General features: G+C 41.8%; 56 protein-coding genes and 3 pseudogenes (1 of these 59 running past the window's edge). 6 read left to right on the plus strand and 53 right to left on the minus strand.

Annotated elements, in window-relative coordinates:
* Nucleotides 1–543: transposase (locus N8M09_RS07435; protein ID WP_369009849.1), on the plus strand; the 543-nt coding region annotated here is incomplete at its 5' end.
* A gap of 221 nt (nt 544–764) precedes the next feature.
* Here N8M09_RS07435 and N8M09_RS07440 read toward each other — a convergent pair.
* The 7 genes from N8M09_RS07440 to N8M09_RS07470 all read right to left on the minus strand — a co-directional run bounded on the left by N8M09_RS07440 (nt 765) and on the right by N8M09_RS07470 (nt 9,669).
* Nucleotides 765–1,841, minus strand: coding sequence for a HAMP domain-containing sensor histidine kinase (locus N8M09_RS07440; protein ID WP_261064744.1), 1,077 nt, complete (start codon nt 1,839–1,841; stop codon nt 765–767).
* The gene (locus tag N8M09_RS07445; protein ID WP_261064745.1) at nt 1,838–2,536 is read right to left on the minus strand and encodes a response regulator transcription factor; all 699 of its coding nucleotides are present in this window, start codon (nt 2,534–2,536) and stop codon (nt 1,838–1,840) included. The genes N8M09_RS07440 and N8M09_RS07445 overlap by 4 nt, the downstream gene beginning before the upstream one ends.
* A gap of 123 nt (nt 2,537–2,659) precedes the next feature.
* Nucleotides 2,660–5,371, minus strand: a complete 2,712-nt coding sequence (locus tag N8M09_RS07450) for an SSURE domain-containing protein (RefSeq protein WP_261064746.1) — start codon at nt 5,369–5,371, stop codon at nt 2,660–2,662.
* Between the two features lie 115 nt (nt 5,372–5,486).
* The gene (locus tag N8M09_RS07455; protein ID WP_261064747.1) at nt 5,487–6,503 is read right to left on the minus strand and encodes a glycosyltransferase family 2 protein; all 1,017 of its coding nucleotides are present in this window, start codon (nt 6,501–6,503) and stop codon (nt 5,487–5,489) included.
* Nucleotides 6,504–6,812: 309 nt separating this feature from the next.
* Nucleotides 6,813–7,478 carry a potassium channel family protein gene (locus N8M09_RS07460; protein ID WP_153193698.1) on the minus strand — a complete coding sequence of 222 codons (666 nt, stop codon included), beginning with the start codon at nt 7,476–7,478 and terminating at the stop codon, nt 6,813–6,815.
* Between the two features lie 13 nt (nt 7,479–7,491).
* The gene (locus N8M09_RS07465; RefSeq protein WP_261064748.1) at nt 7,492–8,871 is read right to left on the minus strand and encodes a TrkH family potassium uptake protein; all 1,380 of its coding nucleotides are present in this window, start codon (nt 8,869–8,871) and stop codon (nt 7,492–7,494) included.
* A 33-nt stretch (nt 8,872–8,904) separates the two neighbouring features.
* The gene (locus N8M09_RS07470) at nt 8,905–9,669 is read right to left on the minus strand and encodes a nucleoside phosphorylase (protein ID WP_261064749.1); all 765 of its coding nucleotides are present in this window, start codon (nt 9,667–9,669) and stop codon (nt 8,905–8,907) included.
* A 185-nt stretch (nt 9,670–9,854) separates the two neighbouring features.
* Here N8M09_RS07470 and N8M09_RS07475 point away from each other — a divergent pair, with 185 nt between their 5' ends.
* The 3 genes from N8M09_RS07475 to N8M09_RS07485 are packed head-to-tail and all read left to right on the plus strand — an operon-like array spanning nt 9,855 to nt 12,122.
* The gene (locus N8M09_RS07475; protein ID WP_000468856.1) at nt 9,855–10,160 is read left to right on the plus strand and encodes a rhodanese-like domain-containing protein; all 306 of its coding nucleotides are present in this window, start codon (nt 9,855–9,857) and stop codon (nt 10,158–10,160) included.
* A gap of 20 nt (nt 10,161–10,180) precedes the next feature.
* On the plus strand, nt 10,181–11,836 hold the full coding sequence (locus N8M09_RS07480; RefSeq protein WP_261064750.1) for an FAD-dependent oxidoreductase: 1,656 nt from the start codon (nt 10,181–10,183) through the stop codon (nt 11,834–11,836).
* Complete coding sequence (locus tag N8M09_RS07485; RefSeq protein WP_261064751.1) at nt 11,826–12,122, plus strand: rhodanese-like domain-containing protein; 297 nt, start codon at nt 11,826–11,828, stop codon at nt 12,120–12,122. The genes N8M09_RS07480 and N8M09_RS07485 overlap by 11 nt, the downstream gene beginning before the upstream one ends.
* Before the next feature lie 341 nt (nt 12,123–12,463).
* On the opposite strand, the gene N8M09_RS07490 is transcribed toward N8M09_RS07485, so the two are convergent.
* The 9 genes from N8M09_RS07490 to N8M09_RS07530 form a co-directional block, all read right to left on the minus strand.
* The gene (locus tag N8M09_RS07490) at nt 12,464–12,721 is read right to left on the minus strand and encodes a metal-sensitive transcriptional regulator (RefSeq protein ID WP_000185159.1); all 258 of its coding nucleotides are present in this window, start codon (nt 12,719–12,721) and stop codon (nt 12,464–12,466) included.
* A 149-nt stretch (nt 12,722–12,870) separates the two neighbouring features.
* Complete coding sequence (locus N8M09_RS07495; protein ID WP_261064752.1) at nt 12,871–13,725, minus strand: VOC family protein; 855 nt, start codon at nt 13,723–13,725, stop codon at nt 12,871–12,873.
* 319 nt (nt 13,726–14,044) lie between these two features.
* Nucleotides 14,045–15,082 carry an aldose epimerase family protein gene (locus N8M09_RS07500; protein WP_033685250.1) on the minus strand — a complete coding sequence of 346 codons (1,038 nt, stop codon included), beginning with the start codon at nt 15,080–15,082 and terminating at the stop codon, nt 14,045–14,047.
* A 115-nt stretch (nt 15,083–15,197) separates the two neighbouring features.
* Entirely contained in the window at nt 15,198–16,364 is a 1,167-nt protein-coding gene (locus N8M09_RS07505) for an SIS domain-containing protein (RefSeq protein WP_261064753.1), read from the minus strand.
* 299 nt (nt 16,365–16,663) lie between these two features.
* On the minus strand, nt 16,664–17,068 hold the full coding sequence (locus N8M09_RS07510; RefSeq protein ID WP_261064754.1) for a PTS sugar transporter subunit IIA: 405 nt from the start codon (nt 17,066–17,068) through the stop codon (nt 16,664–16,666).
* 3 nt (nt 17,069–17,071) lie between these two features.
* Complete coding sequence (locus N8M09_RS07515) at nt 17,072–17,893, minus strand: PTS system mannose/fructose/sorbose family transporter subunit IID (RefSeq protein ID WP_000185294.1); 822 nt, start codon at nt 17,891–17,893, stop codon at nt 17,072–17,074.
* Nucleotides 17,880–18,785 (minus strand): PTS mannose/fructose/sorbose/N-acetylgalactosamine transporter subunit IIC, encoded by a 906-nt coding sequence (locus tag N8M09_RS07520; RefSeq protein ID WP_000617018.1) that lies wholly within the window; start codon nt 18,783–18,785, stop codon nt 17,880–17,882. The genes N8M09_RS07515 and N8M09_RS07520 overlap by 14 nt, the downstream gene beginning before the upstream one ends.
* 26 nt (nt 18,786–18,811) lie before the next feature.
* On the minus strand, nt 18,812–19,288 hold the full coding sequence (locus N8M09_RS07525; RefSeq protein ID WP_261063885.1) for a PTS sugar transporter subunit IIB: 477 nt from the start codon (nt 19,286–19,288) through the stop codon (nt 18,812–18,814).
* Entirely contained in the window at nt 19,285–21,072 is a 1,788-nt protein-coding gene (locus tag N8M09_RS07530; protein ID WP_261064755.1) for a glycoside hydrolase family 35 protein, read from the minus strand. The genes N8M09_RS07525 and N8M09_RS07530 overlap by 4 nt, the downstream gene beginning before the upstream one ends.
* 318 nt (nt 21,073–21,390) lie before the next feature.
* Here N8M09_RS07530 and N8M09_RS07535 point away from each other — a divergent pair, with 318 nt between their 5' ends.
* Nucleotides 21,391–22,107: a GntR family transcriptional regulator gene (locus N8M09_RS07535; protein ID WP_001007194.1), complete on the plus strand. Its 717-nt coding sequence runs from the start codon at nt 21,391–21,393 to the stop codon at nt 22,105–22,107.
* A 364-nt stretch (nt 22,108–22,471) separates the two neighbouring features.
* Here N8M09_RS07535 and purB read toward each other — a convergent pair whose 3' ends face one another.
* From purB to N8M09_RS07700, 33 genes and pseudogenes are all read right to left on the minus strand, one after another.
* Nucleotides 22,472–23,767, minus strand: coding sequence for an adenylosuccinate lyase (gene purB / locus N8M09_RS07540; protein WP_261064756.1), 1,296 nt, complete (start codon nt 23,765–23,767; stop codon nt 22,472–22,474).
* The gene (locus N8M09_RS07545; protein ID WP_261064757.1) at nt 23,764–26,343 is read right to left on the minus strand and encodes an SIR2 family protein; all 2,580 of its coding nucleotides are present in this window, start codon (nt 26,341–26,343) and stop codon (nt 23,764–23,766) included. The genes purB and N8M09_RS07545 overlap by 4 nt, the downstream gene beginning before the upstream one ends.
* Complete coding sequence (gene purK / locus N8M09_RS07550; RefSeq protein WP_261064758.1) at nt 26,336–27,427, minus strand: 5-(carboxyamino)imidazole ribonucleotide synthase; 1,092 nt, start codon at nt 27,425–27,427, stop codon at nt 26,336–26,338. Before purK ends, N8M09_RS07545 begins: the two co-directional genes overlap by 8 nt.
* A complete protein-coding gene (gene purE / locus N8M09_RS07555; protein ID WP_261064759.1) occupies nt 27,414–27,902 on the minus strand; it encodes a 5-(carboxyamino)imidazole ribonucleotide mutase in 489 nt (162 codons plus the stop codon). The genes purK and purE overlap by 14 nt, the downstream gene beginning before the upstream one ends.
* A 188-nt stretch (nt 27,903–28,090) precedes the next feature.
* Entirely contained in the window at nt 28,091–29,353 is a 1,263-nt protein-coding gene (purD, locus tag N8M09_RS07560) for a phosphoribosylamine--glycine ligase (protein ID WP_261064760.1), read from the minus strand.
* A gap of 272 nt (nt 29,354–29,625) precedes the next feature.
* A complete protein-coding gene (locus N8M09_RS07565) occupies nt 29,626–30,381 on the minus strand; it encodes a hypothetical protein (RefSeq protein WP_033675672.1) in 756 nt (251 codons plus the stop codon).
* Nucleotides 30,382–30,451: 70 nt separating this feature from the next.
* A complete protein-coding gene (gene purH / locus N8M09_RS07570) occupies nt 30,452–31,999 on the minus strand; it encodes a bifunctional phosphoribosylaminoimidazolecarboxamide formyltransferase/IMP cyclohydrolase (RefSeq protein ID WP_261064761.1) in 1,548 nt (515 codons plus the stop codon).
* Between the two features lie 24 nt (nt 32,000–32,023).
* Nucleotides 32,024–32,533, minus strand: coding sequence for a VanZ family protein (locus N8M09_RS07575; RefSeq protein WP_101782707.1), 510 nt, complete (start codon nt 32,531–32,533; stop codon nt 32,024–32,026).
* 71 nt (nt 32,534–32,604) lie between these two features.
* Nucleotides 32,605–32,758, minus strand: a pseudogene (locus N8M09_RS07580) (bifunctional phosphoribosylaminoimidazolecarboxamide formyltransferase/IMP cyclohydrolase); the annotation flags it as partial.
* A gap of 1 nt (nt 32,759) precedes the next feature.
* Entirely contained in the window at nt 32,760–33,224 is a 465-nt protein-coding gene (locus N8M09_RS07585; protein WP_261064762.1) for a GNAT family N-acetyltransferase, read from the minus strand.
* Nucleotides 33,225–33,268: 44 nt separating this feature from the next.
* Nucleotides 33,269–33,820, minus strand: a complete 552-nt coding sequence (gene purN, locus N8M09_RS07590; RefSeq protein ID WP_261064763.1) for a phosphoribosylglycinamide formyltransferase — start codon at nt 33,818–33,820, stop codon at nt 33,269–33,271.
* The gene (gene purM, locus N8M09_RS07595) at nt 33,817–34,836 is read right to left on the minus strand and encodes a phosphoribosylformylglycinamidine cyclo-ligase (RefSeq protein ID WP_261064764.1); all 1,020 of its coding nucleotides are present in this window, start codon (nt 34,834–34,836) and stop codon (nt 33,817–33,819) included. Before purM ends, purN begins: the two co-directional genes overlap by 4 nt.
* A 38-nt stretch (nt 34,837–34,874) precedes the next feature.
* Nucleotides 34,875–36,317: an amidophosphoribosyltransferase gene (gene purF, locus N8M09_RS07600; protein ID WP_261064765.1), complete on the minus strand. Its 1,443-nt coding sequence runs from the start codon at nt 36,315–36,317 to the stop codon at nt 34,875–34,877.
* A 93-nt stretch (nt 36,318–36,410) separates the two neighbouring features.
* Complete coding sequence (locus tag N8M09_RS07605) at nt 36,411–40,136, minus strand: phosphoribosylformylglycinamidine synthase (RefSeq protein ID WP_261064766.1); 3,726 nt, start codon at nt 40,134–40,136, stop codon at nt 36,411–36,413.
* 67 nt (nt 40,137–40,203) lie between these two features.
* On the minus strand, nt 40,204–40,347 hold the full coding sequence (locus tag N8M09_RS11250) for a phosphoribosylaminoimidazolesuccinocarboxamide synthase (protein ID WP_080708883.1): 144 nt from the start codon (nt 40,345–40,347) through the stop codon (nt 40,204–40,206).
* Between the two features lies 1 nt (nt 40,348).
* Nucleotides 40,349–41,056, minus strand: coding sequence for a phosphoribosylaminoimidazolesuccinocarboxamide synthase (gene purC, locus N8M09_RS07615; RefSeq protein ID WP_261064767.1), 708 nt, complete (start codon nt 41,054–41,056; stop codon nt 40,349–40,351).
* Between the two features lie 169 nt (nt 41,057–41,225).
* Nucleotides 41,226–42,575: a competence pheromone export protein ComB gene (comB, locus tag N8M09_RS07620; protein WP_261064768.1), complete on the minus strand. Its 1,350-nt coding sequence runs from the start codon at nt 42,573–42,575 to the stop codon at nt 41,226–41,228.
* 12 nt (nt 42,576–42,587) lie between these two features.
* The gene (gene comA, locus N8M09_RS07625) at nt 42,588–44,741 is read right to left on the minus strand and encodes a peptide cleavage/export ABC transporter ComA (RefSeq protein WP_261064769.1); all 2,154 of its coding nucleotides are present in this window, start codon (nt 44,739–44,741) and stop codon (nt 42,588–42,590) included.
* 394 nt (nt 44,742–45,135) lie between these two features.
* Nucleotides 45,136–45,291, minus strand: coding sequence for a hypothetical protein (locus N8M09_RS07630; RefSeq protein WP_193390593.1), 156 nt, complete (start codon nt 45,289–45,291; stop codon nt 45,136–45,138).
* Between the two features lie 24 nt (nt 45,292–45,315).
* Nucleotides 45,316–45,468, minus strand: coding sequence for a class IIb bacteriocin, lactobin A/cerein 7B family (locus N8M09_RS07635; RefSeq protein ID WP_080982528.1), 153 nt, complete (start codon nt 45,466–45,468; stop codon nt 45,316–45,318).
* 124 nt (nt 45,469–45,592) lie between these two features.
* Complete coding sequence (locus tag N8M09_RS07640) at nt 45,593–45,766, minus strand: class IIb bacteriocin, lactobin A/cerein 7B family (RefSeq protein ID WP_049522357.1); 174 nt, start codon at nt 45,764–45,766, stop codon at nt 45,593–45,595.
* A gap of 47 nt (nt 45,767–45,813) precedes the next feature.
* A complete protein-coding gene (locus N8M09_RS07645) occupies nt 45,814–45,984 on the minus strand; it encodes a hypothetical protein (RefSeq protein WP_261064770.1) in 171 nt (56 codons plus the stop codon).
* An 80-nt stretch (nt 45,985–46,064) separates the two neighbouring features.
* Nucleotides 46,065–46,280, minus strand: a complete 216-nt coding sequence (locus N8M09_RS11255; protein WP_009014477.1) for a hypothetical protein — start codon at nt 46,278–46,280, stop codon at nt 46,065–46,067.
* 3 nt (nt 46,281–46,283) lie between these two features.
* Nucleotides 46,284–46,439, minus strand: coding sequence for a smi_0061 family bacteriocin-like peptide (locus tag N8M09_RS07650; RefSeq protein WP_000357248.1), 156 nt, complete (start codon nt 46,437–46,439; stop codon nt 46,284–46,286).
* Between the two features lie 213 nt (nt 46,440–46,652).
* A complete protein-coding gene (locus tag N8M09_RS07660) occupies nt 46,653–46,850 on the minus strand; it encodes a class IIb bacteriocin, lactobin A/cerein 7B family (RefSeq protein WP_000180825.1) in 198 nt (65 codons plus the stop codon).
* Nucleotides 46,851–47,511: 661 nt separating this feature from the next.
* Entirely contained in the window at nt 47,512–47,733 is a 222-nt protein-coding gene (locus N8M09_RS07665; protein WP_261064771.1) for a hypothetical protein, read from the minus strand.
* Nucleotides 47,730–47,951, minus strand: a complete 222-nt coding sequence (locus N8M09_RS07670; RefSeq protein ID WP_261064772.1) for a hypothetical protein — start codon at nt 47,949–47,951, stop codon at nt 47,730–47,732. The genes N8M09_RS07665 and N8M09_RS07670 overlap by 4 nt, the downstream gene beginning before the upstream one ends.
* 26 nt (nt 47,952–47,977) lie before the next feature.
* Nucleotides 47,978–48,172 (minus strand): ComC/BlpC family leader-containing pheromone/bacteriocin, encoded by a 195-nt coding sequence (locus tag N8M09_RS07675; RefSeq protein ID WP_084890458.1) that lies wholly within the window; start codon nt 48,170–48,172, stop codon nt 47,978–47,980.
* Nucleotides 48,173–48,191: 19 nt separating this feature from the next.
* A complete protein-coding gene (locus N8M09_RS07680) occupies nt 48,192–48,371 on the minus strand; it encodes a class IIb bacteriocin, lactobin A/cerein 7B family (protein WP_261064773.1) in 180 nt (59 codons plus the stop codon).
* A 334-nt stretch (nt 48,372–48,705) separates the two neighbouring features.
* A complete protein-coding gene (locus N8M09_RS07685; RefSeq protein WP_000136444.1) occupies nt 48,706–48,942 on the minus strand; it encodes an acyl carrier protein in 237 nt (78 codons plus the stop codon).
* Nucleotides 48,943–48,947: 5 nt separating this feature from the next.
* Entirely contained in the window at nt 48,948–49,940 is a 993-nt protein-coding gene (gene plsX / locus N8M09_RS07690; RefSeq protein ID WP_261064774.1) for a phosphate acyltransferase PlsX, read from the minus strand.
* Nucleotides 49,937–50,707: a DNA repair protein RecO gene (gene recO / locus N8M09_RS07695; RefSeq protein ID WP_261064775.1), complete on the minus strand. Its 771-nt coding sequence runs from the start codon at nt 50,705–50,707 to the stop codon at nt 49,937–49,939. The genes plsX and recO overlap by 4 nt, the downstream gene beginning before the upstream one ends.
* On the minus strand, nt 50,704–51,873 hold the full coding sequence (locus tag N8M09_RS07700) for a pyridoxal phosphate-dependent aminotransferase (protein ID WP_261064776.1): 1,170 nt from the start codon (nt 51,871–51,873) through the stop codon (nt 50,704–50,706). Before N8M09_RS07700 ends, recO begins: the two co-directional genes overlap by 4 nt.
* Before the next feature lie 148 nt (nt 51,874–52,021).
* Between N8M09_RS07700 and N8M09_RS07705 the strand changes: the two genes are divergently transcribed.
* Nucleotides 52,022–53,032: a YeiH family protein gene (locus tag N8M09_RS07705; RefSeq protein ID WP_261064777.1), complete on the plus strand. Its 1,011-nt coding sequence runs from the start codon at nt 52,022–52,024 to the stop codon at nt 53,030–53,032.
* A 272-nt stretch (nt 53,033–53,304) separates the two neighbouring features.
* Here the strand turns inward: N8M09_RS07705 and N8M09_RS07710 are convergent, their stop codons facing one another.
* The 4 genes and pseudogenes from N8M09_RS07710 to N8M09_RS07725 all read right to left on the minus strand — a co-directional run.
* On the minus strand, nt 53,305–53,742 hold the full coding sequence (locus N8M09_RS07710) for a CoA-binding protein (protein WP_219967322.1): 438 nt from the start codon (nt 53,740–53,742) through the stop codon (nt 53,305–53,307).
* 84 nt (nt 53,743–53,826) lie between these two features.
* Nucleotides 53,827–56,460 (minus strand): DNA polymerase I, encoded by a 2,634-nt coding sequence (gene polA, locus N8M09_RS07715; RefSeq protein WP_261064778.1) that lies wholly within the window; start codon nt 56,458–56,460, stop codon nt 53,827–53,829.
* A gap of 231 nt (nt 56,461–56,691) precedes the next feature.
* Nucleotides 56,692–57,522, minus strand: a pseudogene (gene srtB, locus N8M09_RS07720) (class B sortase, LPKTxAVK-specific).
* 28 nt (nt 57,523–57,550) lie between these two features.
* Nucleotides 57,551–57,671: pseudogene (locus N8M09_RS07725) on the minus strand (IS1182 family transposase) (it continues 1,559 nt past the right edge of the window).

A 57,671-nucleotide genomic window follows, 5' to 3' on the forward strand; every position in this document is an offset into this window, starting at 1 on the left:
ACCGTTATGGGGAGGATGGGAGGTAAAGTCCTACTCACCTTCAATCTATCTTTCTGTAACTTTATCTTCGCTAGACTACTGGATAATAAAACTGCCCTTGAGGTTACTAAACACCTCTATGACATCAAGAACACTCTTCACCAAGCTGACAAAGATTTCTTCCAACTCTTTCCTGTCATTCTTACCGATAATGGTGGAGAGTTTGCCAGGTTTGATGATATCGAAATGGATGTGCGAGGAGAGAGTAAGCTATTCTTTTGTGACCCTAATCGCTCTGACCAGAAAGGGAGAATTGAGAAAAATCACACGCTGATTCGCGACATTCTACCTAAAGGAACTTCTTTTGACAACTTAACTCAAGAGGATATTAATCTCGTCTGTTCGCATGTCAACAGTGTCAAACGTGCTGCTTTGAATGGAAAGTCAGCCTATGAACTCTTTGCATTTACCTATGGAGAAGAGATTCCTAAACTTCTAGGTATTTCTAAAATACCTGCAGAAGACGTCTGTCAGTCGTCTACATTACTCCAACATAAGTTCTAAAAACTAACCTTTAACCGCATTCAAACGTCTCACACTAACTTCCACCATAGCGGAACTTAATCTGAAACGCTTTCAGATGAGGGGATTTTGTGCGCTCTTTTTTTCTATTCCTTACGGCTACAAAAGCGATGAAATCAAGCATGATTAAAATCAGTGGAACTTACCCTGACACGGATTTCCACTGGTTTTTAGGATTTTTATCAGACTAACTTCCACTTGGATTAGCGGTGGAAGTTAGTTTGGGAATTTACCTTATTTTCACTACCAGAGAGATTGAGAAGGAGGGTAAAGGTGCTTCCTAGACCGTACTGGCTGCTGACTGTAATTTCTCCACCCAATTGATGGGCCAATTCACGCGCAATCGCAAGCCCTAAGCCATGACCACCTGTTTTCATGTTACGCGAAGTTTCGACACGATAAAGGCGTTTGAAAATATTCTCCAAATCCTCTGGAGCGATGCCCTGTCCCTCATCGGTCACACTGATTGAAAGCTGGTTATTTTCCAGCTTAGCTACCACTTCCAACTTGGTTCCTGGAGCAGAGTATTTAAAAGCGTTATTGACCAGATTCACCAAGATACGAGAAAGCTTGGCATAATCTCCCTCAATTCGGGCAGACTCAGGGATTACCTGCAAATGGACATCTCTCTCCTCCTGCTCAATCAAGAACTGAAATTCACTCATGCACTCAATCAAGAGCTGGTCCAGAAAAATGCTGTCCTTGCTGGTCGTTTCCACCTGATTTCTAGCTGTATTTAGAGTCAAAAAATTCAACTCCTCAACCAGTTTATTGAGTCTTTCCGTCTGACGCCCAATAGTTGCTAGATAATGCTCCTGTTCTCCTTCCTTGATAACCCCATCCAAAATCCCTTCTACCGTCGCTTGAATCGAAGTAATGGGGGTCTTAATATCATGCGAAAGTTGAGCAATCATCAAGCCCTTTTCTCGTTCGCTTTCTTCCAAGGAATCAAAGGTCGCCTGCAAATCATGAGACATTTCATTGAAAGCTTGGCCTAATTGCTGAAATTCTACAGGTCCTTGAACCTCCAGATTTGATGAAAAGTCCTTGTCCGCTACCCGCTTGGCATGTTCCTTGAGTTTGCCCAATGAAGTAAAGACCGGCGATAGGAGAAAGAGACTAATCCCAGCACCGACAAGGCTGGCAACGATGGTCATTCCAAGCAGAAAGTAAATCTCGCTTTTCTCAATCAGCATTTTTTGAACAGCCCAAAAAACCACGATAATCGTTAGGAGTGTTGAAATGACATACCCCACTAAAATATAACTTTTTAATTTCATTGACTACCTCGTGCTTTCTCAATTTTGTAGCCCAAGCCCCAGACGGTTTTGATAGTGGGCGTTTCTGAACTGGCATGTTTAGTCAACTCCTGTCGAAGAGCATGAATATGAACATTCAAGGTATTGGTATCATCCACATAGTCTTCTTGCCAGACCTTTTCATAGAGGTCTGTCTTAGAGAAAACCCGCTCTGGATTGCTGGCTAGAAGCCATAGAAGTTCGAAGGATTTGACTGTCAAATCAAGCGCCACATCTCCGACTTGGACCTCATGGCTACCGTGATTCATCCGTAAATCCCCAAGACTGACGACCTCTGTCTCACCTCCACGATGAAGGCGACGCAAGATATTGTGGACACGCAAAACCAGCTCACGTGGGCTAAAGGGCTTGGCAATAAAGTCATCTGCCCCTAAGCTCAGACCGTAAATCTTGTCCTGCTCGCTAGTCTTAGCCGTGATAAAGAGAAAAGGCTGATCTGGAGATTGATACTGAACCTCACTAATCAAGTCATAACCATCCATCCGAGGCATCATGATATCTGTAATAATCAAATCAATCGGTTTTCGCTTGAAGATTTCTAAGGCCTCTACTCCATCATGAGCCACCAAAACCTGATACCCTGCTTGAACCAGATAGCGTTGATGAATATCTGTGATTTCTACCTCGTCATCAACGAGTAAAATTGTCTTTCCCATCTGTCTCTCCTTTGAAAAAAACAGTGCTATACCACAATAGTATAACACTATTTTAATCGCTTTACGAACATTCTAATCGATATCTGAATTTTTCAAATCCTAGATAGAAAGTCTGTAGTTAGACTAGTCATTTTCCTCTTTTTTAGCTTTCAAACCGAGGCCACCTAATAGTCCTGCCAAGGCGAGTCCAAAGAATCCAAGAGTAGCCATTGATGTTTGAGCTTCACCAGTATATGGAAGCATGTCTTTTTGCTCTTTCATTTGATCAGCCATCATTGGATTTGACGCCTTGTTATTAGCTGCCATCTTGCCTTCATCAGACATTTTACTTGAGGCTGCTGGAGCTTGATCTTGTTTCATGCTTAGTGTTGCCATAGGCTGACTAGCATCCATGGTTTTATCCTGCTCTTTGTTAGGCATCATCTTATCCTGGCTAGCCGCTGGCATTTGCGATTTCATATCATCTTGATTGGCACTTGGCATTTGAGCGTTCATCTTAGACGTATCTTGATGACTATTCATCATTGGAGCCGGCATAGCTGAACCATTAGAAGATGGGACGAAGCCTGATTGCATCGGAGTAAGAGACTGATGTCCATTCAAGTTCACTGTCAAATCCTTAGTTGCTACGAGGTTGCTCAAATCTGCCTTCCCGTCTTTCGCACCGTACACCTTGATAGTTGCTTTATAGCTTTGAGTGCCGTTTTGTTTCAAGAGGTCAAGCAAATCTTTGTCTGATTTACCTTGAGTTCCTGCCAAATCTACTTCGTAGAAGTAGAGACCTTTGCCCAATTTCTCTACTGGTGGAAGAGCTGGATTTTTGGCTGAACCGTTGTCTGACCATGGGGCCTTGTCAGAAGCTTTCAAAATCAAACGAGTCAACATACCATCTCCGGCGAAGAATTCATATGGAATGACTTGGTTAACACCGGCTGTAAATGGACCAGGGAAGTTAGCTTTGTCCAAGTATGTAGCTGGAACATCTACTGTGTCTTTAGTATTGTCGGCTACACCTTTTTGAACTTCAGCTGGAGTAGTCAAGCCGTTCAAATTGACATCCAAATCCTTAGTCGCTACAAGGTTGCTCAAATCTGCCTTGCCGTCCTTCGCACCATAAACCTTGATAGTAGCTTTATAGCTTTGTGTACCGTTTTGTTTTAAGAGGTCAAGAAGCTCTTTGTCAGATTTGCCTTGAGTACCTGCCAAGTCCACTTCATAGAAGTAAAGGCCTTTGCCCAATTTCTCTACTGGTGGGAGTGCTGGATTTTTAGCTGAACCGTTATCTGACCATGGAGCCTTGTCTGATGCTTTCAAGATCAGACGAGTCAACATACCGTCACCAGCGAAGAATTCGTATGGAATAACTTGGTTAACACCTGCTGTGAATGGACCTGGGAAGTTGGCTTTGTCCAAGTATGTAGCTGGAACATCTACTGTGTCTTTAGTATTGTCGGCTACACCTTTTTGAACTTCAGCTGGAGTAGTCAAGCCGTTCAAATTGACATCCAAATCTTTAGTGGCCACAAGATTACTCAAATCGGCCTTGCCATCTTTTGCGCCGTAAACCTTAATTGTAGCTTTATAGCTTTGAGTACCGTTTTGTTTTAACAAGTCTAACAAATCTTTGTCTGATTTACCTTGAGTACCTGCCAAGTCCACTTCGTAGAAGTAGAGACCTTTGCCCAATTTTTCTACTGGTGGAAGAGCTGGATTTTTTGCTGAACCATTGTCGGACCATGGAGCCTTGTCAGATGCTTTCAAAATCAAACGAGTCAACATACCGTCTCCGGCGAAGAATTCGTATGGGATGACTTGGTTGACACCGGCTGTAAATGGACCAGGGAAATTAGCTTTATCAAGGTAGCTAGCTGGAACATCTACTGTATCTTTGGTATTGTCAGCCACGCCTTTTTGAACTTCAGCTGGTGTAGTCAAGCCATTCAAGTTGACATCCAAACCTTTAGTCGCTACGAGATTTGTCAAATCAGCCTTACCATCTTTCGCACCGTACACTTTAATAGTAGCTTTATAGCTTTGAGTGCCGTTTTGTTTCAAGAGGTCAAGAAGGTCTTTGTCAAATTTACCTTGAGTGCCTGCCAAGTCCACTTCATAGAAGTAAAGGCCTTTGCCCAAGTTTTCTACTGGTGGAAGGGCAGGATTTTTAGCCGAACCGTTGTCTGACCATGGAGCCTTGTCAGATGCTTTCAAGATAAGGCGAGTCAACATACCGTCACCGGCGAAGAATTCATATGGAATAACTTGGTTGACACCAGCTGTGAATGGACCAGGGAAGTTGGCCTTGTCCAAATAAGTGGCTGGGACATCTACTGTGTCTTTGGTGTTGTCAGCTACGCCTTTTTGAACTTCAGCTGGGGTGGTTGCTGGTTGAGCTTCATTTGCGTCACGGTCTTGTCCAGAAACTGTAGGCGCAGGATTTGTCGCAGGTTTAAGCGCATCTTCTGTTTCTTTCTTAGATTCTGGTTTTGTTTGCACTTCTTCTTTTGGCGCTACCACTTGGTCTTTATCAGCTACATTCACTTTTTCTGGAGAGCTTGTAGCATCCAAGCTTGCTTTAGGTGTTGAGTCTGCCTGTTCTGAATGAAGAGCTGTATCGACTGCTTTCTTGAGAACCTCTGCTGGCAAGTCGCTCTTTTCACTCACCGAAGCAGCGTCTGGTACGACTTGAGCAGGGGTCGGATTGACCACATCGGCACGCACAGAACTTGGTTGCCCAACTAGGACAAAGAAGCCACTGGCCACAACAACTGAGGCAACACCGACACTAAGACGGCGAATAGACCAGCGAGTATATCTTTGATTTGGATTGAATTTCATAGGATTCTCCTTAGAGTTTTTCTTTATTTGATGACTCTAGTATAATCTCCTAAAATTAAAAAGGATTAAGAAAAAGTTAAAATTTTTCTTAAATCCCTCTTATAAAATACTTATATTAATTAAATCCATAAACAGATTTGGTGATTTGATAGACGACATTGGAAAGTTTGCGAGCTGGCAAGACGGAATGTTTGGTCAAACGGCTGAGCATAGTCTTGCGAATGGCTTGAAAGACCTCTGGATTTTCCTGTTGAATATAGGTCCACAGCTCCCGTTTTTTAGCCAGATGCTCCGCTGTTCCAGCTCGATTGAGCAGGGCACTGGAAATAACCGTCGTGATTTCAATATGATTCAGCAGGTATTCTCGCATTTTGGGGTGGCTTACTTTAGATAAATCAAGCTGGTCTACTAAAAGACGATTAACCTTGAGTTGCTGGTCAATACGCTTAATCATCACTTGCTCATTAACAGACTGGTCCTCACGCCCAATCAAATAACGATAAAAGTCGACAGGCAAATAGTACATGGTCTTGACCTGCTGAAGGGGGGTAAAGACAAAGAGATTATCGACATAAAAGGTATGCTCAGGCAGTTGGAACTGGCTCGCTCGCAACAAATCTGTCCGGTAAATCAGCGAGTGCATCATGATATACTGGCCTTTGGAGAAATTTCCGACCTGATCCCAGCCAAAAATCTGCTGAACAGGCAAGACTGACTCGTAACTCATACTCTTCTTGCGAGACTGACCTTCCTTTTCATAGACAAAATTGGTCACAAAGGCATCCACCTCTTGACATTCACTCTCTAGTTCCTGCAAGGTCTCCAAAATTTTCAAATAGGCACGGGGATCCACCCAGTCATCACTATCAACTACTTTAAAATAACGACCAGAAGCCTCTGCCAAGCCACGATTGACAGCACCGCCATGGCCCTTATTTTCCTGATAGATGGCTCTAACAATGTTAGGATACTTGCTGGCTAAACGCTCAGCGATTTCCTGAGTCTGGTCCTGAGACCCGTCATTGATAATCAAAATCTCAACTTGCTCACCACCAATCACTAGCGACTCCACGCAGTAATGAAGATAGGCTGCGGCATTATAGCTAGGAATGGCGATAGACAATAACTTCATAATCTACTCCTTTAGGGGACTGATTTTTTCTTATACTCAATGAAAATCAAAGAGCAAACTAGGAAACTAGCCGCAGGTTGCTCAAAGCACTGCTTTGAAGTTGCAGATAGAACTGACGAAGTCAGTAACCATACCTACAGCAAGGCGACGTTGACGTGGTTTGAAGAGATTTTCGAAGAGTATTACTCTCTCTTGTCACTTCTTTCTATTCTACCATAAAGTCCAGCTTTTGAAGGACTTTTACTGGAATACAAGGGTTTCTGACTCTATTTCCTATCTTGGACATCAAAAAAGAGGGGATCCCCCTCCTTACGAATTTAATTCTGCCAAGTCATCTAGATACTGGTTGTTAATGACCGCCAAGATATAGGCATCTGACCTCAAGAGATCATTAGGGCCAAACTGGACATCCAAGGGTGAATTTTCTTGTTCACGAAACCCTAGAACATTGAGATTGTATTTGCCACGTAGGTCTAGCTGGCTCAGGCTTTGACCTGCCCAAACACTCGGAATTTTCATCTCCACGATAGACACATTTTTGTCCAGCTGAAAGACATCAACATTGTTATGAAAGAGAATGGTCTGCGCTAGAGACTGCCCCATTTCATACTCAGGTGAAATCACCGAGTCAGCACCGATTTTTTCTAGCACCTTCTTAGCTGTCTGGCTTTTGACCTTAGCAATAACCCTTGGTACCCCTAGACTCTTACAATGCATGACTGCAAGCACACTCGACTCTAGATTTTCCCCTGTTGCCACTACAACCGTGTCACAGGTATCAATTCCTGCAGTTCTGAGGAGTTCCTCATCTGTGATATCGCCAACAACTCCACGCGCCAAAACTGGCTCAAATTGATTGATGTGCTCTGCGTGGTCATCAATGGCAATGATATTCATATCTTGCTTGGCTAGGGCCGTCAGGACACTACTCCCGAAAATCCCCAAACCTAAAATTCCAATCGTACGATCTGACATCATTCTTCCTTTCTTATCCAATACTAATATCTGCTTTCATATACTGAATCAAATCTTTCTTATCAGGCTGGTAGTCAGCTAGACTGACCAGCAAGGTCAAAGGACCGATACGGCCAATAAACATGAGCACCATGACAATGCTAAGAGCTAGCTTGCCCAACTCTGGCGTCAGATTTGCAGTTACCCCAACTGTTGCAAGAGCTGAAATGGTCTCAAACATGAGGTAGATAAATCGCGGTGTTCCTTCTGCCGTAATTCCCAACAACATCAAGCCCAACAAGAAGGTCATCAAAAAGATAATGAAGACACTAAAGGATTTTTGGACTGTTCGAGCCTCAATGGTTCTCTGCGCAACATTAGCATGAGGTAAGCCCAACAATTCACTACGCGCAAAGACCAATAAGACAAAGAAAGTCGTAATCTTGAGACCCCCAGCCGTCCCTCCAGGCGCCCCACCCAGAAACATCTGTAGGATATAGATAAACAGGGTCACAGGCCGAGCTTGGGTGTAATCAATAGAGGCAAAACCAGCCGTTCTCATGCTGACGGTTTGGAAAAAGCTAACCAGCACTTTCTCTGGAACACCGAGATTGCCAATGGTTCCTGGATTGTGCCACTCCGTAAAGAGAGTAGATACTGTCCCAAACAGCAAAATCCCTGCAGTCAAGAAGAGAACCAGCTTGGTGTGGAAACGCAGACGGCGTTTTTTCTTCTTGTCAAACTGGGTTGCCAAGTCAAACCAAACCATAAAGCCAAGACCACCTGTGATAATCAAGCCAGCAATAACCAGATTAATCAAGGGATCCGTCTGAAAAGCCACTAAACTGCTACTGCCGAAATTATCAAAACCAGCATTACAAAAGGCTGAAATAGCTAAGAAGATAGAGGTAAAAATACCCCGTCCCCAACCAAACTCAGGAATAAAACGAAAACTTAGTAGGAAGGCACCCAAGCCCTCCACCAGAAAAGTCGTCAAAAAGATGGACCGCATAAAAGCCTTCAGCGACCGAGTCTCCCCGTAACTGAAGCTCTCCTGAATGGTTTCACGACTGCGAAGACTAAGCTTTTGCTTCCCCTGAATATAAAAGACCCCGATAAAAGTCATGAGACCTAAGCCACCAATCTGTATCAAGAGCATACAAATCAACTGCCCCCAGACATTATAGGTAGTAGCCACCGGTTGCGTAGAAAGGCCGGTTACACAGACCATAGACACCGTCGTAAAAAGATGGTCAAAATAAGTGGCCTGCGAACCACTTGCCTGAACAAAAGGCAAACTCAAAAGGAGAGAACCTATAAGAATAACTCCAGCGAAACTTAAAAAGATGCGACGAGCTGGCGAAAGTCCGCCCAAGGCCCTTTCAATTTTTTTCACAAATAATTTGAATAACATACATCCATTGTACCATAAAAAGTAGGAGAGTAGCTATATCTGAAAGGCAATCTCAAGGCAGAGTTCCAAGGCCTTCTCGAAAGCTTCTGAACCCCAGTTACGACTATCATACTGGTCCAAGTCTGCTAAGGAATCAGCTGTGAACAACAATTCTCCCCAGAAAACCCCACGCAGTTGAGCTACTGCCGCAAGCGCAGAACACTCCATCTCCACAACAGCACAGCCTTCTTCCTTGCGATAAGCCACCTTTTCAGCCGTTTCTCGGTAAAAACCGTCTGTCGTCCAGGTCATGACTTCTTCATAGGGAATCCCTCTGGCTTCCAACACTCGCTCAATGGCAGCAATAGCCTCTGGCTGAATTTCCATATAACGACAAGGTGCCACATAGTGATAACTAGCTCCTTCATCTCGCAGAGCGCGAACAGGGACTAGAAAGGTATTTTCTTCTATATCAGCTAGCACACCACAGGTACCGGTGGAAATAATCTGCTCCACACCATAGCCAATCAACCAATCCATAAACTGGGCTGCTGGAGCGGAGCCAACAGGTGCCTGAGCCAGACAGATCTCCTTGCCCTTGTAGTTCACGACATAGACTGGATAGGTCTTGGTGGCAGAAACGAATTCGCCGACACAGTCCGCCCCTACTTCCCTCGCATAGCGGTCAATCTCCTCACCTAAAAAAGCATAGACACACTTCTTGGGCAAGTGCAAGTCCAGCCCCTCGTGATCAGGCATGATGACCGCCTGAGGATTGTCATCAAACTCTAAAATGGGAATCGCATGTTTCTGAATCATAACCTACCTCCTCTAATTTTGTACTATTGTATCAAAAGCTGACCGAGTGTCAAGGAGGAAGCTGAGGAACTGAGGAGAAAAACAATACAATCGCAACCAATCTCCACCAAGTCAAAACAACTTGCTTGACAAAAGCTTGACTTCATGGTTTAATATACCCCATAAGGGTATATTGGGAGGTGCCTATGTTTCACTTATTTACAAAAATTGACAGTATTTCTACCAGCGAGTTAGAAGCTAAACTCAAGGAACCAATTCAGCTACTAGATGTTCGGACGCCAATGGAATTTCGTAGAGGTCATATCAAAAATGCCAAGAATGTTCCTCTGACCGAAATTGGTTCCTACACACCAACAACAAAAGAAACACTTTATGTCATTTGTCATTCTGGTGTGCGTAGTAAGATGGCTGCTAAAAAGCTAAAGAAAAAAGGCTACGATGTCATCAATGTCCGAGGCGGTATGAGCGCTTGGACAGGAAAAGTCATCTAGAAGCATAAAGGAGAAAGTCAATGAAAATTATCATTGTCGGAGGAGTTGCAGGCGGTATGTCTGCAGCAACCCGTCTCAGACGTCTCATGGAAGACGCTGAAATCACTATTTTTGAGAAAGGTCCCTTTGTTTCCTTTGCAAACTGCGGACTTCCTTACTATGTTTCAGGAGAAATTGCAAACCGTGATAGTTTATTGGTCCAAACTCCTGAAAGTCTCAAAGCACGCTTTAATCTGGATGTTCGTCCTTTTCATGAGGTCATCAGCATTTCGCCAGAAGAACACACTGTGATGGTACGACACGATGGACAGGAATTCACAGAAAGCTACGACAAGTTGATCCTCTCCCCAGGAGCTAAATCATTTGTTCCTGCCATTGAGGGTTTGGCAGAAACTAAGAATGCCTACACGCTCCGCAACGTTCCCGATCTCGATGAAATTATGGCAGCCTTGGACAATCATCCAAAAGAAGCTGTCGTTATCGGTGCAGGCTTTATCGGACTTGAAATGGCTGAAAACCTAGCGAAACGTGGATTGCAAGTTACTATCGTGGAGAAAGCACCCCATGTCTTGCCGCCATTAGATCAGGAAATGGCAGCCTTTGTCCAAGCAGAATTGGTCAAAAATAGCGTTCGCGTCATCACTTCTCAGTCTGCGGTTCGATTTGAAGACCAAGGAAATATCATCGTTCTAGAAAATGGTCAAAACATTGCTTCTGACCTCACCATTCTTTCTGTCGGTGTTGAACCTGAAAACGGACTGGCCAAAGTTGCGGGGATTGAACTGGGGCTTCGTGGTGGAATCCTGGTCGATGAACATTATGAAACCAGTCAAAAAGATATTTTTGCAGTTGGGGATGCCATCGTCGTCAAGCAAGAGATTACAGGCCAAGATGCTCTCATCTCTCTCGCTTCTCCTGCTAATCGTCAGGGACGCCAAGTGGCAGACGTCATCGCAGGACTAGGACGTACAAACAAGGGCAGTATCGGCACTGCGATCGTTCGTGCCTTTGATATGACAGCTGCTTCGACTGGTCTCAGCGAGCGTATTCTTAGCATGAATCAACTTCCTTACAAGGTCCTTCATGTCAGTGGGAAAGATCACGCTAGTTATTATCCAGGTGCTACTGATATGACCTTGAAGCTCCTCTTTGACCCAACCACTGGAAAAATCTACGGTGCCCAAGGAGTTGGGAAGAAAGGTGTTGACAAGCGAATCGATATCCTAGCAACTGCTATCAAGGGAAATCTCTCCGTCTTTGACTTACCAGAATTGGAGTTCACCTATGCGCCACCATTTGGCTCTGCCAAGGATCCCGTCAATATGCTGGGCTACGCAGCCTTGAACCTTATCGAAGGTCTCAGCGACAATATTCAATGGTATCAGCTCGAAGACGAACTGGCTAAAGGTAAGAAATTCCTTGATGTACGGACAAGTGGCGAATTCCAAAGTGGTAGACTCAAAGTCGATACCATCCACATCCCCCTAAACGAACTACGGGAACGCTTGGACGAACTGGACAAGAACCAAGCCTACATCGTTAGCTGCCACAGTGGTTTGCGCAGCTATATCGCAGAGCGTATCCTCAAACAAGCAGGATTTACCGTCCAAAACCTTGACGGCGCTTATTCACTATACAAAATGGCTAAGCCAGAAGGAGTAGAATATGGAAACTAATATCAGCATGGCTGACTTTTATGAAAAATATCAAAATGAAAATCTAGAGCTTATCGATGTCCGTGAAGTACATGAATTCCAAGCAGGACATGCACCAGGTGCCAAAAATCTTCCGTTAAGTACCTTGGAACAAGGATACAAAGAACTCAAACCTGACCATGAATACCATGTCATCTGTCAAGGTGGAGTACGTTCTGCCTCTGCCTGCCAATTTCTCAGCGCCCAAGGCCTCACCGTTACAAATGTAGAAGGTGGTATGAATGCTTGGCCCGGTCAAGTAGAATAATCAAGAGGAGCTGGGCAAAAACTCAATTTCAGGAGAAAATGAAGTAATACTCAATGAAAATCAAAGTGCAAACTAGAAAGCTAGCCGCAGACTGCTCAAAACACTGTTTTGGGGTTGTAGATAAGACTGACAAAGTCAGGAACATATTTCTACGGCAAGGTGAAGCTGACGTGGTTTGAAGAGATTTTCGAAGAGTATAAGTCTCTACATAACAAAAAGCATAGTATCAAGCTTTCAACACCTGATACTATGCGTTTTTCTTATTTGAAAGACTTTTTCCAGCCTCTCTTGATTCACATTCAACTATTCTAATAGCAAAGATCTTTGCAACTCTCATCTCTTTATTTCCGTTTAATCAAGTAGCGGATAGCCTTTTCTAGACGTTCCTTTTGAGCTTCAGGATCATCTAGCGGTTGATTGATACATTCAGTAAGGTTTTCGGTAATTATCATCTCAATCACGCGCTCTACACTAGATTTCACGGCTGTTAGTTGCGTAACAATATCAGCACAGTCACGATCCTCTTCAATCATCTTTTGAATCCCACGCAACTGACCCTCTGAACGTTTCAAACGAGTAATATACTTTGAGTTTGTCATTTCTTTTTCCTTGCTCGATTTTTCTTCATTATATCTCTAATCAGCTCCTTTGTCAAAATTCTCGCCCATCCGTCTCACGCAGTTCTGTTACCACAGATTTTTCAAAAGGTGAACTAGCCATGCTGATAACTTGATAGAAATTCCTCGTTTTATCTGTCTAAGCAGATACGGGTCACGATTCCATTTGGGTCTGTAACTTCCAGCTGGCTAGATGTCAACCACCTGATTGGTGCATCAACTTCTTGTGCTCGTTGGGCAATCGCTAACAGTTCTTCTTTATGTGCGACTTCAATAACATAATAGGCTAAGCCTGGCAAGCCTTGCTTACGCGGAACTAGGCCTTTTCCTCCCCATTCGTTGACTGCCAAATGATGATGGTAGTCCCCAGCTGCAATCCAACTAGCGCTAGGTACACTGAATTTATCCTCTAGCTCTAACACCTTTTGATAAAACTGGCTAGACTTTCGACTATCCTTGACAGACAAATGGATATGCCCCATTCTCGTACCATCTGCTAGGATAAAAGGCTCTACTCTTTCCCCCAACTCATAGATATCCTGCGCCGCAAGAGCCTCTGTCACCCCAATAATGCGTCCATCTTCTCGAATATCCCATGTGGAAACCGGCTTATCTCGATAGAGTTCAATGCCATTTCCCTCCAAATCTTCCAAGTAAATGGCCTCACTGTAACCGTGGTCTGCACCGCCGACAAGAGGAATCTGCAAATCCGTCAGATGTTTCAAGACATCAGCCAAAGCCTTGCGTGTCGGCAAGAGAATAGCCAGATGGTAAAGGCCATAATGTTCCCTTACTTGTCCCTCTTCTTGTGTTTGAATCAACTGTACCAAGGCTTTTCCACCAAGGCCTAGAATGACCTCTGTCTCCGTTTGAGATAAGATTTCTAAACCAATGATTTGCTGATAAAAGGCAGTTTGACTTGCCAAATCCTTTACATTTAAAACTGCCTCTGCCAAATAAATGTGGCTCTTGTATTCATAGGTCATAAATGGTCCTCTTTTTGTTGTAATTGTTATTATTACAACTATTATATAATTTCCATCAAGAAAGTCAAGCCAGACAACTCAAGAGATGCTGAGTAATAACATCATTTCAGGATAAGAGAAAGTATAGTAGATTGAAATAGAATATGAACAAGTTGATTGAGAAATTCAAACTGATTTTTCATAATATTTTATCAACTTATTTGTCCTGCTATTGATTCAACGAACTATAAATCTTTCCATAATAAAACACATATTATCAAACTTTCAGCACCCGACAATATGTGTTTTTCTAAATTTAAAGACTTTTTCCCAGCTTTCTTTACTTCACAACAAGCTCATAACGTGTCTTACTTGTAAAAGTTTGACCTGCTTTGAGAATGACTTGGTCTTTGAGGTCACTGTGAATGGCATCTGGTAAAGCTTGCGCTTCAAGGGCAATCCCATTGTGCTGTACCATTGGCTGACCTCCTATGATGACACTCTCATCCACAAAGTTTGCTGTGTAAACTACAAAGCAAGGAGCTTCTGTCTTGAAAAGCAGGAAGCGACCTGAGTTTTGGTCATAAAGGAATCCAGCATTGTCATGACCTGCAGGAAGGGCAAATGGATGATCCAAACCTGATACCAGCTGGATTTGCTCATCTTCTTCTGCAAAGATATCTTTCAACAAGGCACCATTGTAGATGTGTTTGACCACATCACGGTTGGCTTCTGGAGTTTTGGCAGGAACACCGTCGGGAGCGATTGGGTAAATGCCCTCAGTATTTAGTTGGAAGACATGACGGTCAATCGTCTGCGTGAAATCACCAGACAAGTTGAAATAGCTGTGGTTTGTTGGATTGACCAGCGTATCTTGATCGGTCGTCACCTTGTAGCTGATTTCATAGGCACCAGTTTCTTCTAAGTTGTAGCTAATCCAGATTTTAAGATTGCCAGGGAATCCTCCTGTCCCATCTGTACGCTCTGTGTAGAGGGTCAAGCCATGGTCGCTCACCTCGACCAATTCAAATAAACTAGAATCCCAACCAGTTGAACCACTGTGGTTACAGTTGCTAGCATTGTTGACTTCAAGGTCATATGTCTTGCCATTTAATTCAAAGGTCGCACCTGCAATACGCCCCGCCACAGGACCTACGCTAGCTCCATGCTTGGGACTATTGCCTACATAGCTGTCAAAGTCATCAAATCCCAAAATAACGTTGGCAAAGTTTCCAGCCTTGTCAGGTGTGACATAGCGCAAGATGGTTGCACCATAAGTCATAACCTCAAGCTGGTAGCCACCGTCCGTCTCAAAGCGATAGGCCAAGACATCCTTGCCCTCAACATTTCCAAATACACGCTCTGTGTATGCTTTCATTCTGTTCTCCTTTTACTATTTCTCTCAAGCAAACAAACCATAGAAAGCCTACTGACAATCTATGGTTTATCTGATAGTTTACAAATTCTCTTGTCAAGAATTCATAAACACTGTCTTACTTTTGATATTCGTGGATGATAACACCTTGTACCACACGGTTTACTGTACCTGTAGGAGACGGTGTATCTGGTTTGTTTTCTACCTTGAGTGAAGTCAATAGGGCAAAGAGTTGGGCATAAACGATGTAAGGGAAGACACGGTAAATATCATTCAAGACACCGCCACAACCAAGGGCCACTTCTTTGACATTTGCAAGACCAAAGGCTTGATCACTCAAAAGCACAACACGGCGAGCAATCTGGTCACCAGCAACTTCACGAACCAAATCCAAGTCGTACTTGCGAGTGTAGTCTGTTGTTGTACCAAAGACCAAAACAACTGTATCTTCGTTGATAAGAGATTTTGGACCGTGACGGAAGCCAACTGGGCTTTCATACATAGTCGCAACTTGACCAGCAGTCAGTTCCAAAATCTTGAGCTGAGCTTCATGAGCAAGTCCAAAGAAAGGACCAGCGCCTAGATAGATGACACGGTTAAAGTCTAGGTCAACAAGTTCTTTGACATCTTCTGCATTGTCTAGAATTTTACGGGCAAGACTAGATACAACTTCAAAACGTTCAGACTTAACAGCAAATTCTGTAGGATCAAAGACTAAGAGAGCTGTCAACATCATAGACGTAAAGCTAGAGGTCATGGCAAAGCCAGCATCATTAGAAGCAGCTGGTTGCAAAAGCAAGAGATTGCGGTCATCTCCATGGGCTTGAAGAGCCAATTTACCATCTGCTGCGCAAGTAATAGTCACTTGATAAAGCTCATCCACCAAGGCTTTGGCCAAATCAACAGTCGCTACACTTTCAGGCGAATTTCCACTACGGGCAAAGGATACAAGGACAGTTGCCACATCTTTTTTCAAATAAGTTTCTGGATTGGCAACGATATCTGTTGTCGCAATAGCATTGAAATTCCATTTTCGTTCGTCATAGACTTCCTTAAAGTAAGGTACCAAGGTATCTCCCACATAAGCTGAAGTACCAGCACCTGTCAAAACAACCTTGATATAGTCATGTTTATCCGCAATCTCTTGCAGGAAGGCTGCAATTTCTTCACGTTTTGCTTGATAAGATTCAAAAACTTCTTTCCATACATCAGGCTGTTGGTAGATTTCACGTGTAGTGATTTCTGCACCCAATTCGAGTAAGTCTTCTTTTGTATAATGTAGCATTGAGTTCCTCTTTTTCTATTAAAGATGGGAATGGGAGTAAGCCCCATTCCCATGTATATTCTATATAAAATGCTCTAACGATTTTCACGTTGTCACATCGTATACTCAATGAAAATCAAAGAGCAAACTAGGAAACTAGCCGCAGGCTGCTCAAAACACTGTTTTGAGGTTGTAGATAGAACTGACGAAGTCAGCTCAAAGCACTGCTTTGAGGTTGCAGGATAAGACTGACGAAGTCAGTAACATATACCTACGGCAAGGCGACGTTGACGTAGTTTGAATTTGATTTTCGAAGAGTATTATTCATCTTCGTCATCATCGAAGCCAGCTAACAGGTCATTGACTTTCACAATGCTTTCTGCAGCACGACTCTTGTAGTCCGCATCTGCGCCTGTAAGGCTCGCATTGATAAATTCAATCACCATTGGAAGATTCATCCCTGCATAAAGTTCGATGTCACGACCTTCCATGATCAAACGACTGACCACGTTACAAGGTGTCCCACCGAGAAGATCCGCAAAGACTAGGAAATCATCCAATCCTTCAATAGCAACTTCAAATTTTGCAGTAAAGTCTTCTGGGCCATCTTCTGGAAGAAGAGCTACTGTGTAAATGTTGTCTTGTGGGCCCATGATCATTTCAGTGCTACCTTTAAGTTCTTCACAGAAGCGACCATGACTCACCAAAATTAATGATTGCGTCATAAATTATGCGCCCATTCCAAGTACAAATTTACCAAAGGCAGAAAGAGCCAAAGCAAGTACGATAATAATACCGATAGCTTTAGTAGAGTTCATACCTTTCTTACCAAGCAACCAGAAGATAAAGGCAGTAAAGATTGCTGGAAGCAAGCGTGGGAAGATTTGGTTCAAGATGTCTTGGAAGTCAATCATCTTCTCACCGATTGCCCATTTGTAAGAAATTTCAAAGTTGATCATTGTTGCTACAAGAGCACCCATCATGAAGACACCAAGTACAGATGCAGCGTCAATCAAAGCTGTCAAAGTACTTTGCATGTTGTTGATAAGGTTAACCCCTTCTTTGTAGGCAAATTCCAACTGTTTCCAACGGAAGATGTCATAAGCAACTGCAACTGCGATCCAAAGGAAGATACCCCAAGGTTGACCACCGATAGCCATAGTTGCTGCGATAGATCCCATGATAGCAGGTACAAGTGAACCAAAGATTGTATCTCCAAGAGGAGCGAATGGTCCCATCAAACCTGTCTTGATACCATTAACGGCATCTTTTGAACCTACACCATCTTTTTCTTCCATGGCAAGGTCAAAACCAGCGATGATGGTGTGGAAGAATGGTGAAGTATTGAAGAATTGAGTATGAACTTTCATCATTTCTTTCAATTCAGGAGTTCCATCCCCATACATTTTACGCAATTGTGGCAAGATCATGTACAGGTAACCAGAAGCTTGCATACGTTCGTAGTTCCAACCTAATTGGAAAGTAAACAAGCTACGTTTGTTGATTTGATTAAAATCTTCTTTTGTAAGTTTGTAATTAGAATTCGTCATCTTCGATTTCCCCACTTTCTGATGGTGTAGAAGGTGCTGCTACAGCTACTTTTTGGCTATTTTTGAAGTGAAGCACTGCAAGGAAGATACCTACGATAGAGATACCAATCATAGACAAACCTTTGAAGTTGTTCACGAAACCAATTTTTTCAGCAACTTCAGCAGGAAGAGTACCTACGATACCAGCAACAGCGCCACCAAGACCTGTTACATATGAGTAAAGAACAGTCAACATAGCTGTCAAACCAAATCCCATAGCAAGGTAGTGAAGGTTACGTTTAACTGGAAGGTAACGAAGCAAGATTGCAAATCCAAGACCTGGAAGCATACGTCCTGCGAGTGTCAAACCATCTGCAACCCATTGGTATTTTGTAACGAAATCTACTACGTGTTGTACAAATTCACCACCAAAAGCAAGCGCAAAGAAGACTGGAAGGGCACGAGATAAAGCCCAAGGAATCGCACCAAGTAGGTAGTTGCGTTCAATACCTTTATAGTCAAAGCGTTCGATTGCAGCATCCACACGGTGAGCAAAGAAAGTAGTTGTCATACGTCCAAGAACGTCGAAGTAAGTCAAGAGAGTTGCTACTGGCACAGCGATTGTTGTAATCGCAAGTGCTGTATCAATTCCTTGTGAAACAGAGAAGGCTGTCGCAAGAACCGCACCAGAAGTTGCGTCGATACGAGAAGCACCACCGAAGGTACCAACCCCAAGAACGAATAATTGCAAGTTACCACCGATAAGTAGACCAGTAGTCACATCTCCCATGATTAAACCAGTAATGAAACCAGCAAATACAGGGGAACCTGCAGATGAAACGATCGTCAACTCATCACAGATTTGATAAGCTGAGTACAAAGTGAGAAGTAAAATTTGCCACCATTGTATCATAACAATGACCTCCTAAAAATTTTTTCCTATTTTAATAAGCTCAAAAAGTCTGAAACTGGATCATTTGGAACCATTTGAGCAGTAAGTTTAACACCTTTTTCTGCCAGTTTGTGGAAGTCTTCCACATCCTTGTCCACTACGTTGATAGAACGTGTAATGGCACGAGTTTCTGGTGTTTGAGACATATTCCCAACATTAAGGGTTTCAAGTGGTACACCTGCTTCAACCAAACCAAGGAAGCGGTCTGGTTTACGAGCCACGATAAAGAGACGTTGGCTATCGTATTTTCCAGCAAGAATATTGGTTGCCGCTTTCTCAATTGGCAAAATACTCAATTTCACACCTGGTGGTGTCGCAAGTTTCAAACCACTCTTTTCAACGTCGTTGTTGACAACTTCGTCATCTACAACCATAATACGTGAAACATTTAGTTTTCCAGCCCATAGATTGGCTACTTGTCCGTGGATCAAACGTCCATCAATACGGCATCCTACAATTGTCATAAGTTTTCCCCCTTTATGTGTTTTAGTGTAGGTTTACGAGTTAAATGAATCTCTTCTTTATATTGGCCCTCTGTTTCAAAGATGATGATACGATTGGCACCTTCCTTGAGATAGCTATGAGGAATATAAAGAGAGAGGGTCGGGCCGACGTTCCAAAAACGTCCTAGGTTCTGCCCATTGACAAAGGCAACTCCCTTACCAAACTCAGATAAGTCTAGGTAAGTATCTTTTGGCGCTTCGACAGTAAAGTCGAAAGCGTAAAAGGCTGGTTGCCCTTGAGTCCATCCTTTTGAAAAATCAATTTTCTCAGGATTGTCTAGTGGGAGTGAATAGTGTTTCCAATTCAGTAAGAAATGTAAATCCTTACAAACCCCTGTCCGAATTCCCTTACGTTGCGTATCTGCTAAGAACTTATGTCCATAGTTGACACGCCCCATATTTTCTATCAAGATATCCAATCTAGAGAGCGCTTTCTTTTTACCTTGATAAAAAATATCTTCCCCAATCTCTGTCTGATATTGGGTTTCAACCCACTGACCATCGACATAAAGCTGAGCCCTATCTCGACCGTCAATGATACGAAGTCTTTCTTCTTCTGCATCCCAGTTTGTTTCTGTTCGATAGAGTAGATAGCCATAGCTTTGTCCCAACTCCTCCATCTTTTTAGGATAGAGACTTTCTACAGGACTGGACAAGCTATCTAAGGTTTCAAACAAAGAAACTTTTTCAACTAGTGGAATCGCGTCCAACTCCATACTCTCTTTGTAGAGGGGTTCCAACTGCGGATACTCTGGGAAATGTGTTGCCATCATCTTCTTGACTGCCAGATATTTGGCAGTTGGATTTCCTTCCTCATCTAGAAGGGCATCGTAATCATAAGATGTAACTTGTGGCAGGTCCAAAGTCCCTCGAGCTGAGCAACCATTCATGAAGCCAAAGTTTGTACCACCATGGAACATGTAGAGATTGATAGAGCCTTGTTCCAAAACTTCTCGAACTGCATCTGCCAACTCTTTGGGATCCCGTGTGATAATCGGTTCTTTCCAACGATTGAACCAGCCATCCCAGAACTCCATACACATGAGCGGCCATTTCTTGCCATGTTCATCAAAGAATTCCTGCATCTGTGAAAAGTTGTAAGATGCCTTAGAACCAAAGTTTCCTGTTACAAAGAGGTCATCTTCGATTAAGGTTCCAGCTTTCAGAGTAGCTCGCCATGGACCATCTGATGTAAAGAGGGGACAGGTTACGCCACGCTCTTCCATCAACTGTCGAATGGCTCTCAGATAAGCCTTATCTTCTCCATAAGAACCATACTCATTTTCAACCTGCATCATGAGGATATTGCCACCATTGTCCAACAAATGTGGAACCAATCGTGATAAGAGCTGGTCATAGTAGCGACCAACAGCCTCAATATAGGCAGGATCTGAGGAACGAAGCCTCATATTCTTTGTTAAGAGCCAGGCTGGTAAGCCACCGAATTCCCACTCCGCACAGATGAAGGGTGACGGACGAACGATAGCGTAGAGACCCAAATCTTGTGCTGTCTGAAGAAACCGCTCCAAATCCAGAGCTCCTTCAAAATGAAACTCGCCCTCACGTGGCTCGTGTAAATTCCAAGCCACATAAGTCTCTACTGTATTAAAACCAAGAGCCTTCAAGTTATAGAGCGAATGATACCAATCTTCTGGAGGAACCCTAAAATAATGAATGGCGCCAGATAAAATCTTAAATGATTTTCCATCGAGATAGAAATCATCTCGTATCTCAAATCGTGTCATATTCTTACTTTTTGACATTTTAAGTTTACGCTTTCATTTGTTGATATATTGAATATAACTCAATACACTACATTTGTCAATAGCTTTTCACAATTTTTTTCATTTTTCCCCAACTTTTACACAAAAACTTATAAAGATATAAAATTTACAGACATATAGCTTCAAACAGGTGGCATGTATAAAAATGTATAAAACCTCCTATTTTTTATGTAAATTAACCTTATAGCCTATTATTCTAATTTTTTTATTCAAAAGACTACTATTCTTTCCGGTTTTATGGTAAAATCTTTAACGGAGAAGGAAAATCGAGGTGAAATTATGGCAATTCCAAAGTATCAATATATAAAAGATGAATTAAAGAACAAAATCATTTCTGGCCAATTCGCTAGTGGAGATAAATTTTACACTGAAGCTGAATTGATCGCTATGTATGATGTAAGTTCTATCACAGTTGTCCGCGCCTTAAACGACCTTGCCAAAGATGGCTATATTGTCCGCCAACAAGGAAAGGGTACATTCGTTTCACGCGCACGCAAACACAAACTCGTAGAGTTTTCTGATGTAGAAGTTTTTGAAACTAAAGATGATAAAGTGACCGTCCTTTCTATTGAGCGTGGAAACAAACTAAGCTACTTAGAAAAACTTGGACTACGCGGTAACCAATTCTACTACAAGATTGAACGTGTACGCGAAACAAATGGTGTCGTATACATCTATCACACATCTTATATTCCAGAACAATACATCAACGCAAATTATCCAAATCTTGAATACTATAGCTCTATCTATAACCGTTTCAAATTGGATTATCACATCCACATGAATGATGAACATTTTGAAGAAATCAATGAAATAGCATTTCCAACTCCAGAACATGCGGCTTCAGTCCTCGGAGTCGATGAACAATTCCCTAGCGTTTTACAAACCAAGACTACTAAATTAGAGTCTACTGGTCAAGTTCTCGCATACAGCGAAACATATAAACGCGCAGATTACTACAAAATCAAATTCATTTCATGTGACCGTGATCACTAAGAAGAAAGCCTAAGCCTAATCGCTTGGGCTTTTTTCTATGCTTATTATATCCCATCAAAACTGTATTTTCTATATATCAATGAAGATAGATTAAATTTGTTTAAATTTTACTAATACTCTTCGAAAATCTCTTCAAACCACGTCAGCGTCGCCTTGCCGTAAAGGTGTTACTGACTTCGTCAGCTCTATCTGCAACCTCAAAGCGGTGCTTTGAGCAACCTACGGTTTGCTTCCTAGTTTGCTCTTTAATTTTCATTGAGTATAAAATATCGTAATTTTTTATCAAAAGTACCTTAAGACAAAATAAAAATCGAATTTCTTCTACTCCAGTAAATAGAGTAATAGAACTTCGATTTTATTTTAATTATACTAAACCAAGACGTTCAAAGATATCATCCACTCGTTTAGTGTAATAAACTGGGTTAAAGATTTCATCGATTTCTTCTTGAGTGAGGCGTGATGTCACCTCTGGATCTGCTTCTAGCAGTGGTTTGAAGTCTACTTGGTTGTCCCAAGAGTAGGCTGTTTTTGGTTGTACCAAGTCATAGGCTTGCTCACGGGTCATCCCTTTTTCAATCAAGGTCAACATAGCACGTTGACTAAAGATAAGACCAAACGTAGAGTTCATGTTGCGGATCATGTTTTCTGGGAAGACTGTCAAATTCTTGACAATATTTCCAAAGCGGTTAAGCATGTAGTCAATCAAGATGGTCGTATCTGGTGTGATGATGCGCTCAGCTGATGAGTGAGAGATATCACGCTCATGCCAAAGAGCTACGTTTTCATAAGCTGTAATCATGTGTCCACGAATAACACGCGCCAGACCTGTCATGTTCTCAGAACCGATAGGATTGCGTTTGTGAGGCATTGCTGAAGATCCTTTTTGTCCCTTGGCAAAGAACTCTTCTACTTCGCGTTGTTCTGATTTTTGCAAACCACGAATCTCAGTCGCCATACGTTCGATAGAAGTCGCAATGCTAGCAAGAACTGCAAAGTACTCAGCGTGAAGGTCACGAGGAAGCACCTGTGTAGAGATTTCTTGGGCACGAATACCAAGCTTATTGCAGACGTATTCTTCTACAAATGGTGGGATGTTGGCAAAGTTCCCAACCGCACCAGAAATCTTACCAGCTTCCACTCCAGCAGCCGCATGCTCGAAACGCTCGATGTTGCGCTTCATTTCGCTATACCAAGTCGCCAATTTCAGACCAAAGGTTGTAGGTTCAGCGTGCACACCGTGGGTACGACCCATCATGATGGTAAACTTGTGCTCCTTAGCCTTATCAGCGATGATGTTGGTGAAATTTTCAAGGTCACGACGAATGATGTCGTTGGCCTGCTTATAAAGGTAACCGTAGGCCGTATCCACCACGTCAGTTGATGTCAAGCCGTAATGGACCCACTTGCGCTCTTCACCAAGAGTCTCAGAAACCGCACGTGTGAAGGCAACCACATCGTGACGAGTCTCCTGCTCAATCTCCAAAATACGGTCGATGTCAAAGTCCGCTTTCTCACGAATCAAAGCCACATCTTCCTTAGGGATTTCCCCCAACTCAGCCCATGCCTCGTCAGCCAAGATTTCCACCTCAAGCCAAGCACGGTATTTATTTTCTTCACTCCAAATGTTCGCCATCTCAGGGCGAGAGTAACGGTTGATCATGTTGTTTCTCCCTCATCTAAAATAATATTTTTATAAGGATTCTTTTGAAAAATGTCCTTTAAGACCTCAACATTCTCATTGCCTTTAATTTTTCTTTCAGATATATACAAATAATCATTACATTCCAAAATCAAACTACTTCCTTTATAACTATCATCGAACCATAAAATATTATTCTCGTATAAACTTGTAAAAAATTCAATGAGTTCTGTGCTATGGTTCTTAACAAAATCTTTTATCTCTGATGGAGTTTTCAACTTTTTAAAGTGTTCATGTGGAAAATGAAATCTGTTTAATATCTTTCTAATTGCTTCTCCTCTAAAGCCGACATTATGATTCTTGATATTAATTACATTATCTTCAATATAGCTTCTAGATAGAGCAACAATATAATTTCTTTCGATAGAACTAGAAATATCAGAAATATTTTCATGTGAGTTTTTCATAGGAATTACCTTTTTATCATTAAAAACTGTACTTACCACTTCATCAACTTTATTTGATGATATGTAGAAAATATCAGTATAGGCTATAGGTAAGTGAACTTTACCTGATTTCACATACCAATTTACCAACATTTCATTAAACTTCATTTCTTGCACACTGTAAGGCATTTCATAAACATAATCAGGCATAGGTATCGAATTTTCACAAATTAAGTTTAATTCCTGTAGATATTTGGGTAAATTTAATCTATCATACTCCTTTTCTATTTGTGTTACAATACTTTCTGGTAATTTAATAAAACTTCTGTCAAGCGGAATATCAATACCTTGAGTTTTCTCTAATATAATTAAAGGTAAATTTCTAATATTTACTAATGACTTCAAAGCTTTTCCCGAATGAATCCAATAACTGTTATTACTATAGTAATGACGGTCGATAACTTTCACAAGCATATCCCCGTATAAAATATGATTCGCTAAAGATCTTAAATCATTATCTTTCAAATCATCTATATTATTAGAATACATAAAAATTTTGTACGGTTTCTCCGAAATACAAATAAAATCAGCTAAATTTATTTTTTTAAAACTATGATAAAAGTTAGTTTCATTCGTAGTGACCTCAAAACTTATATCTCCTCCTCGAATAACATCGAATAAACCAAAATATTCCAAAAATTCTGATGTATCTTTTTCTTTTTTTAGTGCATCTCCATATTCTTTTTTCAATTCCAACCGAACAAATGTATATGAATCATCTTCATAATATCGTGTGGTATTCTCAAGCTGAACTTCCTTACTTGATTTAGTAGAATCTGTATACATCCTAAATGAAATCGGACTGTCTCCACTCTTCTTAGTCTGCACAAAGATTGAATCAGAAATTAGAAACATTGACAATGCACCTATTCCAAAATGTCCCACTAAATCATCTACATTACTTACTTCTCTTTTTCCAGATTTTCCAATGGTCAAATAATAATTCTTTATCTCAGCTATAGACATACCTATACCGTTGTCTAGAATCGATAAAAATATTTTTCCATCTTTTTCCTCTACAGAGATTTTTATATTGTAATCCCTTTTAACTATTTTACATGCATCCATAGCATTTTGAAGCAACTCTCTCATAACCACTTTCGGATAATCCTGACCTTCATAAAGCGGAATGATGAAATGGTTGACAACATCATTCTTTGAAACTGCAAATTCTAAATCAGAAGACCGTAATGAAATATCCTTCAATACTTCATACAATTGTTGATAATTATTTCTTAAATAAAAAATATTCACATTAATGAGCAATCCATTTAGAAGAGATAACTCCTCTTTCTCCAAAAAGTACTCTGGCTTATCATCGGAAGAATAAGAAATAATATATACTCGTTCTTGAAATTGTTTTAAGTCTTTTTGACTTAACGTTACAGTCAATGTCGTAAGTATGTCCTTAATATTTCTATCACTCAAACTATAGCCTAAAAATATTATAGGAGATTCTACAAACATCGTTAACAACTTGGAATATATATACTTACTTTTTTCAAAAAATTGGTCGTAATCAGATTTTGTAATAATCATAGATGATGGTTTGTCTATAGAACCATGAATCTTATAAAGCTTTTTAGTTTTCGTCTCGGAGGAGAACAAATCATCATTGTGAATATAAATCTCTTCATTTTTAATATTGAAAACACTTTTCTCTAGTAAAGAATCATAGTTTGTTGTGATTAATTTTTGGTAATCAATACCGCCAAGTATTGAAATTTCTTTCTCATATTCAGAATTGTCAACTGTATATTTGTTTAAGATTTGAGCAATTAACTCTCTGAAAGGCCTTCTTATATCATCGCTTTCTAATAATGGTTCTTTTTTTAACGTTGTAAAATAAATCGCTTCTAATCTTTCCGCAATTTCTTCATAATTATCACTAGTCCATCTCTCCAATAAACTTTTATCTATTTCTAGTTCTTCAGAGATTTTTTCTAGTAAGCTCCACCAAGTAGGAGATTTCAAATATCTCTGAGATAAACCTGAACCAACAAATAAAACTGGTTTTTGATTTAATTTAGATAGTTTATTAAAGCCATAGTCAATATTCTTCAAATCATTGAAATCAACTTTATTACTCATTATTTCCTTCCCCAAATTCTCCAACTTCATCTGGCACATCACTAAACAAAGTCACATGCCCCATCTTGCGGTTGTGCTTCGCTTCTATTTTACCATACATGTGGAGGTGGGCGCTTGGATTTTCTGTGACATATTTTTCAGCGACCTCGATATGCTGGCCGAGAACATTGAGCATAACAGCAGGAGCATGCAATTTGATAGCTGGCAATGGTGCTCCTAGAACACCCAAAATATGCGTGTCAAACTGAGAAAAATCACAGGCTTCGATAGAGTAATGGCCTGAGTTATGTGGACGTGGAGCAATCTCATTGACAATGATGTCATCAGCCGTCGCAAACATTTCCACACAGAGAGTTCCAGACAGCCTGAGCTGTTCTGCGATTCGCACCGCCATGGCTTTGGCTTTTTTAGCTAGACTTTCTGAAATGCGAGCAGGCACAATGGTTTTTGAAAGAATGTTGTTGCGGTGGATATTTTCCTGAACTGGGAAAACCGTCATGTTCTTACCATTTCCCGACACAATGACAGAAATTTCAAGGTTAAAATTGACAAACTCTTCCAAAACACAGTCTGCAGAATCAGCCAGCGCATAGGCTTCTGCCAAATCTGCTTCTGAGCGAATGACCTTTTGACCATGTCCGTCATAGCCACCAGTCGCAGTCTTAAGGACATAGTTTTTCGATAGATCGATATCTGCCAAATCTTGACTTGAAGTCACAACCTTGTAGGGTGCTACAGTGACTTGAGCCTTGTTTGAGAGAAAATCCTTTTCAAAAATGCGATTTTGAGAAATACGGAGTAGGTCTGTCCCTTGAGGGAGCTGACCATCCTTAATGACAGCATCCAAACCGTCAGCATCGACATTTTCAAACTCATAGGTGAGGACATCGCAACGCTCTGCCAGCTGACGAAGAGCATCCACATCGTTATAAGGAGCCACGATGATTTCCGCCACACGAGAGGCTGGGCAATCAGCCACAGGATCCAGCACTATAACCTTGTGGCCCATGTAGATAGCAGAAATAGCCATCATTTGGCCCAGCTGGCCGCCACCGATAATTCCGATTGTTTTAGATGAGCTCATTCGTCGACTCCTCTGCGATTTTTCCTTGTTCTTCTGCAAAATCTGCCAAAGCCGTCGCGATAGCTTGATCCTCTACTGAAAGAAGACGGAGGGCGAAGAGAGCCGCATTTGTCGCACCAGCTTCACCGATAGCCATTGTCGCAACAGGCACCCCACCCGGCATCTGAACGATAGAATAGAGTGAATCCACGCCACTAAGCGCACGCGATTTGACTGGTACACCAATAACTGGAAGGGTTGTTTTGGCAGCTACCATACCTGGCAAATGGGCTGCGCCTCCAGCACCTGCAATAATGACCTTGATGCCTCGGCTACGAGCCTCCTCCGCATGTTTGAACATGAGATCTGGTGTGCGGTGGGCAGAAACAACTTTCTTTTCGTAGGCTACACCGAAGCGGTCTAGGATTTCGGCGGTTTTTTGCATGGTTGCCCAGTCGGATTTGGAACCCATGATGATGGAAATAACTGATTTCATTTTTAATCCTTTTTCTTTTTTTGATAATGGTCTTAGGTGGTGGGAACGGAAGCAAACCTTCGGTTTCATTCCTAAACTTTGAGCCTAAGGTCTCAAAGCTTCCCCGACCAGAACAGAAACTGTTCTGGTCTTTTCACCACGGCGACCATTATCGTATTTGGCGACTTCGTCGCGTTATTCTTATATCTTTACTTAATTGCCTTGCTTCCGATATCAGTTCGGTAGAAGAGGCCTTCTGTGTTTTGTTTGTCGAGTTCTTGGTAGATGGTTTCTTGGGCTTCTTTGACGGTATCTGCTGTGGTGACGAGCATATAGACCCGTCCACCGTTTGACAGCAGTGCTCTGCTATTTTCAGCAAACTTAGCCCCTGCATAATAGGTGATAATGTCGCCCTCTGTTTTTGCTGGCAATTCAACACCTTTTTCATAGTCTAGCGGGTAACCGTTTGATGCGACAACCACACCCAGAGTCACCCCCTTGTCCGTCCAGGTGATGTTTGGCTCCTTACCATCAAGGATGTCTGTGATATTTTGTGCAAAATCAGAGGTCAGACGAGGCAAGATGATTTGCGTTTCAGGATCTCCAAAACGAGCGTTGAACTCGATAACCTTAGGGCCGTCCGCTGTCAAGATAAGCCCTGCGTAAAGGACCCCCAGATAAGGGCGACCTTCCTTAATCATCCCCTCTAGGACTGGCTTGACAATAGTCTTAATCGCTGTATCAACTACACTCTGTGGTAAGTGTGGAACTGGCGCGTAGGCACCCATACCACCCGTGTTAGGCCCCTTATCGCCATCATAGGCACGTTTGTGGTCCTGAGCCGTTGGCATGATGTAGAACTTGTCCCCATTGACAAAGGCAAAGAGTGAAAATTCCTCTCCTTCGAGGAATTCCTCGATAACCACACGCGCACCTGAGTCACCAAATTTATTGTCCAAAAGCATCTCGTGAGCTGCTTCGACCGCTTGCTCAACTGTCTCAGCAACGACGACACCCTTCCCAAGCGCCAAGCCATCCGCCTTGACTACGATAGGCGCACCCTGCTTTTCGATATAGGCCTTGGCTTCCTCGAAATCTGAGAATGTGCAATAGGCTGCTGTCGGAACGCCGTATTTGACCATGATTTCCTTGGCAAAATCCTTGGACCACTCTAGCTCTGCCGCCAATCTTGTCGGACCAAAGGCTTTGAGACCAGCTTGGTTAAAATCATCCACGATACCAGCAGCAAGGGCATCATCTGGACCGATAAAGGTCCAAGCAATATCGTTGGTTTTTGCAAACTCAATCAATTTAGAATGTTCGGAAATAAAGATATCCACCAATTCCAGACCATCCAGAGTCATACCATCATTCCCAGGAGCTACAAAGACTTTTTCAACGTCTTTTGACTCAAGCAACTTCTTAGCAATCGCATGTTCACGACCACCCGAACCGACAACTAACAGCTTCATTCCTCAACCTCTTTGCGAATTATTTACTAATATTATAACACAAACGTTCGTTTTAATCTTGTTTTATTAAGCATTTTTAAGCAAAAAAGAGTCTGGGACAAAAAGATTTTGATTTTAGGAATTCTTTATTATAAATTTTAAAAATCGATAGATTAGACAAAAAAGCGAACAAGACAGAATTCTGAGTGTCAGATAACTTGTTTTGTTCGCTTTTTATATTTAAGGTTAGACTTTTATCCCAGACTCTTTACGTTCTTAATGTCTAAAATGTCTCACTCCGTTATATATTCCTCTTTCAACACTTTAGCAATGTTCGGTTCCAATAAATTAATAAAATACCTTTTCAAATTTAAAATATTATCAACCTGTTCTTTATCTAACCTAAAAGAACGACCCGTTTGAGGCTCCTTTAATGTACGTAATAAATCTTTGCCAGTTGGCCACACTAATTTTCTTGCCTGAGGTTGAAAAGGGCTTACTCCCGTTCCTGGCATTGTTCCCCCAATAAATCCATTTGAATTTGCCGTACTTGAACTTTTGTTTATCAATGTAATAGTAGCAAATCCTAACGAATCTTCGCCAAATACAACAATAATGAACGGACGAATATCATACTCTGATTCACTATTAGAATAATAATTAAGTTCTTTTTCAATTCCATATTCATACTTGTTATTTTTAAAAATATTTTTCTTTAGTTTAACCACTGTTAAATCATCATCATTTAGCGAATGCTCTTTACTATTAAATTCTATCAGATTATCATTCTTTGAAAAAAGCATAAATACATCTGGATTTGGTCCAAATTCTCCTTCGAATGCTATCGAAGAGAAGGCATAAAAACCATGCTTGTAATCACCTCTAAGTTCCCATGACATAGTACTTTGACCCGCAAAAGGAAAATGTATATTATCAATCCTGCTTTTTCTGATATATCTCTTTTTATTTATAACATTTATAAATTCTCTAAAATCTGGACTAATTCCAATGGTTGGTCCTGATAATGACATCCCTATATTTAACGACATCTTAACTTCTCCATTCTATTGATTTACCTAATTATATAAAAATACCAGGTTCTTCTATAAACCTCATTTTTCAATGTCTAAAATGTCTCACGCCTGTAAAGACCATGGTCAAGCCATATTTATCCGCAGCTTCGATGGATTCTTGGTCACGGACAGAGCCACCTGGCTGGATGATAGCCTTGATACCTACTTTGGCGATTTCTTCCACGTTATCCGCAAATGGGAAGAAGGCATCCGAAGCAAGCACAGCGCCGTCCAGACGGTCTTTGGCTTGGTCAATGGCAATACGAACAGAGGCCACACGATTAGTTTGACCTGAGCCAACGCCAAGTGTCATGTGGTCATTGGTCACGATGATACCGTTTGATTTGACGTACTTGATAGCCTTCCAAGCGAACTCAAGAGCAGTCGCTTCTGTCTCAGTTGGCTGGCGTTTGGTCACCACTTGCCAATCGGCTGGGCTTTCCTTGACCACATCTTGGTTTTGCACCAGAAGTCCACCTACCACACCAGTATATTCAGCTTCCGCTTCACTCGCTTCTTGAGCGTCAAATGGCAAGGCAAGGATACGCAAGTTTTTCTTTTTATTAGTCAAAATAGCTAGCGCTTCATCCGTATAACTTGGTGCGATGATGATTTCAAGGAAAACACCATGCATCTTCTCGGCTGTCGCAGCATCTACCTCACGGTTGAGAACGACAATTCCACCAAAGATAGACACTGGGTCAGACTCATAAGCGTAGTCCCAAGCAGTCTCGATGTCATCAGCCTGACCGATTCCACATGGGTTCATGTGTTTGAGAGCCACAACGGTTGGACGGTCTTTGAAGTCACGGATAATACGAATGGCAGCATCCGCATCGCGGATATTGTTGAAGGACAATTCTTTCCCGTTAAGCTGTTTAGCAGATGCAATCGAGTAGTCTGTCGGCAAAGCTTTTTGGTAGAAATCTGCATCCTGTTGAGGATTTTCCCCATAGCGCATGGCTTGTTTGAGGTCATAGGTCAAAGTCAGTTTTTCTGGTTTGCTTTCGCCCACTTGAGCTGTGAAGTATTCTGCAATCAAGGCATCATAAGCCGCTGTGTGACGGAAAACTTTGGCCGCTAAACGTTGGCGAGTTTCGTAAGTCGTTTCGCCGTTGGCTGACAACTCGTCCAAAACCACTGCATAGTCAGCAGGATCTACCACAACTGTTACGCTGGTATGATTCTTCGCTGCTGAGCGAAGCATAGATGGCCCACCGATATCGATGTTCTCAACCGCATCAGCGTACGTCACATCTGGTTTGAGAATCGTTTCCTTGAAAGGATAGAGGTTGACCACAACAAGGTCGATAAGCTCAATTTGATTATCCTTGGCTGCTTGAAGGTGACTATCCAAGTCACGACGAGCGAGGAGCCCACCGTGGATATTTGGATGAAGGGTCTTAACACGACCATCCATCATTTCTGGAAAACCAGTCACATCATCGATAGCAATGGTGTCCACCCTAGCAGTATCAAGGGCAACCTTGGTTCCACCAGTCGAGATAATCTCCCAACCAAGTTTTTTGAGTTCTTGGGCAAATTCAACAATGCCCGCTTTATCTGAGACGCTGATTAAGGCGCGTTTAGTCATTATATTCTCCTTTTTAATCATTAGTTAAACACCAATTAAATGCAGTAACAGTAAAACAAGATAAGCAAAACCAAGGCTAAGCATACCTAAGATATTGACCCATTTTCTAGTCTGTGATTTGAACACTCTTATAAAAATTTGATAAATCAGTAAGCCTACACAAACACCTAGCGTATTTAAAGCCAAATCCGTTATATCTGTTATACCTATTGCTAAAATATACTGTAAGCACTCAAACAATAAACTAATTAAGAAACCTGTCCCGACTATTCTTAAACTAGATAAATTAGTTTTTATCAGAGGGAAACAAACACCTAATGGAATAAAGGAAATCAGATTAAATAACATTTCAGCAAAAACAATTTTTCCATCTACTATTAGTGGTTCTGAAAATGGAATCCAATTGATGTACCTTGGAGCTAAGAAAAATGCTATAAATTCAGGATTTGTTTCAAACTTAAATAAGATTCCCCAAGTTAATAACATCAGATAGACATAAAATACATATCGAGTTGTTTTTTTAGATTCTAACATCACAAGTACCTCCGTTTGAAGCCGTCTTCAACAATCACTGACTCCAATTTTGAATCAAAGATATCATATGAATCATCAATGGCAATGGTGCTCACCCCAGCATTATCAAGGGCAACCTTGGTTCCACCTGTTGAGATGATGTCCCAACCGAGTTTTTTTAAGTTCTTGAGCAAATTCAACAATACCCTCTTTGTTTGAGATACTGATTAAAGCTTTTTTCGTCATTCTATTCCTCTTTCTTTAGGTTCAAGCGCATAGCGACTTCATTATTTTCTTCTATAAATCCTGTTTCCTGAAAACCCAAACTAATCAACAGGTGCTTCATTTTTTCATTTCCAACCACATAATCTGCGACAATATGATTGCAAGCACTATCCATCTGAGCCTTTTTGATCAGAACTTCCAAAGCTTTTCGTCCATAACCTCTTCCTTGGTACTGCTGGCCAATCATTATCCGCCAGATAAAGTATTCCGCTTCATCCTTATCTATTTCCAACAGGAGAAAACCAACTACAAGCTCATTCCAATAAATTGCCATTGGAAACACATCCCCATTCTCTCGGTAGAGCCATGCGTCAGCTAAAGAGCGTACATTTGGAGACACGAAACGTGCTCGTTCATCAGCTTCAGATATTTTCAAATCCAGCACTGCCTGATAACTGCTCTCATCTACTAATTTTATCTCAATCATTTTTTCTCCTAGCAATATTGCAAAATCAAAACTTGATTTACTTCTTATCTTCTCCCCACTCCCAAGCTATCCAGAACCTCTGGATACAACTTGTACTCTGCCTCATGAATCCGAGTTTCAAAACTTTCAATCGTATCATCAGCTAGTCGTGGCACGCGCACTTGTTTGATAACCTTTCCTGTATCCACACCTGAATCCACCCAATGAATGGTCACGCCGCTCTCAGCAACGCCAGCATTCCAAGCGTCCTCAATCCCATGAGCTCCTGGAAATTCTGGCAAGTAAGCTGGATGGATATTGATGATTCGACCTTCATAAGCCGCCAATAAGGTTGACCCAACGATTTTCATGTAGCCTGCTAGACAAACCAAGTCAATCTGGTGCTCTTCTAATAGCTCAACAAGTGCTGCTTCGTAGTCTGCCTTGCTCTCAAACTCCTTGAGTTCAAAAGCATAGGACAGAACGCCGAGCTTGTCTGCACGTTCGAGCACATAGGAATCACGATGGTCTGAAAAAACAAACTCCACTGGAAACTGTTCGGCAATCACCTGAAAATTTGAGCCATTACCAGAGGCAAAAACCGCTATTTTTTTCATTTGATAACGACACTTTCGTTTTCTTTCTTGACGATACGACCAATTTCATAAACTGGTTCATCCAACAATTCCTTGACACGAATTACATTTTCAGGGCTAACTGCTAGCATAAGTCCCACACCCATATTGAAGATTTCAAACATTTCTTCATGTTTGATTTTACCATATTTTTCAAGAGCTTTGAAAATAGGAAGCACTGGAACTTTGCTTTCCTCAATCTCAGCTGCTAAATCAGCTGCAAACATACGAGGGACATTTTCGATAAAACCACCACCTGTGATATGGGCAATGCCGTTGACCAACCCTTCCTTGATGAGTGGTAAGACAGCCTTGACATAGATACGAGTCGGCTCAAGAAGAACTTCCTTGAGTTTCTTGCTTTCCAATTCTGGCAGGACTTCCTCACCTGTGTAATCCGCAAAGACACGACGGACGAGTGAGTAACCATTTGAGTGAATCCCATTTGAAGCAAGTCCGAGGAGGACATCTCCCTCTGCCACTTTTGAACCGTCAATGATTTGAGATTTTTCAGCCACACCGACCGCAAAACCAGCCAAGTCATAGTCATTTTCGCCATACATGCCAGGCATTTCAGCCGTTTCCCCACCAATGAGGGCAGCGCCTGCCTGCACACAACCTTCTGCCACACCAGCGACAACTTGTTCTAGCTTAGCTGGTTCATTCTTCCCTGTCGCTACGTAGTCAAGGAAATAGAGGGGCTCCGCACCTGCAGCAATGATGTCATTGACACACATGGCCACACAGTCCTGACCAATCGTATCATGCTTGTCGTACTTGATAGCCAACATGAGCTTGGTTCCGACACCATCAGTTCCTGAAATCAAGACAGGCTCTTTAACCCCAGTCTTTGAAAGGTCAAACATACCACCAAAGCCACCCAGAGCTCCCATGACACCTGCACGCTCCGTACGAGCCACGTGCTTTTTGATCCGTTCAACAACTTCATAACCCGCTTCAACATCCACACCCGATTGGGCGTACGCATTTTTTGTCATTTATTTATTCCTTTTCTTTTATGGAGAATCTCAGTAACTCACTTGTAAAAACTGGTCTTTTCTTCCAAACTTCGACGATAGTCTTCCTCATAGTCGTAGAGAGGTGTTGGGTAGTCACCGTCAAAGTAAGCGATACATAGACCACCATTTGGCGCATCTGTTTCAATACCAATTGAATCAATCAACCCCTCAACAGAAAGATAAGTCAGACTGTCCGCACCAATGATTTGGCGCGTTTCTTCGACCGTATGATTAGCTGCAATTAGCTCCTGACGGGTCTGGATATCAATTCCATAGAAGCATGGATAAGCTAGCGCTGGACTGCCAATAGCAACGTGAACCTCAGTTGCACCCGCTTCTTTCAAGAGTTGAACGATCCGACGAGAGGTTGTTCCACGTACAATAGAGTCATCAATCATAACCACACGCTTGCCTTTTACAACACCAGAAACAGCAGAGAGTTTCATCCGCACCCCTTGCTCCCGCAATTCTTGAGTCGGTTGGATAAAGGTACGTTGGGTGTATTGGTTCTTGATGAGGCCCATTTCATTTGGTAGCCCGGACTCTTCAGCAAATCCCATAGCCGCGCTGAGGGAAGAATTGGGCACACCGACCACGATATCCGCCTCATGCTTGAATTCACGCGCCAATTGAGCACCCATACGTTTACGTGCCGTATGAACATTGACACCATGAATGTTAGAATCAGGGCGTGCAAAATAGATATACTCCATAGAACAGATTGCTAACTGAGTATCATCTGTATAGCTATCATACTTTATACCCTTGTCATCAATGATGACAATCTCACCTGGCTTCAAATCACGAATCCATTCAGCACCAATAACCTCAAAAGCACAGGTTTCAGAGGAAACCACCACCGCTCCGTTGGCCATTTTCCCGATAGAAAGCGGACGGAAACCATTGGGGTCAAGAGCCGCAATCAACTTGTCCTCAAACAGCAAGATATAGGCAAAACCACCTTTGACAAGGCTGAGCGCTTCCTTGATTTTGCCCATCAGGCTAGGATTATGACTGCGACGAATGAGGTGAGCCAAGATTTCAGAGTCCGAAGTCGCACTGAAAATCGCGCCTCTTTGTTCCAACTCTTTCTTGAGAGAGGCTGCATTGGTCAGATTCCCATTATGAGCCAAGCCAAACTGCATATCGTGAAAACGGAAGAGGAAAGGCTGGATATTATCTACAGAAGCTTCACCAGCAGTCGCGTAACGCACATGCCCAATCGCACCAGTTCCCGTCAATTTATCCAAATTAGCAGGATTTCTGAAGACTTCTGATAAAAGTCCCATGTCACGATGGCGCTTCAATTGTCCCTGATCATTGGAGAGGATTCCTGCCCCCTCCTGACCACGGTGCTGAAGACTATGGAGACCAAAATAGGTCAATTTAGCAGCATCTGGATGTCCCCAGATACCGAAAACACCACATTCTTCATTAAGAGATTTTACTTCGTATGTCATTTTATATACCTAATTTTTATTTGTGTAGCACCAAGAGCTAAATCTACATGACTTTTACATTACTGATACTATCTATTAGAAAATCTGCAAGTCTTATTTTCCAGTAAAGTATTTAACCGCTGACGCGAACAGGTGCTGGTCTTTATTGCCTGGGATATTTTGGAAAAGACCATCCTCATAACGTTCTGAGTGGCCCATCTTACCGATAATTTGGCCGTTCTTGCTAGTAATTCCCTCTATAGCATTTACAGAACCATTCGGATTGTACTTAGAATCCATACTTGGTTTTCCATCAAAGTCAACGTATTGGCTGAAAATTTGTCCATTGTCACGGAGCTCAGCGAATTCCTCAGCCGTCACGACAAACTTCCCTTCACCGTGCGAAACAGGAATGGCATGGATATCGCCCACTTGCACTCCAGCAAGCCATGGTGAGTTAGTATTGGCAATGCGAGTTTCTACCATCTTGGCCACGTGTTGGTTGGCATCATTGTAGAAAAGGGTTGGGCTCGTACTGCTGGCATCTTCAAAGTTCCCGTATGGAAGAAGACCTGATTTGACGAGGGCTTGGAATCCATTACAGATACCGATAATCAAGCCACCACGAGCGATAAAGCTATCAATAGCTACACGCACTTTTTCATTAAGCAGAATATTGACAATAAACTTGGCTGAACCATCTGGCTCGTCCGCAGCTGAGAATCCACCGGCAAAAAAGAGAATGTTAGCCTTGCCGATGTTGTCAACCATGGTTTCAACCGACTTGACAATGGCTTCTTCATTCAAGGTCACGAATGGCACCAAGTTGACCTCTGCACCTTCTTTTTCAAAAGCCTTAGCTGAGTCATATTCTGAGTTAGTTCCTGGGAAGACTGGGATGTAGACCACCGGTTTTTCAACCTTTTCTTTGGCTTTAATCACAACATCTGATGCCACAGCTGGTACTTTAGCCAGCTCTTTGTCTTGGGCAAATTCTGTTGGGTAAACTTCTTCCAGTCTTCCTTGGAAGGCACTGTCAAGTTTGTGTCCATCTAACTTTACACCGTTGACAAGGAGTGTAAAGTCTGCACTTGTTTGTCCAATCTTCTCTACTCCAGCGATTTCTTCAGGAGATGTGAAGACAAATCCACCTAATTGTGCTGTCAAAGAACTTTCAAGTTCAGGCAAGATCACCTCTGCACCGATATGGTTCCCAAATGTTGCAAGGGCAAGAGCTTCAAGGATACCACCATATTTGACCGCTGATGCAGATGTCACTTTATGGTCAGCTTGGATGGCTTTAAACTGAGCAAAATTAGACTTAATCAAGTCAAAATCAATCTCTGCTGAGAGTGCTTGGCCTGGAATGTAGTAGATATTTTCCCCAACAGCTTTAAATTCTGGAGAGAGCACATTACGGCTATCCGCTGTCGTCACCCCAAAGGCAACCAAGGTTGGTGGCACCGTCAATTCTTCAAAGGTACCAGACATAGAGTCCTTACCTCCGATAGATGGTAGACCAAGCTGAATTTGTGCTTCGATAGAGCCTAGGAGAGCTGCTACTGGCTGACCAAAACGCTCTGCTTGTTTATCCATACGCTCGAAGTACTCTTGGTAAGAGAAACGAGCCTTAGACCAGTTTGCACCAGCAGCAACCAAACGAGCAGTCGCTTCAATAACCGCATAAGCAGCACCGTGGTATGGAGACCATTCAGCTACATATGGGTTGAATCCTTGAGCCATGACTGACGTAGTATGAGTCACACCGTGTTGAACTGGTAATTTCTGCACAGATGCCTCAGTTGGTGTGAGTTGGTAACGACCACCAAGTGGGTGATTGACCGTTGAGCGTCCAACAGAGCAGTCAAAGATAGTCTGCAAGCCTTTTTGACTCGCATGATTCAAATCAGATAGAACCGCAAGGGTATCAGCTTCAAGTGTATCAGAGTTTGTTGTGCGCTCTTCTGGGAGCTTGACATCCTTGTCCACAACCTTAGCATTGACGACCACGCGCACACCGTTTGTATCAAGGAAACGACGCTCCAAGTCCACAATTGTCTCACCATTCCAGTGCATGACAAGATTTGGTTTTTCCGTCACTGTCGCCACCACAACAGCATCAATATTTTCTTTGTTACATTCCTCAACGAAGGCATCTACATCCTTAGGACGAACCACGACCGCCATCCGTTCTTGTGATTCAGAGATAGCAATTTCTGTACCGTTCAAGCCCTGGTATTTAAGAGGCACCTTGTTGAGGTCGATTTCAAGACCGTCTGCTAATTCACCAATAGCTACACAGACACCACCAGCGCCAAAGTCATTGGACTTCTTGATAAGACGAGTGACATCGCCATTACGGAAGAGGCGCTGAATCTTGCGTTCTTCTATGGCATTCCCTTTTTGAACCTCAGCTCCAGCAGTCTCTACAGATTCAACTGTTTGAACCTTAGAAGAACCTGTCGCACCACCGACACCATCACGTCCAGTCTTCCCACCGAGCAAGATAATCACATCACCCGCTTCCGGTTTTTCACGGACAACATTGCCCTTAGGAGCTGCACCGACAACAGCACCTAGCTCCATGCGTTTAGCTACAAAGCCTGGGTGGAAGTATTCACGAACGTAGGTTGTTGCAAGCCCAATCTGGTTACCGTAAGAAGAATAACCATGGGCCGCTGTCTTCGAAATGACTTGTTGTGGCAATTTCCCAGCGCGAGTTTCCGAAATCGGAGCTGTAATATCACCAGCGCCTGAGATACGCATAGCTTGGTAAACGTATGAACGGCCTGACAACGGATCACGAATAGCTCCACCGATACAGGTAGCAGCCCCACCAAATGGTTCAATCTCAGTTGGGTGGTTGTGGGTTTCATTTTTAAACATGAGGAGCCATGGCTCTTTCACACCATCAACATCCACTTCGATTTCTACTGAGCAAGCATTGATTTCATCTGACACTTCCATATCATCCAAACGTCCATTAGCACGCTCATAACGACCGAAAATAGTAGCCATATCCATCAAGGTTTGAGGTTTTTCAGAACGTCCCAACTCATCGCGCATAGCGATATATTTGTCATAGGTTGCCTGTAATTGTTTTTGGAATTTCGATGGGGAGAAATCAATCTGCTTCAACTCTGTCTCAAAAGTCGTGTGACGGCAGTGGTCAGACCAATAAGTATCCAAAACCTTGAGTTCCGTCTCAGTTGGCACGCGCCCGATTGACTTGAAGTAGTCTTGGATAAAGAGCAAATCATCCACTTCCATGGCCATCCCTTGCCCAGCCTTGTAGCGAGCAAAGTCTTCTACTGTATAGCTTTCAAAGAAAGTCAATTTAGGAATGGTCTTGTCTGACTCAGAAAATTCCTGCTTGGCAATCCCTGTCGTGATGTCCTTGAAACGAGAATCAACTGGATTGAGCAGATAGTTCTTGACCGCTTCTAATTCCGTCGCGTCAATATCCTTATTGACCAAGTAAAGTTGGGCTGTATTGACTGTCACATCACTCGAACTTCCCAGCAAAAGCAAGGCTTCCTGTGAAGATGCTGCACGCTGGTCAAACTGCCCTGGTAGGCTTTCAATCGCAAAGAAAGCATAGTTGGCAAGATCCGCCTGCACAACTGATTCATCCAAGACATGGTCTGTCACCTGCTCAGAGAAAATGTGTTTCTCTGCAGGTGCAAACAGATCCTCTGCCAAGTCAAATACATCATACACTTGCACGATGCGAATACTTTTCAAAGTTGAAAGCCCCAAGTTATGCTGGAGTTCTCTCACCAAACTCTCTGACTTGACCTGAAAATCAGCCTTTTTTTCAACAAAAATACGTTTATCCATCAATTCTTATTCCTTTATTTCAGCTCTTACAACGTTTCCAAATGACCTTGAGAGTCTTGCAAATAGATTATTTCAATTCCTGCAACTTTTCCCAGACAATCTCGTAGACATCGATTAGTTCACCTAGTCCCCTACGGAGTGAAAAGGTCTGGGGGACCTTTTCAGCCTGAGTCCTTTTAGTTGAGAGACGAAGGTTTTCCGTTGCAAACAGATTATTTCAAACCTTGCAACTTCTCCCAGACAACTTCATAAACGTCTGTTAGCTCTCCCAATCCTCTGCGGAAAACATCCTTATCCATGTGGTTGCCATCCGCATCCCACAAGCGGCAGTTATCTGGTGAAAATTCGTCTGCCAAGATAATCTTTCCATCCTTATCAAAACCGAACTCTAGCTTAAAGTCAATCAACTTAAGCCCAATCTCAGCAAACCATGCTTTCAAGAGTTCATTAATTCGACGAGTTTCTTCCTTCAAGTAGGCGATTTGCTTGTCATCCGCAATCTGTAGGAATTTCACATGCTCATCATTGATGAATGGATCATCCAAATCATCATTTTTGTAGTAAAATTCAACAATCGGAGTCTCTAAGGCGATTCCCTCATCTACACCAAAACGTTTTGAAAAGGAACCAGCCGTGTAGTTGCGGAGCACGACTTCCAAAGGAATGATTTCCACCTTTTTATTGAGTTGTTCCGTGTCTGAAAGTTTCTCCACAAAGTGAGTCGCCACACCAGCCGCATTTAATTTCTCAAAAATAAAAGATGAAATCTGATTATTCAACACTCCCTTACCTGCAATCTGTTCCTTCTTAACACCATTGAAAGCAGTCGCCTGGTCCTTGTAAGTTGAAATAATAAGATTTTCATCCTCAGTTGTATAGATATCTTTAGCTTTTCCCGAATAGATCAATTGTTTTGACATTTTAAAGTTCGCCTTTCGTATTACTTGAGCACATTCTACCATAAAAAACCTAAAATTACAAGAATTTAACCGAATAAATAACGTAGTGACTTCAAAAATCATAAAGAAAAAACTGCAAGAAAAAGATTTCTCACAGTTTAAAAATTATTTAACTCTAAAAACACGAACATTACTCTTTGTTCAAAAATTGATCCAAATAATAACGTAGGTAACTTTTCTTACCCGTAATCATCTGTAGGCGACCTTCCACCCCGTATCGAAGTTTTTTAGCCTGCTCAGAAGTTAGATTAGTCTCCGCCTCAATTTTAAAGAAATTCCCTTTTTCAGTCTTAGTAGCTGTCGCATCAATACTTGTAACGGTAGAATCTAGGAAAAGTTGATTCTTGGCATCATGAGTCGTAGTATAGCGAACAGAATCACCGACCTTGATTCTTGCTACATCTTTTGAACTGAGATAAGCTGTGAGTTTGGCTTTCCCTTCTTTTTCCAAGGACGGATAGAGTTGGGCTAGTAGAGTCCCCTCTGCTACCATGGTAGAATCACTAGTCTCAGGATTAAGATGAAGCACCCCATCCTCACTTGCCGTAATTTTCCCCTTGTCTAAAAGATTTCCCTGTACCTTCTTACCTGACTCCACCTCCAAAATTTTCTGATCTAGAAGGGTCAATTCCTGACCAACCTTAGCCAAGTGTTGTGATTTAAGAGATTCCAATTGACTGCTTAAGCCTGACGCATAGGCTTGCTGGGTACCTGAACCTGCATACTGGACACGGTAAGTAGCAAGACTGGATTCTAACTGAGAAAGCTGTGCTTCTACCTGAGCAACAGCCTGTGCCTTAGTTTGCGGATTTTCCTCGCCCTGAGACTTGTAGGACTGGTAGAGAGAGTAGGCTAGATTTTGACTGGCCAAGGAAGCGCCTGTTTCAATAGCTGACTTAGCTGTCTGGTAATCGCGAATTTTAGCCTCTGTTTGGCTGATGAGGTTGCCGATTTCAGCTTGGGTTTGACTAGCTGCTGCATTCTGGGACGCGATGGTTTCATTTTGTTGCGATGTACTAGCCCTAAGACTGCTTGCTTGACTGATGTAGTCGCGAAAGGTGGCTTGATAGCCAAACTTATCCTCCTCTGGAAAGTGGTTCTCCCCTTCTTGCAAGCTCTTCTGCAAATACTCCAATTGCTTTTTTTGATCCTTGAGCATGTCCAACTGACTAGCATAGGCCTCCGCCTGGACACCCTCTGCCCCTTCCTGATATTGAACCAACAGTTCTCCCTTTTTAACCAGCTTATTTTCTTCCAAATGATTGACAAGAATGCGATTGTTGCTAGTAGACTGGATGTTTGCAAGAATACGACTAGGCTCGACAGTAGCTCTAGTTGACAAACTCATCTCCTTCTCTGCAAATGTTGCAAAGCCAAGCAAAAACACGAGTAGAAGGGACATGGGTACAATAACCCGACTGGAAAAATTATGGTAACGACGATTATAAAACTCCGCACTTTCTAAAAATTCTGGTTTCATCCTCTCCTCTTTCTAGCTATTCACCAAATGGGCATAAAATCCACCCTGTGCAAGCAAATCAGCATGCTTTCCTTCTTCAACAATCTTGCCCTGATCCAAAACAACAACTTTCTCTGTCCGCTCAGCAATAGTCAAGCGGTGAGCAATGAAAATCAAGGTCTTGTCTAAAGCCATGAGATTATCGACAATTCGCTTCTCTGTCAGAATATCCAAACTGCTAGTTGCCTCATCCAAAATCAAGACCGGCGCATCTGTCAAGAGAGCACGCGCCAGAGCAATTCTCTGCCGTTGACCACCTGAGATCCCTGCCCCATCTGAAGTCAATTCTGTCTGGTAATTCAGTGGCATCCGCTCGATATCCTCCCGAATCTCTGCCAATTCGACCGCCCGTAAGATATCCTCTTGAGTCGTCCCCTCCTTGGCTCCCAAAAGAAGATTCTCCAAAATCGTTCCGTTAAAGACATAGGGCTGTTGAGGCAGATAGTTAATATACTGGCGCAGAGCCTTTTTATCAATCTGATTGAGATTGACACCACCCAGACTAATCTCCCCTTGACTTGGGTCATAAAAATTAACCATCATCTTAGCCAAGGTCGTCTTACCTGACCCTGAAATCCCCACAAAAGCCACCTTAGAACCCTGAGGAATAGTCAAATTGATATCCGACAAGACGTCTCGACCATAACCATACTTGTAGGAAACCTGCTTGAAGGTCATATCTCCCTTCATCAAGCTCAGATCCTCAACTGTTTTCTTCTCCTCAAACTCCGAAGCTACCAGATAAACCTCATTCAGACGGTTATTGGCAACCTGCGCTGTCTGAAGCTTGGTTTGCAGATTGATGATATTTTCCAAAGGATTGGTAAAGTAAACCAGCAAGGTATTATAGGTAATCAACTGCCCCAAACTCATCTTGCCATCCATGACCAGAACAGCCCCCATCCAGAGAATGCCGACATTGAGCAAGAGATGGGCAACCTTTTTCAGAGCCTTTTGCTGACTCTCTGCCCGACTATAGGTAAAGGACTTCTTCAGATAATCCACAAATTCCTTGTCAATTTTTTGGTAACGCTGACTTTCACTGGTCAAGGACTTGATAGTCTCAATACCGTTGATGTCCTCGATGATAGAAGAAGACAGAACCGCATTGGCTTCCATGGTATCCCGATTCATCTTTTCAAACGGCTTCATAAAGGCAAAGATAATCACTGTGTAGATAGGAAGTGCCAATAAGGTCATGAAAAAAAGATTGGTATTTTGTGAAAATAAAACAAGGGAAATAATGACAACCGTTGACACATCTAGGAAAATCGAAAGAATGGTCGAAGCCAGCGCATCAATGATACTGTTAGCATCCGTGAAACGAGATACGATTTCCCCTGTCCTGCGTGTCGCAAAAAAGGACATAGGCAGGTGAAAAACATGCTTGATGTAGGACAAAATCACATCAATCGACAAACGTTGCCCCAAAACAAGTAAGAGATACTCCTGAGCGTAAGACAAGATCTGCTGGAGGATATAGACGATAACCAGCCCAATAGAAATAATCCCCAGTGTCGAACGCATCTGATCTGGCACATAGGTATCAATGATAGACTGCAGATAATAAGAACCCACAATGTTAATCAAGGTTACCAAGAGTGTTGCCAAAACGATATTAGCAATCAAGCCACGCTGCTTCACTAATATAGGGATAAAAGAGAGCAAACCATTCTTTTGATCCTTATGAGGCTTGTAGTCTGGACTAGGTGCCATAAACAAAGTCACTCCTGTCCATTCTTCCGCAAAACGCTCACGTGACAGTTTGGTCAATTTCACCCCAGGATCTGGATCGGCAATATGAATGCTATCCTTATCCTGCCCAGTCACCACATAGTAGTGGAGTAATTTTCCTTCCTTAAGCACATGAGCAACAAAAGGAAAAGTCAAATCTGGCAAGTCAAAGAGCGTCATATCCGCCTTAATTGCTCGCGTCTCAAAACCAATCTCCTCTGCCACCTTGACCAAGCCCAAAGCCGTTGTCCCATCCATGGTTGTCTTGGCCAATTCTCGCAAGTGAGCCAAAGAATAGTAACTACCATAGTAGCCAAAAACCATGGCTAATGAAGCTACACCGCAGTCCATCTGATCCACCTGCGGACGATAGTGACGTTTCCCAAATTTCATATTCATCTCCTTTTTCCTAAACTCATCTGATAATAACTATCTTACCCCAATCACCAAACAAAAACTGCACTTCCTCCCCAAATGCGCCTATCTACCTCCCAAATGCACTTTTGGGATAAAAAAATAGGCAGAACAAACGTCCTGCCTACTAAAAATATGATATGAAAGGAAAGTGATGTTTTACTGACACCCTAGGCAAGCTTGGGACAAATAAATCATTGATAGCAACCTTTACGACATCCTATTTAAAGTTACTTCAATTTCCAATGTCCCTGCTATTTCTAAGCCACCTCTAGTATGATCTATTTCTAGTCAGAATAGATAACACCGTTCTAAATTACGATTCATAGTTTTTCTTACATTCTTTAATAAAATATGTATCAAATTGTTAAAATTAACGTCTGCTTCCTAGATAATGACCGTACATATAGGTAGCGACTCCTAAAACACCCCAAGCGATAGCTGTAGAAGTAGTAATAATAAGTCCACCCTCGGTACTAGCCAAATCTGCTTCTGCCATAATCTCAAATTTTTCTTCTAATTTTTTCATATCCTATCTACTCCTTTAAATATATTAACCAAACGTACGAGATAACCAATAACCAGCTACCCCAGCTCCACCCGCAGCAAGTAATGAGCCTCCGATAACAATCAATAACCCCACTCCGCCTTTTACTTGCTCTAATTCATTTTGCTCTACGATTTCAAATTGATTCAAATTTTGCATGATATACTCCTTTTTTAAATAATACTAGCTAACCCAATAGCTACTCCTACTAATAAACCCACTATTCCTGAGGCTGATATAATAACAGCCGCAAATTCGTTTGAAAACTTCATTGATTCTCTCATTATCTCTTGTTTCGACTAATTCCAATAGCTACTCCTGCACTTAAACCGGCAAATGCTGAACCTGCAATAATACTAGCTGCTACTGCAATCGGAATAATCCCCCCATCCACATTCACCAACTCTTCTTCTGTAAGAGCTACAAAGTTCTGTTCCATTTTGTCAAAATTTGTCATCTTTTTCTCCTCAATTTGTATATATTTTTATATATTTAGACTCTAAACTACTTTTTATTGACCTTATATCCTAGATAAAAGAGCCCAAATAAAACAGGGTAAATTTCTGGATAAAATAGGGTATTGATTGGATTTCTCAAAATCAAATACGTTGCGATGTAGATTATGAGCGATACGATAAAATACCCCTCAGCAAAACCTAATAAAAATGTTTTCATAGAAGACTCCTATTTGCCTGACAAGAATGGCGGAAAAACGCTACCATTCACATACACAAAATCCTTTTGATTCATATTCTTCATTTATAGTTTTGATTATTTTTTGACAAATCTTTGCGAAAAATACCAAAATATCCTGCGAAAAGCAAACCAACCAAAGTCCATTGCCAATTAAAGGATACTAACGAACCTGTACGAATCACATGAAGCGCGACATTAAGAGTTATTCCCAACAAAGGAAATATCGTGGCTAGTTTAGGTAACAATGTATTGAGATTAAGGTTGCGATTATTCATTATCTAACGCCCACGACGAGCCAAATCTGAACCAAATGTGTAACCAGCCCCAAATGCGCCAAATGCAATAGCACTTAGGCCAAATATAATCGAAATAGGTTCAATTCCTCCTTCAATTACTTGCAAATCTTTCTCATCAACTACTTGAAATTTATCCATTCTTTTCTCCTTTACTTCTATATAATAAAATGAATACCATTAAAAACAATGAAATTGTTGGTATATTAAAATCATCAAACCATGTAGGTAAGGGTAGCTTATTCACATCAGCTACCAACCTGATAATTGTATAAGATATTGAACTAAGTAATACCATAAGCTCAGGCCAAATCTTCAACATTAATTTAACAAATTTCATATATATCTACAAAATTATGGTCGATTAGCATAATATCCTGCAGCTATGCCCGCACCTGCTGAAACTGTAGCAAGCGCAGCTACACCTCCAATTAATTTCCAACCAATAACTACACCACCAATAATAATTGGTGCAATTCCTCCATCTACATTCATCAACTCTTCTTCTGTAAGAGCTACAAAGTTCTGTTCCATTTTGTCAAAATTTGTCATCTTTTTTCTCCTTTATTTCTATTTTTTAGTTTACGATTTCTGGCTCTTAAACCATTTTAAAAACCAGAATAGATAAATTACTGAATTCCTTTTCGTCTCACTTATCTATTTGAGAAGTGATTTAAAATGAACAGGTAAATTTCATTTATTTTAAATACCATTTGATAAACCATGGCAATAAGATTGGTAAATACATCGCGTAGTCTCCTTCCTTTTCCTCTTACTTATCTATTCGAAAAAAAATTCGAAAATGTACAACTAAATTAAATTTTATTTGAAAAATAATTTAGTAAACCATGGATAGAAAATTGGTAAATACATCGCATAGTCTCCTTTCCTTTTCCTCTTACTTATCTATTCGAAAAACAATTCGAAAAACAATTCGAAAATGTACAACTAAATTAAATTAAATTTATTTGAAAAATAATTTAGTAAACCACGGATAAAAGATTGGTAGATACATAAACCAGGCTCCTTTCTTTTCCTCTTACTTATCTATTCGAAAAACAATTCGAAAATGTACAACTAAATTGAATTTTATTTGAAAATTTATGATTTCTCCAAAGTGTTTTATCTTAGATAGAGTAACCCCATGCAACTAGACCTACATCAGATAATATACCTTTTACGAGACTCTTTACTCTGTTCTTGTTTTCATTGATTATCGTTCTTTTTCTGTCATTGCTGTAAACTGATAATCGCTTCCTAAAATATTATTAGTATAATTCACTTTGGGTTTAAATGTTTCTTTTTTATTAATATAGTATGTCAATGCCACTAACAAAATACAACTCTCAAACGATACCTTTTCTAAATTAAATAGAGAATAAATTAATAATATGCTGTAAGCTGTTAAAACAAAACCTAATAAAAATTTTTTCATAGCAAGCTCTTATTTTTCCTTCTGTCTAACCTTTTTATCATCTTGTTAATGAAGAGCAACACAAGAGTAGAAAATAAAGGTGGCATGAGGTAACTATCCACACTGCCCGTCAAAGAAAAACCAAGCATAGCTAATATTCCAAGCAACATCAAATTCATGATAGCCATAGAGACAAACAATAAAACAATTTTTATTACTCTAGTTATTTCATTTTTCATTGCACCACCTCATAAGTATTTAAAAATTATCGCAATCTTGAAAGTCCCCAATCGCCTATTGCTTTAACGCTTTTTCCTGCAACGTAAACAGAAACAGCTGTACCACCAATGATTCCAACCGCCTTGGTTACACCCCATGCTAACGCAAGAGCACCTACTACAGAGCCACCTGAAATTTTTTCCAATTCATCTGATTTCATATTTTCAAAGTTATAATTCATTATCTATCTCCTTCATCTATTAATTAGCAGCTAGAGCAGCAAAACCTACTGCTACACCTGCTGATAGAGCATGGCCGACTAATACTTTTGTTCCCCAAATAGTAAACAATACAGGACCAAAGAATCCTCCATCCACATTCACCAACTCTTCTTCTGTAAGAGCTATAAAGTTCTGTTCCATTTTGTCAAAATTTGTCATCTTTTTTCTCCTCAATTTTTATGTTTTGTTATATCTTTAATGTTTAGCCTCTAAGCCACTTAAATAGCCAGATTGGATAAATAACTGAAATAATCATTTCTAATCTCCTTCCTTTTCCTCTCACTTATCTATTCAAAAAACAATTCGAAAATGTACAACGAAATTAAATTTTATTTAAAAAATAACTTAATAAACCACGGATAAAAACCAGTCACATACATAAATACTCCTCTTTTTCTTCCTTATCTATCTATTCGTAATTCCCACTAAAAGTTCTAAATTTTTTATTTTCCCTGACAATAAAAAAGCAACACGACTTGCATGTTGCTTCTTGCTATTCTTTACTTTTGACGACTTCTACCACATCTCCTACACTTTGCAGTTGGTCAATTTCCTCATCGCTGATTTCGATATTAAATTCATCTTCCAGTGTCAAGATAAACTCCATCAAGTCAACTGAGTCCGCATCCAAATCGTCTTTCAGACTCAAGGATTCTGTCACGACAAAGTCCTCTCCCTGTCGCTCTTGGATAATGGTCACAATACGGTCAAAAATTTCTTTTTCTGTCATCTCTTTTATTCTCCTGAAAATTCACGCGCAGTCTGAGCAACTACGTCTGTTTCTAGCATAGTACGGATCTGGCGAATCGTACTATAAACAGCCTTGGCATCGCTTGAGCCATGAGTCTTGACAACAGGTGCCTTGACACCAAACAAGACCGCTCCACCAACATCTGAGTAGTTGAGCTGTTTTTTCAAACCTCTGAGGCTGTCCTTGAGAAGGAGGGCACCTAGTTTCGCTTGAAGACCACCACCTGTAATAGTGGTCTTGAGCAAGCCCATAATTCCCATGGCTGTCCCTTCAATGGATTTGAGCACAGCGTTTCCCGTGAAACCATCTGCCACAACAACATCCGCAACGCCATTCATCAAATCACGCGCTTCCACGTTTCCGATAAAGTTCAAACTTTCATCAGCCACCAGTAATTCATAAGTTTCCTTACGAAGCGGGTCGCCCTTACTACTCTCTGTCCCGTTGTTAAGCAAGCCAACACGGGGTTGCGCAATGCCACGAACATTTTTAGCATAGAAGGAACCTAGAACCGCATATTGATGGAGGTGCTGGGCTGTATTTTCTGCATTAGCACCAAGGTCCAGCATGTCAAAACCTTTTCCATCTACAGTTGGCAAGGTCGACATAAGTCCAGGACGGTCAATATTCTTGATACGACCCACGATGAAGAATCCTGCTGCCAACAAAGCACCTGTATTCCCAGCTGAGAGAACAGCGTCTGCTTCGCCTTCTTTGACAGCCTTGGCCGCCAAGACCATACTGGCATTTTTCTTCTTCCGAATAGCTCTCGTCGGTTCATCGTCTGAATCAATCTTCTCATCCGTATGGATAATGCTGACGCGCTCTGTCGCTGTCAGATATTGCTTGATTTTAGCTCCATCTCCGTAGAGTTGAACCTCAATATCTGAAAAGTCAGCCAGGGCTTGATTGACACCCTCAACGATGGCCTGAGGTGCGTAATCGCCCCCCATGGCATCTACTGCGATTTTTTTCATTTGTTTTCCTCTTTTAGTAATTGTCCCCAGTCTGCTAGGGAATCAATAAATTTCTTTGATTTTAGGTGAATCCCAACGTACTCTTCGTAGAGTTGATCCATAAATTGGCGTAAGTCTTGCTTGATTTTGGGCTTGAGCGAAATGGTCTCCAAAGTCTCAAAATCAATGGCTTGAAACTGATTGAGCAGATAAGGGATATTGGGATTTATATGGCAACGTCTCTCGTCCTCATGATAATGGTCTGGACAGAGGCAGGCTCCATATTTGAAAGAAAAGTCAAAAGCCTGACTGATCCGATGGCAAAAGACACACTCATTAAAATTGAGACTGATTCCAAATCTAGTCAAGATTTGAATTTCAAAAATATTGGTCAAAACCTGATAATCCAAGCCCACTTCCATCAACTCCAATGTCTTTTGCAAAAAAGCAAACAAGGGAGCATCCTGCTGATTATCCTGCAAACTAGCATCGGCAAGAGCCGCTACGTAGGTCGCATAGGCCATGACAAAGAGATCACTATTAATCTTGGGAAAAGTCATCACCTCATGATAGTCCTCGATGTAGCTAAGCCCGTCATCATTGATTCGCAAGAGAAATCGTGCCAGCACCAAGGGCTGAATAACCGGAGCTAGCTTAGACTGACCAGCGTGCTTGACAAAAAACATGCGTTTGCCAGCCTGCTCTGTAAAAATCTTGACTAGCTTGTCATCCTCCCGAAAATTGCGATTGTAGAGCACCAAGCCTTGACTCGTGATAGACTGAATCATGCTTCTCTCATGTACTCCTCAAGTCGTTTCATAGCTTCTTTGATAGTCTCCATGCTGGCTGCATAAGACAGGCGGACATATCCTTCCCCGTAACGCCCAAAGGCTGCACCAGGAATAAAGGCAACAGCCTTCTTCTGAGCAAAATCTTTCAGAAAAGCAAAAGAATCTTGATTATATCCTGCTGGAATCTTAGCAAAGATATAGAAGGCACCGTCTGGTTTGATAATCCCAAAACCAAGAGCAGTCATTTTCTCGATAATATAATCTCGACGCTGGATGTATTCCTTCTTCATAGGTTCCGCATCATTTTTACCAGCTGTCAAGGCTTCCACCGCAGCGTGTTGAGCCATGGTATTTGCGGCAGTGACCAAGTACTGGTGACTCTTGATTAACTGGGCTGTGAAGGCCGCAGGAGCGAAAATCAGTCCCAAACGCCAACCGGTCATGGCATGTGATTTAGATAGACCATTGATAATAATAGCCTGATCTCTCAACATGGTTCCCAGAGACACATGGGCTTCGCCTGTGTAGGTCAATTCTGAGTAAACCTCATCACAGACAACAAAAATTTCGTATTTGCGTAAAACAGCTGCCAAGGCTTCCAACTGCTCTCGACTATAGGTAATTCCTGTCGGATTGGCTGGATAGTTGAGAATAACCGCCTTGAGCTTGTCACCCTGCTCCAAAATAGCCTTCTCCAACATCTCAGGAGTCAAGACAAAACCATTTTCAGTCGTATCAATCTCGACAACCTCTGCCCCAACTAGATTGACAATCGGTTCATAACCCGGATAAGCAGGAGCTGGCAAGAGCACCTTATCTCCCTCTTCCAAAATAGCTGTCAAAGTAGCAGATAAAGCCTCTGTCGCCCCAATTGTAACCAAGATTTCATTTTCAGGAGCATAGTCCAGTTGGTATTTTTCCTTAACAAAGTCACTGGCCGCCTGACGTAGAGTCAGCAGACCACTCATCCCCGTATAGTAGGATTGGTTCTGATCAATCGCTTGCTTGGCCGCCTCCTTGACATGATCTGGCGTTGTAAAATCAGGTTCCCCCAAGGTCAAACGCAAGACCCCAGGAATCTCCGAAATAGCCTGGTCAAACTGACGAATCAACGAAACTTGAATCTTATCTAACTGTTTATTAAAGCGCTTAGTTAAGTCCATAGATACCTCCTACTTTCAAAACGTATCTCTATTATACTACAAAAGCCCCCCGACCGCAAAAATACATTAGAGAATAGCTTTCCACTTTCTATTTTACTTTTCCTCTTTACAGGTCTATAATGGTAACAGATTCTATTTGGAGGTTTTTATGTCATTTCTATCAAAAAATGGAGCAGGTATCTTTGCCTGCCTTCTCATTTCAATCGTATCTTGGTACTTAGGAGGATTCTTCCCTGTTATTGGCGCGCCTGTTTTTGCGATTTTTATGGGCATGCTCCTACATCCCTTTCTCTCGTCCTATAAACAACTGGATGCTGGATTGACCTTTAGTTCCAAGAAATTGCTCCAGTATGCCGTTATCTTGCTTGGTTTTGGTCTCAATATCTCGCAAGTCTTCGCAGTCGGACAATCTTCACTCCCTGTCATCCTGTCCACCATTTCAATAGCCTTGATTGTTGCCTTCCTCTTCCAGCGTTTCTTTGCCCTAGACACAAAACTGGCTACCTTGATTGGAGTGGGTTCTTCTATCTGTGGGGGCTCTGCCATTGCAGCGACAGCGCCCGTTATCCATGCCAAGGAAAAGGAAGTCGCCCAAGCCATCTCCGTTATCTTTTTCTTCAATGTCTTGGCTGCGCTCATCTTTCCAACCCTCGGCACCTGGCTTCATCTATCCAATGACGGCTTCGCCCTCTTTGCAGGAACTGCGGTCAATGATACTTCCTCTGTAACCGCCACAGCCAGCGCCTGGGACAGTCTCTACCAGACTAATACCCTCGAATCCGCAACCATTGTCAAACTCACACGTACTCTGGCTATCATCCCCATCACTCTCTTTCTCTCCTATTGGCAAAGTCGTGAACAAAAAAATAAGCAAGGATTGCAACTGAAAAAAGTCTTCCCACTTTTTATCCTTTACTTCATCCTTGCCTCTCTCCTCACTACACTACTCACCTCTCTCGGTGTGTCCAGTAGTTTCTTTATCCCTCTCAAACAACTCTCCAAATTCCTCATTATCATGGCCATGAGTGCTATCGGTCTCAAAACCAATCTGGTAGCTATGGTCAAATCCAGTGGAAAATCCATTGTTCTCGGAGCCATCTGCTGGATTGCCATCATCCTCACTAGTCTTGGTATGCAGACCCTTATCGGCATTTTCTAATACTCTTCGAAAATCTCTTCAAACCACGTCAACGTCGCCTTGCTGTATGTATGTTACTGACTTCGTCAGTTTTATCTGCAACCTCAAAGCCGTGCTTTGAGCTGACTTCGTCAGTTCTATCTGCAACCTCAAAACAGTGTTTTGAGCTGACTTCGTCAGTTCTATCTGCAACCTCAAAAACGGTGTTTTGAGCAACCTGCGGCTAGTTTCCTAGTTTGCTCTTTAATTTTCATTTAGTATAATAAAAAGGTAGCACACCAGCTACCTTTTTATTATGCTTCCTCAATCAAGCGTGTATGTTCTCTCTTGATGCAACGATTCATCACGATGTCATCACATCCACCAGCACGCAAGATTTCTTCCGCTTCTAGACTTTCAAGTCCTAGCTGTGCCCAAAAAATCTTAGCATCAGCCTTGAGAAAATCACGCGCCACATCTGGCAAAAATTCATTGCGACGGTAAATATTGACAATATCTACAGGAAAAGGAATCTCAGCTAGGCTAGCATAAGCCTTTTCACCCAAGATTTCGCCACCTGCCGCCTTGGGATTGACTGGGATGATTTTATAACCCCGGGCCTGCATTTCCTTGGTCACTCGATTGCTAGTTGTTTCCTCACGGTCAGACAGGCCCACCACAGCAAGAGTTTTACTCGTTGTGAGATACTGACGAATCACGCCATCACTTGGATTGATAAATTCTTGACTCATAGAAATCCTCCTTTTTCATCAGTATAGCATATTTTGAAAAGGCTTGCATAATTCTACTACAAAAAAGGAGGACTAGCCCCCTTTTTATTTAGCCTCGTACCAGGTTGCCCCTTCATTTTCATCTGCGATGAGGGGAACACTGAGTTGAATGGCTTCTTCCATGGTTTGTTTGACCAATTTTTTCATCTCTGCTAATTCAGATTTAGGAACTTCAAGGACGATTTCATCGTGCACTTGCAGAAGCATCTTAGTCTGATAACCACCTGCAACCAAGGCTTTGTCCAGCTGAATCATAGCAATCTTGAGAATATCTGCCGCCGAACCCTGGATAGGAGAGTTGATGGCAGTCCGCTCCGCAAAACCACGAATATTGAAGTTGCGCGAATTGATATCTGGCAACTCACGACGACGCTTGAAGAGGGTCTCCACATAGCCCTTATCACGCGCCTCACGCACCACTTCATCCATGTAGTTTTTAATACCTGGAAAACGTTCAAAGTAGGTATCAATGTAAGTTTTGGCTTCCTTACGGCTAATGCCCAAATTATTAGACAAGCCAAAGTCTGAAATTCCATAAACCACTCCAAAGTTGACAGCCTTGGCATTGCGACGGTCGTTTGCAGTCACATCCTCAGGACGCTCAATGCCAAAGACCCTCATGGCTGTCGAAGTATGGATATCTGCCCCCTCTTGGAAGGCCTTAATCAAGTGTTCATCCTTAGAGATATGCGCCAAAACGCGCAATTCAATCTGTGAATAGTCCGAGCTGAGCAGAACACTATCCTCCCACTCAGGCACAAAAGCCTTACGAATGAGACGGCCTTGCTCCAAACGTACAGGAATATTTTGCAAGTTTGGATCCACACTAGACAAACGCCCAGTCTGGGTCAAATCTTGCACATAGCGAGTATGAATCTTGCCATCAGCCAAAATCCAGTCCTGCAAACCAATCACATAGGTAGATTGAATCTTGGCAATCTGACGATAGTCGAGAATTTTCTTAACAATTGGCGCAATAGGAGCTAGGCGCTCCAAGACATCCACCGCTGTCGAGTATCCAGTCTTAGTTTTCTTAGTGTATTCTAGAGGTAGCCCCAATTTTTCAAAGAGAAGGACACCCAACTGCTTAGGCGAGTTGATATTAAACTCCTCACCAGCCAACTCGTAAATCTCTTGAGTTAGTTTTTCAATGACAAGCTCATTTTCAGCCTGCATTTCAAGCAAGGTTTCTTTTTTAACCTTAATCCCAGCAATTTCCATCTTAGCAAGGACAAAAGCCAGAGGTTGCTCCATATCATAAAGAAGCTCTAATTGCCCATTTTCACTGAGTTTTTCAAGTAAAACAGGCGCTGTTTCGACCAAAACAGCAAGCTTACGAGCCAAGTGTTCCAAGAATTTCTCACGTTCAGGAATGGCTCTCTTGACACCCTTACCGTAGAAAGTTTCATCATCAACCAAATAAGTCTGACCATAAAGACTAGCGATGGTCGCAATTTCATTGTCCTCCACAGTCGAAAGGAGGTATTTAGCCAAACGGCTATCAAAAGCAGGTGCCTGCAAATCCACATCAAAACGATGCAAAAGAACTTTAGCCTTCTTAAAGTCATAAACTCTCAGAGATGTTTTTTCTAAGAAATCTTTAAAAATCGGGTCTTGCAACAGCTCAAGCTTATCTGTGGCATAGAGCTTTTCCCCACAAGACCAGGCAAATCCAACCAAATCATCCGTATGGTAATTCTCACCAAAAAGCTCAAAATGGAAGATAGATTCTTCATTCAGCATATCTTGACTAATTTGGTCAACGATAGTAAAGTCCAAGCTCTCAGCCACATCAGCTGACGATACATTTAAAGCCTGCTTGAGCTGTTTGAAGCCCATCTCATCGTAGAATTTCCCAAGATTTTCCACATCTGGACCACTATAGACCAAATCCTTCAAACCGATCTCAATCGGTGCCTTGGTATCAATGGTCGCCAGTGTTTTAGACAAAAAGGCCTGTTCCTTATCATTGATGAGATTTTCCTTCATCTTAGAAGCCTTCATCCCATCGATATTCTGATAAATCCCCTCGAGTGAGCCATGCTCCAGCAAGAGCTTGATACCCGTCTTTTCACCAATTTTGGTCACCCCAGGGATATTATCCGACTTATCACCCATGAGCGCCTTGAGATCGATAAACTGCGTCGGTGTAATGCCCATCTTTTCCATAAGATAATCTGGTGTAAAGGCCTCAAACTCAGCCACACCTTTCTTGGAAATCTCAACTACCGTATGCTCATCCGTCAGCTGAATCAAGTCCTTGTCTCCACTGACAATGGTAATATCAAAACCATCCTGCTCTGCTAGTTTATCTAGTGTCCCAATGATGTCATCCGCCTCATACTGAGCCAACTCATAGTGACGAATCCCCATATGATCTAGCAACTCACGAATGAAAGGAAATTGCTCACGAAACTCATCAGGAGTCTTAGCCCGGCCACCCTTATAGTCCGCATACATCTCTGTCCGGAAGGTCGTCTTTCCCGCATCAAAAGCCACCAAAATATGACTCGGCTCAACCCGCTCCAACAAATGGCTCAACATCAACTGAAAGCCATAAATCGCATTGGTATGCAAACCAGCCGCATTCTTAAAACGATCCAACTGCTGATAGAGGGCAAAAAACGCCCGAAAAGCAACAGAAGACCCATCAATCAATAATAATTTTTTCTTATCCATACACCCATTATAAAGGAAAGCAGGGAAAAATACCATTGGAAAGAGCCAGAGTAAGTATTTTTCAAACTTTTGGCGAATATAGCCATTTAGTTTTTAAAAAACAGAACTTAGCCCATGACTAAATTCTGTTTTTATGCTTTATAATTATAAAAGTGAAATCCTTTTTAACTGCAAAGAACTTCTATTCTTGCTAGACTATATTCATTCCTATTTTAGTAGTAGTCTATATATTTATCTTGTTGGTTTATACGTTAATTGATCTTTATGCTGTTTGACAAACTCACTCATTTCTGAGTCTGGTATTTGACGAAGATATAGATTCTCACGAATCGTTTCATCTTCTTCACGACAAGTTGAAAGAACTAAATACTTATTTTTAGCTGATACTTTAACATTTGGTTTCTTAACTTCAGCTGTTTAATAAATAGTTGTTAACTGCGTTTGAAAATCTTTATCATCATCAAATGAAGTACGATAAAAGGCTGTTTCTTCTGGTACTATAATCATAGCAACTGCTTCATAATAATACTTTCTCTCTGGAGTCTCAATCACAACATATGGATGTTCATCAAAATAATCTTGACGACTATAGTAGTTCACATCATTAAACATACGATGATCCCCAACTTTACTACCACGAGCATGACCAAATAACCAAGTTAAACGGTCACTAAAATCATTTTTATTATCTGTGTCCATAAACACTGTTCCCATATAAGGTTCGTGACCACCATCAAATCTCTTATCTAAATAAGTTGAATTATCAGTTGTTTGAACAACAGGTTCATCCAACTCTGTTCCGGGCGCATACACATAAGCGATCGTATCAGAGTTTGTTCCAAGTAAGCCTTTGAACTTATTCGTAAGATATTCTTTTTCCTCTGCCGATGTCGTAGCAATTTTTTGTGTCGTTTGTGCTACCTTAGTTTCACTCGCCTGATCAGTTGGAGCTAAAAATGTCTTATAGAGGAATAAACCTCCTAAAGCGACAATAGCTACAGCAACAAGCAAAGCGATAATTTTCTTCATAGGTGACTTATTTTTAGTTGAACGTCTGCTCATTTTTATCTCCCTTGTTTATTTACTTTTATCAAAAAGAGGCTGGGCAAAAACTCGCTTCTAAATAAAACCACACAGTGATTCCAGTCTTGAATCCAATCAAGCTGAAAGAAATACTGTGTGGTTTTTGAGTAGTGGATGTTTTAGAGGCT

It is taken from the genome of Streptococcus mitis, assembly GCF_946190375.1.
In the GTDB taxonomy this organism is placed as follows: Bacteria; Bacillota; Bacilli; order Lactobacillales; family Streptococcaceae; genus Streptococcus; species Streptococcus mitis_CJ.

What these genes read in the sequence shown, in the direction of transcription:
- N8M09_RS07450 (WP_261064746.1), bottom strand. Translation starts at nt 5,371, where the DNA reads ATGAAATTCAATCCAAATCAAAGATATACTCGCTGGTCTATTCGCCGT.
- purM (WP_261064764.1), bottom strand. Translation starts at nt 34,836, where the DNA reads ATGACAAAAAATGCGTACGCCCAATCGGGTGTGGATGTTGAAGCGGGT.
- N8M09_RS07515 (WP_000185294.1), bottom strand. Translation starts at nt 17,893, where the DNA reads ATGACGAATTCTAATTACAAACTTACAAAAGAAGATTTTAATCAAATC.
- N8M09_RS07710 (WP_219967322.1), bottom strand. Translation starts at nt 53,742, where the DNA reads ATGAGTCAAGAATTTATCAATCCAAGTGATGGCGTGATTCGTCAGTAT.
- N8M09_RS11255 (WP_009014477.1), bottom strand. Translation starts at nt 46,280, where the DNA reads ATGAATAATCGCAACCTTAATCTCAATACATTGTTACCTAAACTAGCC.
- N8M09_RS07440 (WP_261064744.1), bottom strand. Translation starts at nt 1,841, where the DNA reads ATGAAATTAAAAAGTTATATTTTAGTGGGGTATGTCATTTCAACACTC.
- N8M09_RS07535 (WP_001007194.1), top strand. Translation starts at nt 21,391, where the DNA reads ATGGCAATTCCAAAGTATCAATATATAAAAGATGAATTAAAGAACAAA.
- N8M09_RS07510 (WP_261064754.1), bottom strand. Translation starts at nt 17,068, where the DNA reads ATGACGCAATCATTAATTTTGGTGAGTCATGGTCGCTTCTGTGAAGAA.
- N8M09_RS07640 (WP_049522357.1), bottom strand. Translation starts at nt 45,766, where the DNA reads ATGACAAATTTTGACAAAATGGAACAGAACTTTGTAGCTCTTACAGAA.
- N8M09_RS07500 (WP_033685250.1), bottom strand. Translation starts at nt 15,082, where the DNA reads ATGAAAGCATACACAGAGCGTGTATTTGGAAATGTTGAGGGCAAGGAT.
- N8M09_RS07505 (WP_261064753.1), bottom strand. Translation starts at nt 16,364, where the DNA reads ATGCTACATTATACAAAAGAAGACTTACTCGAATTGGGTGCAGAAATC.
- N8M09_RS07665 (WP_261064771.1), bottom strand. Translation starts at nt 47,733, where the DNA reads ATGAAAAAATTTTTATTAGGTTTTGTTTTAACAGCTTACAGCATATTA.
- recO (WP_261064775.1), bottom strand. Translation starts at nt 50,707, where the DNA reads ATGATTCAGTCTATCACGAGTCAAGGCTTGGTGCTCTACAATCGCAAT.
- N8M09_RS07495 (WP_261064752.1), bottom strand. Translation starts at nt 13,725, where the DNA reads ATGACCTATGAATACAAGAGCCACATTTATTTGGCAGAGGCAGTTTTA.
- N8M09_RS07700 (WP_261064776.1), bottom strand. Translation starts at nt 51,873, where the DNA reads ATGGACTTAACTAAGCGCTTTAATAAACAGTTAGATAAGATTCAAGTT.
- N8M09_RS07525 (WP_261063885.1), bottom strand. Translation starts at nt 19,288, where the DNA reads ATGACAATTGTAGGATGCCGTATTGATGGACGTTTGATCCACGGACAA.
- N8M09_RS07575 (WP_101782707.1), bottom strand. Translation starts at nt 32,533, where the DNA reads ATGTTAGAATCTAAAAAAACAACTCGATATGTATTTTATGTCTATCTG.
- N8M09_RS07680 (WP_261064773.1), bottom strand. Translation starts at nt 48,371, where the DNA reads ATGACAAATTTTGACAAAATGGAACAGAACTTTATAGCTCTTACAGAA.
- purN (WP_261064763.1), bottom strand. Translation starts at nt 33,820, where the DNA reads ATGAAAAAAATAGCGGTTTTTGCCTCTGGTAATGGCTCAAATTTTCAG.
- comB (WP_261064768.1), bottom strand. Translation starts at nt 42,575, where the DNA reads ATGAAACCAGAATTTTTAGAAAGTGCGGAGTTTTATAATCGTCGTTAC.
- N8M09_RS07490 (WP_000185159.1), bottom strand. Translation starts at nt 12,721, where the DNA reads ATGACAAACTCAAAGTATATTACTCGTTTGAAACGTTCAGAGGGTCAG.
- N8M09_RS07460 (WP_153193698.1), bottom strand. Translation starts at nt 7,478, where the DNA reads ATGTCAGATCGTACGATTGGAATTTTAGGTTTGGGGATTTTCGGGAGT.
- N8M09_RS07520 (WP_000617018.1), bottom strand. Translation starts at nt 18,785, where the DNA reads ATGATACAATGGTGGCAAATTTTACTTCTCACTTTGTACTCAGCTTAT.
- N8M09_RS07705 (WP_261064777.1), top strand. Translation starts at nt 52,022, where the DNA reads ATGTCATTTCTATCAAAAAATGGAGCAGGTATCTTTGCCTGCCTTCTC.
- N8M09_RS07455 (WP_261064747.1), bottom strand. Translation starts at nt 6,503, where the DNA reads ATGAAGTTATTGTCTATCGCCATTCCTAGCTATAATGCCGCAGCCTAT.
- N8M09_RS07475 (WP_000468856.1), top strand. Translation starts at nt 9,855, where the DNA reads ATGTTTCACTTATTTACAAAAATTGACAGTATTTCTACCAGCGAGTTA.
- N8M09_RS07635 (WP_080982528.1), bottom strand. Translation starts at nt 45,468, where the DNA reads ATGCAAAATTTGAATCAATTTGAAATCGTAGAGCAAAATGAATTAGAG.
- N8M09_RS07585 (WP_261064762.1), bottom strand. Translation starts at nt 33,224, where the DNA reads ATGATTGAGATAAAATTAGTAGATGAGAGCAGTTATCAGGCAGTGCTG.
- N8M09_RS07645 (WP_261064770.1), bottom strand. Translation starts at nt 45,984, where the DNA reads ATGAAAACATTTTTATTAGGTTTTGCTGAGGGGTATTTTATCGTATCG.
- purC (WP_261064767.1), bottom strand. Translation starts at nt 41,056, where the DNA reads ATGTCAAAACAATTGATCTATTCGGGAAAAGCTAAAGATATCTATACA.
- polA (WP_261064778.1), bottom strand. Translation starts at nt 56,460, where the DNA reads ATGGATAAGAAAAAATTATTATTGATTGATGGGTCTTCTGTTGCTTTT.
- purH (WP_261064761.1), bottom strand. Translation starts at nt 31,999, where the DNA reads ATGACTAAACGCGCCTTAATCAGCGTCTCAGATAAAGCGGGCATTGTT.
- N8M09_RS07630 (WP_193390593.1), bottom strand. Translation starts at nt 45,291, where the DNA reads ATGAAAAAATTAGAAGAAAAATTTGAGATTATGGCAGAAGCAGATTTG.
- comA (WP_261064769.1), bottom strand. Translation starts at nt 44,741, where the DNA reads ATGAAATTTGGGAAACGTCACTATCGTCCGCAGGTGGATCAGATGGAC.
- N8M09_RS07565 (WP_033675672.1), bottom strand. Translation starts at nt 30,381, where the DNA reads ATGTCGTTAAATATAGGGATGTCATTATCAGGACCAACCATTGGAATT.
- N8M09_RS07685 (WP_000136444.1), bottom strand. Translation starts at nt 48,942, where the DNA reads ATGACAGAAAAAGAAATTTTTGACCGTATTGTGACCATTATCCAAGAG.
- purE (WP_261064759.1), bottom strand. Translation starts at nt 27,902, where the DNA reads ATGAAATCAGTTATTTCCATCATCATGGGTTCCAAATCCGACTGGGCA.
- N8M09_RS07545 (WP_261064757.1), bottom strand. Translation starts at nt 26,343, where the DNA reads ATGAGTAATAAAGTTGATTTCAATGATTTGAAGAATATTGACTATGGC.
- purK (WP_261064758.1), bottom strand. Translation starts at nt 27,427, where the DNA reads ATGAGCTCATCTAAAACAATCGGAATTATCGGTGGCGGCCAGCTGGGC.
- N8M09_RS07480 (WP_261064750.1), top strand. Translation starts at nt 10,181, where the DNA reads ATGAAAATTATCATTGTCGGAGGAGTTGCAGGCGGTATGTCTGCAGCA.
- purD (WP_261064760.1), bottom strand. Translation starts at nt 29,353, where the DNA reads ATGAAGCTGTTAGTTGTCGGTTCGGGTGGTCGTGAACATGCGATTGCT.
- N8M09_RS07465 (WP_261064748.1), bottom strand. Translation starts at nt 8,871, where the DNA reads ATGTTATTCAAATTATTTGTGAAAAAAATTGAAAGGGCCTTGGGCGGA.
- N8M09_RS07485 (WP_261064751.1), top strand. Translation starts at nt 11,826, where the DNA reads ATGGAAACTAATATCAGCATGGCTGACTTTTATGAAAAATATCAAAAT.
- N8M09_RS07650 (WP_000357248.1), bottom strand. Translation starts at nt 46,439, where the DNA reads ATGGATAAATTTCAAGTAGTTGATGAGAAAGATTTGCAAGTAATTGAA.
- N8M09_RS07445 (WP_261064745.1), bottom strand. Translation starts at nt 2,536, where the DNA reads ATGGGAAAGACAATTTTACTCGTTGATGACGAGGTAGAAATCACAGAT.
- purB (WP_261064756.1), bottom strand. Translation starts at nt 23,767, where the DNA reads ATGATCAACCGTTACTCTCGCCCTGAGATGGCGAACATTTGGAGTGAA.
- N8M09_RS07670 (WP_261064772.1), bottom strand. Translation starts at nt 47,951, where the DNA reads ATGAAAAATGAAATAACTAGAGTAATAAAAATTGTTTTATTGTTTGTC.
- plsX (WP_261064774.1), bottom strand. Translation starts at nt 49,940, where the DNA reads ATGAAAAAAATCGCAGTAGATGCCATGGGGGGCGATTACGCACCTCAG.
- N8M09_RS07675 (WP_084890458.1), bottom strand. Translation starts at nt 48,172, where the DNA reads ATGAATTATAACTTTGAAAATATGAAATCAGATGAATTGGAAAAAATT.
- purF (WP_261064765.1), bottom strand. Translation starts at nt 36,317, where the DNA reads ATGACATACGAAGTAAAATCTCTTAATGAAGAATGTGGTGTTTTCGGT.
- N8M09_RS07530 (WP_261064755.1), bottom strand. Translation starts at nt 21,072, where the DNA reads ATGACACGATTTGAGATACGAGATGATTTCTATCTCGATGGAAAATCA.
- N8M09_RS07605 (WP_261064766.1), bottom strand. Translation starts at nt 40,136, where the DNA reads ATGGATAAACGTATTTTTGTTGAAAAAAAGGCTGATTTTCAGGTCAAG.
- N8M09_RS07470 (WP_261064749.1), bottom strand. Translation starts at nt 9,669, where the DNA reads ATGATTCAGAAACATGCGATTCCCATTTTAGAGTTTGATGACAATCCT.
- N8M09_RS07660 (WP_000180825.1), bottom strand. Translation starts at nt 46,850, where the DNA reads ATGACAAATTTTGACAAAATGGAACAGAACTTTGTAGCTCTTACAGAA.